This is a genomic window from Synechococcus sp. CS-1332 (assembly GCF_025127995.1).
Lineage (GTDB): Bacteria > Cyanobacteriota > Cyanobacteriia > PCC-6307 > Cyanobiaceae > Cyanobium.
This window is the reverse complement of record NZ_JAHLYP010000017.1, coordinates 1-45460: the sequence shown is the minus strand read 5'-3', so window position 1 is coordinate 45460 and position 45460 is coordinate 1. Positions and strand designations below refer to the sequence as shown.

47 protein-coding genes, 1 tRNA gene and 2 pseudogenes are annotated in these 45460 nt (G+C 68.2%); 21 read left to right on the top strand and 29 right to left on the bottom strand.

Annotated features, from left to right (window positions below; genetic code table 11):
• The 3 genes from KQ305_RS03480 to KQ305_RS03470 all read right to left on the bottom strand — a co-directional run.
• Window positions 1–1299, bottom strand: a 1299-nt coding sequence (locus KQ305_RS03480; protein WP_399230468.1) for a hypothetical protein, incomplete at its 3' end; no start/stop codon positions are given.
• Between the two features lie 165 nt (window positions 1300–1464).
• On the bottom strand, window positions 1465–1728 hold the full coding sequence (locus KQ305_RS03475) for a hypothetical protein (RefSeq protein WP_259724045.1): 264 nt from the start codon (window positions 1726–1728) through the stop codon (window positions 1465–1467).
• A 211-nt stretch (window positions 1729–1939) separates the two neighbouring features.
• Window positions 1940–2599, bottom strand: coding sequence for an alpha/beta family hydrolase (locus KQ305_RS03470; protein WP_259724044.1), 660 nt, complete (start codon window positions 2597–2599; stop codon window positions 1940–1942).
• 11 nt (window positions 2600–2610) lie between these two features.
• Here KQ305_RS03470 and KQ305_RS03465 point away from each other — a divergent pair, with 11 nt between their 5' ends.
• Window positions 2611–3162 (top strand): hypothetical protein, encoded by a 552-nt coding sequence (locus tag KQ305_RS03465; protein WP_259724043.1) that lies wholly within the window; start codon window positions 2611–2613, stop codon window positions 3160–3162.
• A gap of 270 nt (window positions 3163–3432) precedes the next feature.
• Here the strand turns inward: KQ305_RS03465 and KQ305_RS03460 are convergent, their stop codons facing one another.
• A complete protein-coding gene (locus KQ305_RS03460; protein WP_259724042.1) occupies window positions 3433–3672 on the bottom strand; it encodes a DUF433 domain-containing protein in 240 nt (79 codons plus the stop codon).
• Window positions 3673–3843: 171 nt separating this feature from the next.
• Between KQ305_RS03460 and KQ305_RS03455 the strand changes: the two genes are divergently transcribed.
• On the top strand, window positions 3844–4104 hold the full coding sequence (locus KQ305_RS03455) for a hypothetical protein (protein ID WP_259724041.1): 261 nt from the start codon (window positions 3844–3846) through the stop codon (window positions 4102–4104).
• A 22-nt stretch (window positions 4105–4126) separates the two neighbouring features.
• Here the strand turns inward: KQ305_RS03455 and KQ305_RS03450 are convergent, their stop codons facing one another.
• Window positions 4127–4438 carry a chaperone modulator CbpM gene (locus KQ305_RS03450; RefSeq protein WP_259724040.1) on the bottom strand — a complete coding sequence of 104 codons (312 nt, stop codon included), beginning with the start codon at window positions 4436–4438 and terminating at the stop codon, window positions 4127–4129.
• Window positions 4431–5390 carry a DnaJ C-terminal domain-containing protein gene (locus KQ305_RS03445; RefSeq protein ID WP_259724039.1) on the bottom strand — a complete coding sequence of 320 codons (960 nt, stop codon included), beginning with the start codon at window positions 5388–5390 and terminating at the stop codon, window positions 4431–4433. The genes KQ305_RS03450 and KQ305_RS03445 overlap by 8 nt, the downstream gene beginning before the upstream one ends.
• 44 nt (window positions 5391–5434) lie before the next feature.
• Between KQ305_RS03445 and KQ305_RS03440 the strand changes: the two genes are divergently transcribed.
• Window positions 5435–6169: a sulfite exporter TauE/SafE family protein gene (locus tag KQ305_RS03440; RefSeq protein WP_259724038.1), complete on the top strand. Its 735-nt coding sequence runs from the start codon at window positions 5435–5437 to the stop codon at window positions 6167–6169.
• A gap of 15 nt (window positions 6170–6184) precedes the next feature.
• On the opposite strand, the gene arsB is transcribed toward KQ305_RS03440, so the two are convergent.
• From arsB to KQ305_RS03420, 4 genes are all read right to left on the bottom strand, one after another.
• On the bottom strand, window positions 6185–7246 hold the full coding sequence (gene arsB, locus KQ305_RS03435; RefSeq protein WP_259724037.1) for an ACR3 family arsenite efflux transporter: 1062 nt from the start codon (window positions 7244–7246) through the stop codon (window positions 6185–6187).
• Window positions 7247–7282: 36 nt separating this feature from the next.
• A complete protein-coding gene (locus tag KQ305_RS03430; RefSeq protein ID WP_259724036.1) occupies window positions 7283–8104 on the bottom strand; it encodes a hypothetical protein in 822 nt (273 codons plus the stop codon).
• Between the two features lie 50 nt (window positions 8105–8154).
• Window positions 8155–9189, bottom strand: coding sequence for a phosphate ABC transporter substrate-binding protein PstS (pstS, locus tag KQ305_RS03425; protein WP_259724035.1), 1035 nt, complete (start codon window positions 9187–9189; stop codon window positions 8155–8157).
• A 114-nt stretch (window positions 9190–9303) separates the two neighbouring features.
• Complete coding sequence (locus tag KQ305_RS03420; RefSeq protein WP_259724034.1) at window positions 9304–10410, bottom strand: DUF389 domain-containing protein; 1107 nt, start codon at window positions 10408–10410, stop codon at window positions 9304–9306.
• 82 nt (window positions 10411–10492) lie between these two features.
• Between KQ305_RS03420 and KQ305_RS03415 the strand changes: the two genes are divergently transcribed.
• Window positions 10493–11014 carry a hypothetical protein gene (locus KQ305_RS03415; protein ID WP_259724033.1) on the top strand — a complete coding sequence of 174 codons (522 nt, stop codon included), beginning with the start codon at window positions 10493–10495 and terminating at the stop codon, window positions 11012–11014.
• Here KQ305_RS03415 and KQ305_RS03410 read toward each other — a convergent pair.
• Entirely contained in the window at window positions 10981–11370 is a 390-nt protein-coding gene (locus tag KQ305_RS03410) for a hypothetical protein (RefSeq protein ID WP_259724032.1), read from the bottom strand. The two genes, KQ305_RS03415 and KQ305_RS03410, sit on opposite strands and share 34 nt — an antisense overlap.
• Between KQ305_RS03410 and KQ305_RS15405 the strand changes: the two are divergent.
• The 6 genes and pseudogenes from KQ305_RS15405 to KQ305_RS03385 form a co-directional block, all read left to right on the top strand.
• A pseudogene (locus KQ305_RS15405) lies at window positions 11369–11917 on the top strand (ATP-dependent zinc protease); the annotation flags it as partial. The gene KQ305_RS03410 and the pseudogene KQ305_RS15405 overlap by 2 nt on opposite strands.
• Window positions 11918–12007: 90 nt before the next feature.
• Complete coding sequence (gene rimK / locus KQ305_RS03405; RefSeq protein ID WP_399230473.1) at window positions 12008–12931, top strand: 30S ribosomal protein S6--L-glutamate ligase; 924 nt, start codon at window positions 12008–12010, stop codon at window positions 12929–12931.
• Complete coding sequence (locus KQ305_RS03400) at window positions 12928–13746, top strand: ABC transporter ATP-binding protein (protein ID WP_399230459.1); 819 nt, start codon at window positions 12928–12930, stop codon at window positions 13744–13746. Before rimK ends, KQ305_RS03400 begins: the two co-directional genes overlap by 4 nt.
• 18 nt (window positions 13747–13764) lie before the next feature.
• Window positions 13765–15969: a mechanosensitive ion channel family protein gene (locus KQ305_RS03395; RefSeq protein ID WP_259724030.1), complete on the top strand. Its 2205-nt coding sequence runs from the start codon at window positions 13765–13767 to the stop codon at window positions 15967–15969.
• A complete protein-coding gene (locus KQ305_RS03390) occupies window positions 15962–16531 on the top strand; it encodes a hypothetical protein (protein WP_259724029.1) in 570 nt (189 codons plus the stop codon). Before KQ305_RS03395 ends, KQ305_RS03390 begins: the two co-directional genes overlap by 8 nt.
• Window positions 16532–16553: 22 nt before the next feature.
• Complete coding sequence (locus KQ305_RS03385) at window positions 16554–17162, top strand: PCC domain-containing protein (protein ID WP_259724028.1); 609 nt, start codon at window positions 16554–16556, stop codon at window positions 17160–17162.
• 11 nt (window positions 17163–17173) lie between these two features.
• Here KQ305_RS03385 and msrA read toward each other — a convergent pair whose 3' ends face one another.
• Window positions 17174–17875 (bottom strand): peptide-methionine (S)-S-oxide reductase MsrA, encoded by a 702-nt coding sequence (gene msrA / locus KQ305_RS03380; RefSeq protein WP_259724027.1) that lies wholly within the window; start codon window positions 17873–17875, stop codon window positions 17174–17176.
• A gap of 86 nt (window positions 17876–17961) precedes the next feature.
• Here msrA and KQ305_RS03375 point away from each other — a divergent pair, with 86 nt between their 5' ends.
• Window positions 17962–18243, top strand: a complete 282-nt coding sequence (locus tag KQ305_RS03375) for a hypothetical protein (RefSeq protein WP_259724026.1) — start codon at window positions 17962–17964, stop codon at window positions 18241–18243.
• An 896-nt stretch (window positions 18244–19139) separates the two neighbouring features.
• On the top strand, window positions 19140–20075 hold the full coding sequence (locus KQ305_RS03370; protein WP_259724025.1) for a phycobilisome rod-core linker polypeptide: 936 nt from the start codon (window positions 19140–19142) through the stop codon (window positions 20073–20075).
• Between the two features lie 17 nt (window positions 20076–20092).
• Here KQ305_RS03370 and crtD read toward each other — a convergent pair whose 3' ends face one another.
• Window positions 20093–21658, bottom strand: a complete 1566-nt coding sequence (gene crtD, locus KQ305_RS03365; RefSeq protein WP_259724024.1) for a C-3',4' desaturase CrtD — start codon at window positions 21656–21658, stop codon at window positions 20093–20095.
• A 516-nt stretch (window positions 21659–22174) separates the two neighbouring features.
• On the opposite strand from crtD, the gene KQ305_RS03360 reads away from it, so the two are divergent.
• Together KQ305_RS03360 and KQ305_RS03355 are read left to right on the top strand one after the other, a co-directional pair.
• Entirely contained in the window at window positions 22175–22819 is a 645-nt protein-coding gene (locus KQ305_RS03360) for a hypothetical protein (protein ID WP_259724023.1), read from the top strand.
• A gap of 121 nt (window positions 22820–22940) precedes the next feature.
• A complete protein-coding gene (locus KQ305_RS03355) occupies window positions 22941–23882 on the top strand; it encodes a fructosamine kinase family protein (protein WP_259724022.1) in 942 nt (313 codons plus the stop codon).
• A 13-nt stretch (window positions 23883–23895) separates the two neighbouring features.
• Here KQ305_RS03355 and KQ305_RS03350 read toward each other — a convergent pair whose 3' ends face one another.
• Window positions 23896–24267, bottom strand: coding sequence for a CAAD domain-containing protein (locus tag KQ305_RS03350; protein WP_259724021.1), 372 nt, complete (start codon window positions 24265–24267; stop codon window positions 23896–23898).
• Window positions 24268–24310: 43 nt separating this feature from the next.
• On the opposite strand from KQ305_RS03350, the gene KQ305_RS03345 reads away from it, so the two are divergent.
• The 3 genes from KQ305_RS03345 to KQ305_RS03335 are packed head-to-tail and all read left to right on the top strand — an operon-like array spanning window position 24311 to window position 26718.
• The gene (locus KQ305_RS03345; RefSeq protein ID WP_259724020.1) at window positions 24311–24757 is read left to right on the top strand and encodes a M67 family metallopeptidase; all 447 of its coding nucleotides are present in this window, start codon (window positions 24311–24313) and stop codon (window positions 24755–24757) included.
• A gap of 22 nt (window positions 24758–24779) precedes the next feature.
• Window positions 24780–25949 carry a molybdopterin-synthase adenylyltransferase MoeB gene (gene moeB, locus KQ305_RS03340; RefSeq protein ID WP_259724019.1) on the top strand — a complete coding sequence of 390 codons (1170 nt, stop codon included), beginning with the start codon at window positions 24780–24782 and terminating at the stop codon, window positions 25947–25949.
• Window positions 25897–26718: an ion channel gene (locus KQ305_RS03335; RefSeq protein WP_259724018.1), complete on the top strand. Its 822-nt coding sequence runs from the start codon at window positions 25897–25899 to the stop codon at window positions 26716–26718. The genes moeB and KQ305_RS03335 overlap by 53 nt, the downstream gene beginning before the upstream one ends.
• Window positions 26719–26752: 34 nt before the next feature.
• Here the strand turns inward: KQ305_RS03335 and KQ305_RS03330 are convergent, their stop codons facing one another.
• Window positions 26753–27916, bottom strand: a complete 1164-nt coding sequence (locus tag KQ305_RS03330; protein ID WP_259724017.1) for a cob(I)yrinic acid a,c-diamide adenosyltransferase — start codon at window positions 27914–27916, stop codon at window positions 26753–26755.
• Between the two features lie 51 nt (window positions 27917–27967).
• On the opposite strand from KQ305_RS03330, the gene larE reads away from it, so the two are divergent.
• Window positions 27968–28840 (top strand): ATP-dependent sacrificial sulfur transferase LarE, encoded by an 873-nt coding sequence (gene larE / locus KQ305_RS03325; RefSeq protein ID WP_259724016.1) that lies wholly within the window; start codon window positions 27968–27970, stop codon window positions 28838–28840.
• A 31-nt stretch (window positions 28841–28871) separates the two neighbouring features.
• On the opposite strand, the gene speD is transcribed toward larE, so the two are convergent.
• Window positions 28872–29366, bottom strand: a complete 495-nt coding sequence (gene speD, locus KQ305_RS03320; RefSeq protein ID WP_259724015.1) for an adenosylmethionine decarboxylase — start codon at window positions 29364–29366, stop codon at window positions 28872–28874.
• An 88-nt stretch (window positions 29367–29454) separates the two neighbouring features.
• Window positions 29455–30546: a DNA replication/repair protein RecF gene (gene recF / locus KQ305_RS03315; RefSeq protein ID WP_259724047.1), complete on the bottom strand. Its 1092-nt coding sequence runs from the start codon at window positions 30544–30546 to the stop codon at window positions 29455–29457.
• An 89-nt stretch (window positions 30547–30635) separates the two neighbouring features.
• Here recF and KQ305_RS03310 point away from each other — a divergent pair.
• Window positions 30636–30709 (top strand) — tRNA-Arg (locus KQ305_RS03310).
• Window positions 30710–30732: 23 nt separating this feature from the next.
• Here the strand turns inward: KQ305_RS03310 and KQ305_RS03305 are convergent.
• The 8 genes from KQ305_RS03305 to KQ305_RS03270 form a co-directional block, all read right to left on the bottom strand.
• On the bottom strand, window positions 30733–31203 hold the full coding sequence (locus KQ305_RS03305; RefSeq protein WP_259724014.1) for an N-acetyltransferase: 471 nt from the start codon (window positions 31201–31203) through the stop codon (window positions 30733–30735).
• A 16-nt stretch (window positions 31204–31219) separates the two neighbouring features.
• The gene (ppc, locus tag KQ305_RS03300) at window positions 31220–34225 is read right to left on the bottom strand and encodes a phosphoenolpyruvate carboxylase (protein ID WP_259724046.1); all 3006 of its coding nucleotides are present in this window, start codon (window positions 34223–34225) and stop codon (window positions 31220–31222) included.
• 26 nt (window positions 34226–34251) lie between these two features.
• Window positions 34252–35415: a glutamate--cysteine ligase gene (gene gshA, locus KQ305_RS03295; RefSeq protein ID WP_259724013.1), complete on the bottom strand. Its 1164-nt coding sequence runs from the start codon at window positions 35413–35415 to the stop codon at window positions 34252–34254.
• Complete coding sequence (locus tag KQ305_RS03290) at window positions 35412–36977, bottom strand: anthranilate synthase component I family protein (RefSeq protein WP_259724012.1); 1566 nt, start codon at window positions 36975–36977, stop codon at window positions 35412–35414. Before KQ305_RS03290 ends, gshA begins: the two co-directional genes overlap by 4 nt.
• Window positions 36978–37045: 68 nt before the next feature.
• Entirely contained in the window at window positions 37046–37477 is a 432-nt protein-coding gene (locus KQ305_RS03285; RefSeq protein ID WP_254945691.1) for a photosystem I reaction center subunit II PsaD, read from the bottom strand.
• A gap of 112 nt (window positions 37478–37589) precedes the next feature.
• Window positions 37590–38990, bottom strand: coding sequence for a sensor histidine kinase KdpD (locus KQ305_RS03280; protein WP_259724011.1), 1401 nt, complete (start codon window positions 38988–38990; stop codon window positions 37590–37592).
• A complete protein-coding gene (gene rodA, locus KQ305_RS03275) occupies window positions 38981–40249 on the bottom strand; it encodes a rod shape-determining protein RodA (protein WP_259724010.1) in 1269 nt (422 codons plus the stop codon). Before rodA ends, KQ305_RS03280 begins: the two co-directional genes overlap by 10 nt.
• Before the next feature lie 4 nt (window positions 40250–40253).
• Window positions 40254–41360 (bottom strand): Mrp/NBP35 family ATP-binding protein, encoded by a 1107-nt coding sequence (locus tag KQ305_RS03270; protein WP_259724009.1) that lies wholly within the window; start codon window positions 41358–41360, stop codon window positions 40254–40256.
• Window positions 41361–41553: 193 nt separating this feature from the next.
• On the opposite strand from KQ305_RS03270, the gene hemF reads away from it, so the two are divergent.
• Complete coding sequence (gene hemF, locus KQ305_RS03265; RefSeq protein WP_259724008.1) at window positions 41554–42579, top strand: oxygen-dependent coproporphyrinogen oxidase; 1026 nt, start codon at window positions 41554–41556, stop codon at window positions 42577–42579.
• On the opposite strand, the gene KQ305_RS03260 is transcribed toward hemF, so the two are convergent.
• Both KQ305_RS03260 and KQ305_RS03255 read right to left on the bottom strand, forming a co-directional pair.
• Window positions 42506–43363 carry a dehydrogenase gene (locus tag KQ305_RS03260; protein WP_259724007.1) on the bottom strand — a complete coding sequence of 286 codons (858 nt, stop codon included), beginning with the start codon at window positions 43361–43363 and terminating at the stop codon, window positions 42506–42508. The genes hemF and KQ305_RS03260 overlap by 74 nt on opposite strands.
• A gap of 31 nt (window positions 43364–43394) precedes the next feature.
• Window positions 43395–43946: a cofactor assembly of complex C subunit B gene (locus KQ305_RS03255; protein ID WP_259724006.1), complete on the bottom strand. Its 552-nt coding sequence runs from the start codon at window positions 43944–43946 to the stop codon at window positions 43395–43397.
• Window positions 43947–44038: 92 nt separating this feature from the next.
• Between KQ305_RS03255 and KQ305_RS03250 the strand changes: the two genes are divergently transcribed.
• A complete protein-coding gene (locus tag KQ305_RS03250; RefSeq protein WP_259724005.1) occupies window positions 44039–44704 on the top strand; it encodes a ribonuclease D in 666 nt (221 codons plus the stop codon).
• 61 nt (window positions 44705–44765) lie between these two features.
• On the opposite strand, the gene KQ305_RS03245 is transcribed toward KQ305_RS03250, so the two are convergent.
• Complete coding sequence (locus KQ305_RS03245) at window positions 44766–45023, bottom strand: hypothetical protein (RefSeq protein ID WP_259724004.1); 258 nt, start codon at window positions 45021–45023, stop codon at window positions 44766–44768.
• 40 nt (window positions 45024–45063) lie between these two features.
• A pseudogene (locus KQ305_RS03240) lies at window positions 45064–45460 on the bottom strand (sugar synthetase); the annotation flags it as partial.

Here is a 45460-nt window from a genome sequence, read left to right as displayed (position 1 = left end):
TGTAAACGGGGCAAGTTTACTGTAGGCGCTGCCGAGATTATTGATTGTGTCGGCCCAGGCTTGCGGCAGCTCGGCTTCTGTGAAGACCCGCAAGGCATTGGTATAGGCCTCGATGGCGTTCTCGATCTGTTGTTTCGGATTCTCTGAGAACGGGGCAAGAATGCTGTAGGCGGAGCCGAGATTCTTGGTTGTGGTGGCCCAGGCTTGCGGCAGCTCGGCTTCTGTTCTGATCCGCAAGGCATTGGTATAGGCCTTGATGGCGTTTTCGATCTGTTGTTTTGGATTCTCTGAGAACGGGGCAAGACTGCTGTAGGCGGAGCCGAGATTATTGGTTGTGTCGGCCCAGTCTTCCGGCAGCTCGGCTTCTGTGAAGACCCGCAAGGCATTGGTATAGGCCTCGATGGCGTTCTCGATCTGTTGTTTCGGATTCTCTGAGAACGGGGCAAGCTTGCTGTAGACGATGCCGAGATTAACGTTTGTGATGGCCCAGGCTTGCGGTAGCTCGGCTTCTGTGTAGACCCGCAAGGCATTGGTATAGGCTTCGATGGCGATCAGCAGATTGGATCGCGAACTACCAAGTTGATACTCCTGCAGTAAAGATCCAAGGTTGTCAAGAACGGCGGCCAGGGCCTGTCGCTGGCCTTCATCTGCCTGTTCGATTGCACCTGGAAACCAGTCGCTCAACAGGGCTGCCAGGTCAGTGTTCAGCAGCGACAAATGAGCGCTGAGGAGCGAGAGCACGCTCGCCGGATCGCCATTGCTGTCTGCAACCGTCTGCAATAACTGCATCAAAAATGCTTCTTGCTCATTCGAGTGGCTAGTTTTGGCGGCGGTTACACCATTCGCCAGTTGGGCGGCAAAGTTGCGCAACCAGGCAGCCCATTGCTGGTTGTTCTGCTCCACCAGCCTATGGGCCACCTGCTCACACATGCTCACTAAACCCTGGTCCAGGAGTTCGCTGTGTGCCCCCAGGATCCGTTGCTCTTCTCCCGCTTGGCACGCCAGCAGAAGCTGGATCAGATCCACATAGGCCTGCTGCCTCTCTGCTGATGGGGGCTCCTGCGGCGAATCGTCCTGCCTGATGAACTTCGCAATTTGTTGGGCAAGATTCTCCAGAAACGCGGCTGCATCGGAATTCCCCTGCTGCCGCAACGTTTCCGAATAGTGCTGCATCGCCGCTACTAATCCCTCATCCAGCAGCTCTGGGTGGGCGTTGAGGATCGTGTTCTCCTCCCCGCTGGGGCACTTCAGCAGCTTGATGATCAGTTCTGCGTAGACGCTCAGGCGTTGGTCGTCCATGGAACGGTCAGCGACGTGATCTTGGCGATCGGGCTCGCCGGGCAGGGTCTTGAGGATACGGGAGCTTTTTCAGTGCCCATCGATCTACCCCAGCTCAGGGCAACCGGACTTCCAAGCCCAGATCACTTGCCGTAGCGGCCAGGGATCCATGGGGCTGGGCCTCGATCACCCGCCGCAGCTTCCCGAGACCCTGCGATCAACAGCTGGTTGCCAAAGTTGAACAGGGCCAACCTGCTGTTCGGCATCTTCCGGCCCTAAGGCAGCGGGGAGGCGTTTCACCTCCTGCCTAAAGCGCAGGGCCGTGTCCTTCTTGAGGTCCGCCCTGGACGAGAGCACGTTGGTGCGCAGGAAGCGGGCCTTGCCGTACTCGCTCTGATTCACGAACAGCACATAGGGCCTATCCCCATCTGTCCCCGGCTGGTTGTCCATGATGGTGATGAGGATCTCAGCCGTGGCAATGCTTAGTTCAGGTCTGCTTCCCCACTCTCCACCCCAACTCCCTGCACCCACTCGCTCACCACCTGTTCCATGACGCTGCGCAGTGAGTGACCCCACCAGCTTCACAGTGGATTGCCGGTTCAACCCCGTAGATGGGTCTCTGGTCGCTCCAGGTAGCTGTTGGGCAATTCGGCTGTGAAGCTCAGCGGAACAACAGCTCCTGCATGAACTGATCGCTCAACGCCACCGCCGCCGCCCAGTTCTCCGCCTCGCTCAGCCCAGAACTCCGCGTGGGCTTGAAGCTGTGGTCGCCGCTGGGGATCCAGCCCAACTGCACCGCTGGCGACAGGCTGTAGGTCTCCACCTCCTCCCGCCGCCCGAACGTGTCCCGCTCCCCCTGCAGGATCAGGCTGGGCGTACTCAAGGCGGCCAGGTGTTCGGTGCGCAGCTGCAGCGGCTTGCCGGGCGGATGGAAGGGATAGCCCAGGCACAGGCAGCCCCGCACCCCGTCGCTGGCGGCCAATTCATCCACCAGCAGGCTGGCCACCCGCCCGCCCATCGACTTGCCGCCGATGAACAGCGGCCGCTGCGGGCTCTCGCCCGTCTCCAGCCGCACCTGCTGGCGGAACGCCTCCTGCAGCACCGGCATCCGCTCGGGTCCCTGGCGGCGGCCCGTCTCGCGCATCCGGGCCATGTAGCCAAACTCGAAGCGCACCACCCGCCAGCCCACCGCGGCCAGTCCGGCGGCGATCGCCGCCATGAAGGGGCTGTCCATCGGTGCCCCGGCCCCATGGGCCAGCAGCACGGTGGCCGGCGCGTCGTCGGGTCCGTCGATCAGGCGGGGAGCGGAACTGGTGCCCATACAGTCAGACCATGACACGCCGGATCGGCCACGCGCTGCGTCGTGCTGCACGGCTTGGGGCCATGGGGGCCATCCTGCTGCTGGCGGCCGGATCGGCATGGGCAGATGGACGCGGATCAAGCCCGGTGCTCCGCCTCGACGGGATCGGCCCGTTGCGTCTCGGCATGAGCCGCGCCGAAGCCGTCGCCACCGGCTGGCTCTCCGCTCCGGGCCCCGGTTGTGAGCTCGGCGGGCCGCCGCTGCCTGTCGTCTACAAGCTCAAAGGGCCCAAGGCGCCGGCCGGAATCGTCGGCACGGCCCAATTCGACCGGGGAACGTTGCGGGTCTTCGCCTTCTCGGCCGGTGTGCGGACGACGTTCGGCGTCGCCATTCCCGGCGGCACCGTGGGCGACCTGCTCAAGCGCGCCCGCGCCGCCGGCCTGTCCGCCACCTCGGTCTACGACGAGACCTTCGCCGGGCGGTTCGTCACGGTGAACCGGGGCGGCAAGCAGGTGCTCGGTGCGTTTGCCACTCAGAGCGCGATCGCCACGCTCGCGGTGCCGTACGTGCCCGTCTGCGAGTAGCCGCAACAGCAGCCTGGATGGCTTCCGTGGCCAGTCGAATCCTTGGCCAGCTGGTGGTGGTCAGGACAAGGATCGCGATGCTGCGCTCCTGGAGGTTCTGCTGATACCGAAGGTTGGTATCGGTCGTCATCAGCAGCTCGTAACCCTCCTGCTCCGCCAGCCGGATCAACTCGCCATGGGTGACGGTCGACCAGCCCAGCTCGTAGGCCGTGGCCTTCCAGATACCGCCGCAGGGGAACCGGTGTCCCCTGATCAAACAGGATCCGCACTTCAGACCACCGTCGCAGCCGTGCTCCGGGCGACAGGCGCAAGAACCAGCCGGGCCTGCGCGACGCTGACGCCAGGAAAGAGCTCGACGAACTCCTCAAGGGAAACGCCGTCTTCCAGATTTTCGAACAGGGCCGCCACCGGAATCCGTGAGCCGCGAAACACCCAGGCACCACTGACACGCCGTGGATCGTGCTCCACGGCAGGGCAACCCGCCCAGTCCAGATCAGTCCCAGTGGCCATGGGTCCAGCCGGCAGCCGAGGCCTTCAGGGAAGACAGCCTGCCTGTGGGTGGACGTGGCGCTGCTGTCTCTTCACGGCAGCTCCAGCCAACCCCGCCGGGCCCGATCCAGAGGGTCAGGCCGTCGAGTCGTTCCTCCCTGGCAGCAGAATCCAGGTGCTTGCCTTTCCACCATGGGCGCGATTCTGCTCACCGTTGTCACCGTGCTGCTGGGCTACGGCCTGGGCAAGGGCGTGCCCCGGCTGGTGCAGGGCTCGGGCCGCCTGGCGCGCCGCTCCCGCTTCAGCCAGCTGGCCTTCGGCAGCCTGCTGCTCCTGCCCTGGCTGGTGGGCATCGCCTTGGTGGTGCAGATCCCCCTGAACCCAGGGCTGCTGTTGCCGGCGAGCGGCTATGCGGCCGGTATGGCCTGGGGCCGCCGCAAGGTGGGGTTGTAGACGCGCCCGTTGGGGCCAACCCTCACCGCGGCAACTGCGATTCCAGCTCCCGCAGCCGCCCCTCGAGGGCCTCGATCCGCTCCAGGTAGGTGAGGGCCAGGGCCATCCCGGACACATTGAGGCCGAAGTCGTCGCGGAGGCGGGCGGCGCGGCGGGCCAGGGTCACCGTATGGACGTGGAAGGTCCACACCGGCGCGTTGGTGGCGCAGCGGAAGACCCCGAACTGGACCAGTTCGATCACCTCCTCGTGGCCCAGCCCCGAGGCGGCCAGCAACTCCTCGAGGGCCACGGTGCAGGCGTCGTCGTCGTCGGGGATCAGCAGATCGTCAGCCATCGGTGGTGGGTCCTTCGAGGTGGTGGCGGGGGTGGAACGACGAGGCTTCGGCGAGGTCGCGGTACAGCGCCTGCTCCCGTTCACCGATCTTTTCGGGCAGCACGATCTGAATCACACCGTAGAGATCGCCCGCCCCGTCGCGCCGCTGGGGCAGGCCCTTGCCGGCCAGGCGCAACTTCTGGCCGCTGCGCATCCCCGGCTTCAGGCTCACCGCCACCGGGCCATCGAGGCTGGGCACGCTGATCTCGGCCCCCAGGGCCGCCTCCCAGGGGGCGATCGGCAGCTCCAGGTAGAGGTCGTGGCCCACGGCCCGGAAGCGGGGATGGGGCGCCAGCCGGACCACCAGATACAGATCCCCGGAGGCACCGCCGGCGATGCCATCGCCCCCCTTGCCCGGCACCCGCAGCCGCTCCCCCTCCACCACCCCGCGGGGCACCCGGATGCGGCCGCTGCGGCTCTGCTTCTGGACGCGGCCGTCGGCCCCCAGGATCGGAACGCTGAGCGAGAACGACACCTCCGTGCCGCGGGTGGCCTGCTCCAGCGTCAGCTCGGTCGCCACCTCCACGTCCTGGCCGCGGAGCGGGAAGTCGGCCGCCTGGCGCCGGGGGCCGCCACCACCGAAGCCGCCACCGCCGAAGCCCATCCGCTCGAACAGGTCGGCCAGGTCCACCTCCTGCTGACCGCCGCGCGAGAAGCGGCTGTCCCATTCCGGGGAGGGATGGAACTCCTCGCCGGGGCCATGGCGGCCGAGGTCGTCGTAGGCCTGGCGCTTCTCTGGATCGGAGAGGGTCTGGTAGGCCTCGCTGATCTCCTTGAACTTGTCTTCGGCGCCCGCCTCCTTGGCCACATCGGGGTGGTATTTCCGCGCCAGTTTTCGGTAGGCCTTCTTGATCTCCTCGGCGCTGGCGCTGCGCTCCACCTCCAGGGTGGCGTAGTAATCCTTGAACTTCATCGCAGCATCCCTGCCCGGCCCCTGAGATCGGAGGCCATCTTCCTATGCCCCTGCTGATCGCCCTGGCGGCGGTGGCCTTTCTCTATGCCTCGGTGGGCCACGCCGGCGCCTCCGGCTACATCGCCGTCCTGGCCCTGGCGGGGCTGCCGGCCCCCGAGATCCGCGCGATCGCCCTGGTGCTGAACGTGCTGGTGGCAAGCGTCGGCACGCTGCAGTTCGTCGCTGCCGGCCACTTCCGCCGGGATGTCTTTGTGCCCCTGGCCCTGGCGTCGGTGCCCGCGGCGCTGATCGGTGGCGCCATTGCCTTGCCAGCCACTCTGTTGCGGCAGTTGATCGGAGCGGTGCTGCTGTTCTCCGCCTGGCGGCTGGCCGCCCATAGGACGCCGAGCGATCCGCAGGCGATGCAGGTGCCCCGCCGCCAGGTCGTGGCCCTCACCGGCGGAACCCTGGGCCTGCTGGCGGGGCTCACGGGCACCGGCGGTGGAATCTTCCTGACCCCCTGGATGATCCTGCGCTCCTGGCTGCTCCCCAAGCAGGCGGCCGCCGTCTCGGTGGCCTTCATCCTGGTGAATTCGATCGCAGGCTTGGCCGGCCTGGTGCTGCGCCAGGGCGTCGCCGCCCTGCCGGATCCTGGGGCTCTCGCGCCGCTGGCTGTGGTGGTGCTGGTCGGCGGCACGCTGGGGGCTTACGGCGGCAGCCGCCGCTTCTCGTCGCCCTGGATCCGCCGCCTGCTGGCGGTGGTGCTGCTGATCGCCGCCTGGAAACTGCTGGCCGTCTGAGCCTGAGCCGGGCGATCAGCCGATCGGCAGGACTTGGAAGCGGCGCCGCAACCACAGCGATACATAGACCAGCGCCACCAGCACCGGCACCTCGATCAGGGGACCCACCGATCCGGCCAGCGCCTGGCGGGAGCTGACCCCCCAGACGCTGATGCTCACGGCGATGGCCAGCTCGAAGTTGTTGCCGGCGGCGGTGAACGCCAGGGTGGCCGTTTTCGCGTAGCTGAGCCCGTTGCGCAGTCCCACCGCAAAAGCCACGCTCCACATGATCGCGAAGTAGAGCAGCAGCGGCACGGCCACGCCGACCAGCCGGAGCGGATCGGAGGTGATCGCCTGGCCCTGCAGGGCGAACATCACCACGATCGTGAACAGCAGGCCGTAGAGCGCGAACGGGCTGATGAAGGGGATGAAGCGCTGCTCGTACCAGCGGGGCCCCTTGAGCTGCAGGCCGATGCGGCGGCTGAGGTAGCCCGCGGCCAGCGGCAGCCCCAGGAACACCAGCACCGCCGCGGCGATCTCCGCCATCGAGAAGGTCACATCCTGGGTGGCCAGGCCCAGCCAGCCAGGCAGGATTTTCAGGTAGAAGCCACCCAGCAGGGCGTAGGCCAGCACCTGGATGATCGAATTGATCGCCACCAGCAGGGCCGCCGCCTCCCGGTCGCCCTGGGCCAGATCGATCCAGATCAGCACCATGGCGATGCAGGGGGCCAGGCCGATCAGGATCAGCCCGGTGCGGAACTCCGGTTGGCTGGGCAGGAACAGCCAGGCCAGGGCGAACATCAGCGCCGGCCCCAGCCCCCAGACCAGCAGCAACGACAGCCGCAGCAGCCGCCGATCCCGCGCCGCCCGACCCAGTTCCTCGTAGTGCACCTTGGCCAGCACCGGATACATCATCAGCAGCAGCCCCAGGGCGATCGGCAGGGAGGTGCGGCCGATCCTCACGGCATCGAGCCATCCCTGGATAGCGGGGAAGAAGCGACCCAGGAGCAGGCCGCCGGCCATCGCCAGCAGGATCCACAGCGGCAGGTAGCGGTCGAGCAGCGACAACCGGGCCAGCACGGCCCTTTCCTCGTCCATGGGACCGGCCCTGCTGATTGAATCAACGCTAATTGATTAGCCAGTGGAGCCTTGCTCCGCTGCTCGCTGGAGCCGCTGCACCGCATCGGCAACGGGCCGCAAGGAGACGTTCTCCACCGAGAGCGCCTGGGAGGCCCCGAAAGGGTTGTCGAGATCGGTGATCAGCAGCAGCAGCTTGATCAGCAGCAGGGAGATCACCCCGATGAAGAACAGGGATTCCGCGAAGGGCTCGATCCGGGAGAGCACCAGCCCGACGGTGAGAACCCCTGTTCCGATGTAAGCAATCCCGTAGACGGAAGGGACGAACGTGGTGCTGCGAATCACGTCGATGCGCTGCACGCCGCGGCGGATGTTGGCCAGCTCCAGCAGCAGGCGCGCCTGCAGTGGTGCCGGATACAGGCAGCCCAGCTGCTCGATCGCCAGCTGCAGCTCGTTGAGCCGCTCCAGCAGCTCCAGGGTCGGCCCGGCCTCCTGCATCCAGGCCAGCAGCGCTTCGCTGAAGCCCGCCAGCAGGGCCAGGGTTCCCTGCACCTCGGCCTCCGGCCGAAGCAGCCGGATCCCCTGCACCTCCAGGGCGAGGCACTCCAGGGCGGCGGCCAGGTCACCCGGCAGCTTCTCGCTTTCCTTGTAATCCGTCAGCACCCCATTCAGCAGGAAGCCGAGCAGAAACACCTCCGAGGCCACCAGGGCGGAGAAGAGCGGATTGGGGGTCAGCACCTCCCAGTGCTCCTGGTGCACCAGCACCCGGCAGGCCTCGATGGCCAGCAGCACCAGGCCCACCCTGCCGAAGAACCAGACGCGTCGCAGCAGGGGCCTGCGGTCCGGCTCGTTGGCCGGATCGATGGCACGGGCGTTCATCGACTCGAAGCGAACCGCTGGCAGTCTCGGTGGTCGGGCTGGGGGCTGAATCAGCCCTTAATCTTGGCCACCTCCTCCTTGACTCGCTTCAGCACGTCGCCGCTGAGGGGAACGAAGCCGAGTTCCGCCGCCTGCTGCTGGGGTGCTTCCTCGAGCGACCAGAGCAGGAAGGTGCGCATGGCTTCCGCCTTCTCAGCCCCCTGTCCGCTCTGGTAAGCCAGGATCCAGGTGAAGGCCACGATCGGGTAGCTTTCGGCCCCTTTGGGGTTGCAGTCTTCCCCTCCCAGACGCTCATCGAGGACGATGTTGTTCAAGGCTGCCGCCCCTGATGTCGCATCCGGAAGGACGAACTTTCCGTCCTTGTTCTGCAGCGCTGCCGGCTTCACCGCCCCCCGCAGGAAGGCCTGGTTCACATAGCCGAGCGAGCCGGGGGTGTTCTGGATCAGGCCGGCCACCCCCTCGTTCCCCCTGGCGCCCAGCCCCACGGGCCATTGCACCGCCTTGCCGACGCCCACTCTCTTCTTCCATTCCGGCGAGAAGCAGGCGAGCGAATTGGTGAAGTTGAAGGTGGTGCCGGAACCATCGGAGCGGTGCGCCACGGTGAGGGGCCTGGCCGGACAGCCCAGGGCGCTCCAGTTGGTGATCTTCCCGAGATAGATGTCGACCAACTGGGCCTGGGTCAGCTTGAGGCCGGGGCAGTCGGGATTGTTGTAGGCCGGGCTGATCGTGCCGCCCAGCATCGGGATCTGCACGGCGCCGCGCTTGCCGGCCATACCCTCTTTGAAATTCGCATCGCTGAGGTGTTCGTCGGTGGCGCCGAAATCCACCGAACCGGCCAGAAACGAGCGCACGCCCTGGCCGGATCCCACCGACTGGTAGTTCACCAGATACCCCTTGGCGGTCTTGTAGTCGGCGGCCCAGCGCTGGTAGGCCGGGGCGGGGAAGGAGGCCCCGGCGCCGTTGAGCGAAGGCAGGCGGCGGCCGCCGGAGCCGCAGGCGCTGAGGGTGAGCGTCAGAGCGGCTAGCCCTACCGGCAGGCAGGCACGGCGAAGAGGGGTGATGGTTCGCGGGAGTTGGAGAGTCACTGGCTTCACGACACTGGATGCCTTGCATCTAGGCGACGTTGAGCAGGCCTTTGGTTAAGAGAGGTGCCAAAAGTGACAAAGGCGACAGCGGGAAACAGCAGCTTCCCAGTCCAGCTATGGCTTTTCCTCCAGCTCTTCCGCCTCCGGTGCGCGCGGTAGCAACGGCAGCGTTGGAAGTGGCAGCACCTCCAGGGCAGCGGGATTCGGTGCAGTTTCCGGGCCGATCAGGTCCACGGCGGTGCGTTGCACCACCAGCCGGAAACGCAGGGGCGCCTGGCTGCGGTTGATGAAATCCTGCACACCGGCCACCTGCTTGGCCGTGGGCAGGGCGGGATCCGTCACCCGCACCCGGGCCCGTATCAGCGGTGGGTTCTGCTGCCAGTCGATGCTGAGGCCCACCAGATCGATGGCGGGGTCGCCGCCCAGGGTGATCGTGCTGCTGCGCAGGCGCTGCTCGATCGTGGCCTCCACCTGCTTGGCTTTCGTCTCCTGCTGGGATCGGTTTAGCAGGCGAAAGAAGCTGCTGCCCAGGGGAATCACCAGCAGGGCGGTGAGGGCCACGCTGGTGAGGCCCAGGCGGCTGTGAAACAGCCGGCGCCGGTACACCGTTTCCAGCGTCCCCAGGGCCGCCATCGCCCCCACCATGATCCCCAGCAGGTTGGTGGCGAAGAGCAGCAGCGCCCCATAGGCCTGGCCCCAGAAGGAGGAGGCCAGCAGGATCCCCACGACGCAGATCGGCGGCACCAGGGCCACGGCGATGGCCAGGCCGGCCAGGGCCGAGATCGCATCCTTGCGGAGCTTGGCGTACATCGCCACCGCACCAGCCACCAGGGCCACCCCCAGATCCAGCAGGTTGGGACTGGTGCGGTTCATCACCTCGCTGCCGAAGCTGGGGAAGGCCACCAGATGGCCCACCGCCATCGCCAGCAGCACGCAGATCACCACCCCCAGCATCAGGGTGCGCAGGGCCCGCAGGAACATCGGCAGCCGCCCCCGCAGGATCTCGAAGGCCATCGCCTGCAGCGGCATGATCCAGGGGGCCACCACCATGGCGCCGATCACCACCCCGGGGCTGTTGGCCAGCAGCCCCAGAGTGGCGATCAGGGTGGCGCCGACGGTGAGCACCACGAACACCTGGTTGAAGCTGGCGTCGTGCTCGAACTCCTGCTGCAGCGCAGCCAGCCGACCGTCATCGGGCGGGGCGATAGGGGAGGAGGTCATGGCCGCGGCGCTCTTGGACGGCTCCCCAGCCTGCTGCGTCGTCGGGATACCTTCAAGTTTCTGTCCAGCCTTTCATTGCCCCATGTCACGGCTGAATCCTGCAGCAGCGGGCCTGGTGCTGGCAGTCCTTGTGCCCCTGGCCGCACAGGCAGAAAGCTGGTCGTACCAGCGGCTGGTGGAGGCGTTCGAGCAGCGCGGCTTCAGCGTGCTCGGCAGCCACCCCCGCTGCGTGGAGCGCGGCCTGTACGGGCTCTACTTGCGTGAGAGCCGGCGGATCGTGGTCTGCCCCCGCGGCAACCTCAACGACACCCTGCTGCACGAGGGCTGGCATGCGGTCCAGTCCCGCTGTCTGCGGGGACGGCCCCATCTGGGTGAGGAGGAACTGCGCCGGGGCCTGAGCCGGCGCGACCAGCGCGACCTGGCCCGGCTCTACGGCGAAGGCCGCTGGCAGCGGGAAGCGGAAGCCAGGGTCATGGCCCGCCGCGATCCCGCCTCCTACTTCCGCCTCGTGGACGAGCTCTGCGGTTCACCAGCCGCCCCACCAGCCCCGGAGCCGCCCGTGGCTGCGCCTCAGGGCCAGGCGGTGAAGCGCACCGGCTCATAGCGGGCGATCGACGCACGCCAGCCCCGGATCGCCAGGGCGGCCAGCTCGGCATGAAAGTCGGCGCTGGCGCCGCCGTCGACCCAGCGGGCCTTGAGCCGGGGCAGCTGCTCCTGAAGCACCTCCAGCGGCAGCTGCACCAGCAGCAGGCTCGCGTCCCCGGCGGCTCGCTGCAGGGCACCCTCCTCACTGCGCTGCCAGAGGCGCAGCAGCAGCTCGAGCACCAGGGTGCGGCCGTCATCGCCGGGGTCCGGCGCTTCAGCCGCCGCCGCGGCCAACGACTTGCCGTTCAGGGGCAGGGCCCGCTTTCCCTCCTGCTCCAGCAAGGCCAGGGCCACCAGATAGGGAGCATCCGCCATGACCATCGCCTGCACAGAGTCCCCAGCCTGCTGGATCGGCAGCGGCCAGCACCGCTCCCCTCTCACAACGGCCTGTCGACAACGGCCTGGCGACTGGCGAGCATGGCGGTTCGTGGGCCCGCCCCACGCCACCCGCCCCGGATCCATGGACAGCTTCGACGGCAAGATCATCGTGGGCAGCGAGGAGTGGTGCAGCTTCCCGGACGCTGGGCTGCCGGCGATCAAGGCCCGGGTGGATTCCGGCGCGGCCACCTCCGCCCTCCACGCCACCAACATCGTGGCCTTCGACCGCGATGGGCAGCCCTGGGTGAGCTTCGAGGTGCACCCGCTCCAGGGTGACCGGGTGGTGGTGGTGCGCCACGAGGCCCCCGTTGTCGCCAAGCGGGAGGTGCGCAACACCAGCGGCGTCCCGGAGAGCCGCTACGTGATCCGGGAGCGCCTGGTGCTGGGTGAACAGAGCTGGGAGGTGGAACTCACCCTGGCCAATCGGGATGCCATGGGCTACCGGATGCTGCTGGGCCGCCAGGCCATGGTGGGCCGGATCCTGGTGGACCCGGAGGGCAGCCATCACCTGCGCAGCCTCAGCGCCGAGGAGAGCCGGGCCCTCTATTCCCATGTCCGCAAGCGCGACGATGGCCTGCGGATCGTGCTGCTGGCCTCCAACCCCGACCTTTACAGCAACCGTCGCCTGATCGAAGCCGGCGAGGAACGCGGCCACCACATGCAGTTCCTCAACATCCGGCAGTGCTACATCCGCCTGGATCCGCGCAACCCGGAAGTCCACTACCGCGGCGGAGACGTGCTCGGCACGGTCGATGCCGTGATCCCGCGCATCCGACCCAGCGTCACCTTCTACGGCTGTGCCGTGACGCGTCAGTTCGAATCGATGGGGGTGCCGTCCCTCAACAGTGCCCACGCGATCACCGTCTCCCGCGACAAGCTCTTCGCCTCCCAGGAGTTCGTCCGCGCCGGGCTGAACACCCCGGTCACGGGATTCGCCGATTCCCCGCTCGACACGGTGGATCTGATCCGCATGGTGGGCGGTGCCCCCCTGATCGTGAAGCTGCTCGAAGGTGCCCAGGGCAAGGGCGTCGTGCTCGCCGAGACCCAGAAGGCGGCCGAAAGCGTCATCAATGCCCTGCAGAGCCTCGACGCCAACCTGCTGGTGCAGGAATTCATCAAGGAGGCCGGCGGCACGGATCTGCGCTGCTTCGTCGTCGGCGGCAAGGTGGTCGCCGCCATCGAGCGCCGGGCGGCCGAGGGGGAGTTCCGGGCCAACCTGCACCAGGGGGGAACGGCCCGGACCGTGCAGCTCGATGCCCCTGAGAAACAGATGGCCATCAAGGCCTGCAAGGCCCTCGGGCTCGATGTGGCCGGCGTCGACATCCTCCGCTCCCACCGCGGGCCCCTGCTGCTGGAGGTGAACTCCAGCCCCGGGCTCGAGGGGATCGAAGCGGCCACCGGCCTGGACCTGGCCGGAAAGATGATCCAGAAGCTGGAACGCAAGCTCGGCTGGGGTCGTCCCGCTGGCCAGGAGGCTGCCGCCGACGTGAGGTCGTGATCGAAGCTCCTGCTCCACCGGCTGCTGGTGCCACCCCCTACCTGGAGCTGCAGGCCGTCGAGGCCTGGCTGGGCCCCCGCCGGGTGTTCGAGGATCTTTCCTTGCAGCTGCACCGCGGTGAGCACACGGTGGTGCTGGGCCCCAACGGTTCCGGCAAGAGCTCGCTGGTGAAGCTGCTCAGCCGCGAGCTCTATCCCGTGGTGAGGCCAGGCTCGCGGTTGCGGATCTTCGGCAGCGAAACGGTGAATCTCTGGCAGCTGCGCGGCCGTATCGGGCTGGTGTCCCAGGACCTGCAGGCCGGCTACGGGGGCCAAGTGCCTGCCGCCGACGTGGTGCTCTCCGGTTTCTTCGGCTCGGTGGGCATCGGCCGCAGCCAGGTGGCCAACGCGGCTCAGCGCCAGCGCGTGGCGGAGTTGATGGCGCAGCTGGCTCTGGCCGATCTGGCGGAGCGCCCCTACGGCCAGCTCTCCGACGGGCAGCGGCGGCGCCTGCTGCTGGCCCGGGCCCTGGTGCACGGGCCCGAGGTGCTGGTGCTGGACGAGCCCACCAACGGACTCGACCTCAAGGCCAAGCACCAGCTGCTGGCGATCCTGCGCGACCTGGCCGGTGCAGGCACCACCCTGCTGCTGGTGACCCACCAGATCGAGGCGATCCTCCCGGAGATCAGCCGTTGCGTGCTGTTGCGCGAGGGGAAGGTGGTGGGCGACGGCCCCGCCGCCCAGTTGCTGCAGGACGCTCCCCTCAGCGCCCTGTTCGCCACCCCCCTGCGGGTGTGCGAGGCGAACGGTTACCGGCAGGTGTTGCCGGCGCGCTGAGCCGCCATCATTCGGGACATGTGCCGTGGCTTCTGGGTGCCCCGTCCGATCCGCCTGCTGCTGGCCTTCTTCACCGCCTGTCTGCTGCCGCTGATGGGCCTGTCAACGGCGGCGCTCTCCGCCAGCCCGGGGGGCGCACCCCCCGCCTTGGGCCGGAACACCTACGTGTCTCTGGAGAGCCAACCCTTCCATGGCCAGCTGCTGGACCTGAAGCAGCAATGGACCGATGCACCCCTCAACCAGGTGGTGGGGGACAGCCCGCGGGCCACCCTGCTCAATTTCTACGTGGTGATGGCGCAAGTGAGCCGGGATATCGCGCGAATCGAGGCCAAGGCTGCAGTAACACCAGGTCTGGTCTGGTCGAGCGCCGTGCGTAGCGAACTGGAGCTGATCGACAGCTACTTCGCCGAAGCGGTGAAGGCCCTGGATGTGTCGGAGATCCCCCAGAGCATCCGGGCGGATTTCGCCGATGAATATGCCCTCAAGCTCAAGGTGATTCTCGATTACGTCTTCACCCACAGCCGCAAGCCTTTCGAGATTCCTGATGTGGCTGGGATGAAGGCACTGAACGAGGCAAGGGTGCGCCCCAGTGCCAGCTGGACCATCCCGGGCACGTCCATCACCTTGACCGATGAAGGCTCCCATGAGGGCCGTGATCACGGCTACATCTTTTCGGCCGCGACGGTGGCTCAGATTCCCAGCCTCTATGAAGAAATCAAGGATCAGGTGGCGTCCTCCGCCAGCGCCTCTGGCTTGCTGACGCCAGCGATCTATGCCGCCTTCAGCCTCAGGCCCGGCCACATCCTGCCGCCCAAGTGGTATCTCAACATTCCCCAGGGTTTCCGCCGCAACGTGCTGGAGTCCCATCTCTGGGACCAGACCCTGTTCCAGATTGTTGTGGGGCTGCTGGCGCTGGCGGTCTTCGCCGTCGTTCAGTTTCGGTTGGTGCTGGCCCTGCTTGGCACCTATCGGATGACCGAACGGGCGGCCAGCAAGCAACTCACCCCCATGCAGATCTGGCAAGTCGACAACATTGCCTGGCACCGGGTGCTGCTGGCGGGGATTGCCCTGCCCATAATCCGTCTGGTGGAACTGCTGCTCGATCACTACGTCAACGTCACCGGCCTGCCCCTGCAGGTGCTGATGTATCTGCTCTACACGCTCTACTTCTGCTGGGCGGGGTTGTTCAGCTTCTTCCTGATGGAGGCCCTCGGACGCAGCCTGGCGGAGTGGATCACGATTCTGCGCGGACGGCGCAATCCCCTGCAGTTGAGCCGGGTCAGCAATCTGGTGATGCCCGTCTGCCGGGTGCTGGGGGCCATCTTCGGAGTCTCCCTGATGTACCGGCTGCTGATCCTGCTGGGCCTGCCGGGCTCCACCGTGCTGGCCTTTTCCGCCGTGCCCGGCCTGGCCATCGGCTTGGGGGCCTCGAAGCTGTTGGGCAATCTTTTCGCCGGTCTGTCGATCCAGACCGACCGCCCGTTGCGGGTGGGGGAGTTCTGCCGCATCGGCAGCAATCTGGGCTATGTCACCAAGATCGGCCTGCGGTCCCTGGAGCTGCAGACCCACGAGAGCCGCATCACCATCCCCAATTCGATCGTGGATGAAGAGACGATTGTCAATTACTCCCTGCGGTCGGATAAGTCGCCGGATCTGGTGTTGCACGTCTTTGAGTTGCATCTCCCCCTTCCTGGGACTCTCACACCGGATCAGTTACAGGATCTGTTGCATTACAGCCGCACCTTTCTGGCTGATGAGCTGCCTGGATTGACGAACGCCCAGGTGTTCATCGACCAGATGGCGCAGGATGAAGACTTGCTACTGCGCTGCTGTGGGCAGATTCAAGCTCCCAACTGGACCGACTACCTCACCCTCAGGGAATCGGTCCTGCTGCGGTTGCGGCAGCTCCTTGATCAGGTGATCCGTTCCCGCATGGTGATCGGCGTGGCGTACAACACCAGTCCGGAGCAGCTGCAACGCATCCCAGCACTGATCGCCGGTCTGTTCGATCACGAGCCTCTGGCGGCCTTCCGCGCCTGCCGCCTGTTGGCCATCAGCGACTTCAGTTACGACTTCACCTACGACTACCGCTCGTCCCAGCCCACCTACGCGGCGTTCAAAGATGAGGTGGCCCGCCTCAACCGGGCCCTGCTGGCCCTGTTCGCCACCGAAGGGATCGAGATCCCCTACCCCACCCAGGCGGAGGTCCAGATCGATGCCTGAATGCTTTCTCCATACCCTGACGGGCTGCGGCCTGGTGATCGCTGCCTATCCCCGCTTCAGGTACGACGCCCGTGGGGGCGGGGGCCCGGGGTGGCTCACTGATGGGGACAGCACCGGTTCGCAGCGGCTCCGTTTCGAACCCGATGCTTTGAACATCCCGCCGCTCGACTGGCGCACCACCCGGTTCCTGGGCCTGCCGTTGCCCCCGGGTCTGGTGATCACGATCCATCCCCAGCAACTCGAGGGCAGCCTCGATGGCGCCACCGGCGCGATGGCGCTGCGGTTCTGCGCCCGCTTCCGCTTCGCCATCGGCTCGCTCTACCGGGCACCGGATCTGATCGTCGACACCACGCTCAGCACCGGTTCGGTGCAGGGTCGCCGCCACCAGGCCACGGGCCAGCCCCTCGATGGCGACGGCCAGGCGCAGCTGGTGGGGGTGGCCAGCATCGCCCCCAGTGGCGATCCCTGGCTCGACCGCTTCCTGGGTCTGCCCGATGAGGCCTTGGCGTTGCTGCGCTGCCGGTTCGAGCCGCTGGCGCCGGACGGTCGGGACTTACCTTGACCCCCTGACGTCTGCTGCCGCCATGCATCCCCTGCCGTTGCATCTCGGAGCGGGCAGTGATCTGCGCGCCAGCCTCGAGCAGCTGGGGAGCGAAGCCGGCACCTCGGGGTTCGTGCTGGGGGTGGTGGGTGACCTCTCCCATGCGGCCTTCCAGTGCCCGGGCCAGGCCGAACCCACCGTGCTGCAGGGCCACCTGGAGATCATCACCCTGCAGGGCACCGTGGCGCCCCAAGGGGTGCACCTGCACCTGAGCCTGTCCGATGGCGAGTGCCAGGTGTGGGGCGGCCACCTGGAGCACGGCAGCCTGGTGCTCAGGGGTGCCGACCTGCTGGTGGGATTCCTGCCCACCGCCGCACCCCAGGAGCCAGTGGCAGCCAGCCCCACCCAGCCGCGGGTGGAGATCGCCGTGCGCAGCGGCTGCCCCTTTTCGGCCCGGGCCCTGCGCATGCTGCGCACCCTCGGCATCCCCCACGTGGTGCAGCTGGCCGACGACGAGGGCGTCCGTGAGGAGGTCGCCGAACGCAGCGGCCGCAGCTCCATGCCCCAGGTGTTCATCGATGGCGAGCCCATCGGCGGCTACGACGCCCTGGCCGATCTGCACGGCCGCGGCGCCCTTGACCATCTGCGCTGAGGGCGACCCCCCTAGCGGGCCAGCTCCGGAAACTGGGTCTTCAGCCGGGCCACCTTCGGCTGGTCATGGATCACGACGTAGGGGTGGGCCGGGTTGCGGGCGACGAAGTCCTGGTGATAGGCCTCGGCGGGGGTGAAGCCCCGCCAGTCCTCCACCGTGGTGGCGATCGGCCGCGGCAGCGCGCCGGAGCGGTTCACCTGGCTGATGTAGGCCGCGGCCACCCGGCGCTGCTCCGGGTCGGTGGGAAAGATCGCCGAGCGGTACTGGGAGCCCACATCCGGACCCTGGCGGTTCAGCTCGGTGGGATCGTGCGCGACGGCGAAGAACACTTTCAGCAGCTGGCCGTAGCTCACCCGGGCCGGGTCGTAGGTGATGCGGATGCCCTCGGCGTGGCCGGTGTCGCCGCCGCTCACGCGGTCGTAGGCCGCGGTGGCCGGGCTGCCGCCGGTGTAGCCGGTCACCACCTCGGTGACCCCCTTCACGTGCTCAAACACCGCTTCCATGCCCCAGAAGCAACCCCCTGCCACCACCGCCGTGGCGCGTGGGCCGGCCGCCAGGGTGAGCCCGGTGGCCGGATCGGGCAGGCTGGCGGCCACGGCGCTGGAGGCTCCCAGTCGGGGCAGAAGGCCCGCCGCGATCAGCGGCAACGCCAGCAGGCTGACAGCCAAGGCCGAGAGGGCGGCGGCTTTGGTGAGGCGGGGCGACAGTCGCATCGGAGGGGAATCGGGTGTTGCAAGAACTACCGGCCAGGGCCTCCAGCGGATTCCCCCGTAAGGTCAATCAGAGCGAAGGAACCTCCATGGCAGCCCGCCTCGCCATCGGCCCGGTGGACGTGAGTCCCGAGGTGCGTGAGTGGGTGGATAGTGAAACGCTGCAGCGTCTGGTGGCCCGCCACCGCAGGGGCGACTGGGGCGTGGTGGATGCCCGCGATGCCCGCGACAACACCATCGCCGCCTACCGCCAGCAGGGGTCTCTGCGCAGCGTCTTTGATCTCGGCCAGGGCCTGCAGGTGTGGATCCTCACCCATGATCTCGGCACCGACCGATTGCACACCCTGGTGCTGCTGCCGAGTGACGAATAGAGCAATGAGGGTTGGTTGGGCGCTCGTCGGCCTGCATGATCTGGACGATTCGTCAGCCCTAATCACATTGATCGGGTCCAACTTGTCAGGGTGCTGATGACAGTCAGCATTCAACTCTGTCAGCATTCACGTCTGTCAGTATTCACGTCCTGGGTGTTGCCTGGCCTGGTGCCGCCCCCACACCCGTCCGCGGCGTCAGGCCAGGGGAGGCTTGGCTTTTCTCCAGAGTCCCTGTATGTCCACGTTGGCACTGTCTTCATAATTTCTTCCGTCAGCCTGTGTTGCCTTGCCTCTGGACGGGGGCGTGGGATGCCGTAAAAGTGGTCAACAGGTTGTTGGAAGCTGAAGGAATGATTGAGCTTCCGCAGCCCAGGCGTCAGTCCCTGTCCAGGGTTCAGGGCCCGCCGACCCAATGGTCTGAGGTTCGTCCTCCCGATGCAGGCTCGGCCGCGCCGATGTGGTCTCCGGCCGACGAGCTGGCCGCCCTTGAGACCGTCTGGGAAAGCCTCTGTCAGGACGCCACCAGACCAGGCCCTTCCCCGCAGCTGCCGAACCTTCCCAGCCCCAGCCTGGCCCGAGGGGGTGCCCAACGCCCCCTTCGCCAGCGGAATCGCCTCGCTGGCGGCAATGGGCGGCTGGCTTGTTGAGCTTTTTCTTCTCTTTTCTCAATTCTTCGTGGTGAAGGAATGTATGGATCCTTCGCCAGGCGCTTAGCGCTGTAACGATCTTGGTTTCTTTGCTCCGAATCGGGTAAGACTCTCGGCTTGACATCGTCGACGGGCAAGCCTTCAGGAGAACCCTTTTCTGTCGTGCGCCTGCATCGGTTTCCGCCAGAAGCCGCCAGCTCCCCTGCCCATGGCGATGCTCTTCTCCCTGCCCTTTGCGTTGTTTTTCCCATGGCCCTGGTCCAAGCCCCTTCCCTTGGTATCGAGCGTTTCGCAGATGATCGCAACAAGGAGAACTGGTCGAAGGCGTCGCCGCAGGATCGTGATGGCATCATCCGGCTGGTGTATCAACAGGTGTTGGGTCAGCAGTATGTGATGCAGAATGAGCGCTTGGTCGGTGCCGAATCTCTGTTCCGTAACGGCTATCTCACCGTTCAGGAATTCGTGCGCACCCTCGCCAAAAGCGGACTCTATCGCTCACGCTTCTTTGAATCCTGCAACCCTTATCGCTTCATTGAGCTCAACCACAAGCATCTCCTGGGCCGGGCTCCCCACAACAAGGCCGAGATGCTGCACCACTTCACGGTCCTGCAGGAGCAGGGCTATGACGCCGAGATCGATTCCTACATCGACAGCCCCGAGTATCAGGAGCGCTTTGGCTCTGATGTCGTGCCCTATCTCCATGGTTGGGACTATTCCTCCGGCCACCAGGGTCAGCAGTTCTCCTGGCTGATGCAGCTGGCCGGTGGAGCGGCCGCTTCGGTCAAGGGCGACAGCGCCGGCACCCGCTTCAAGCTGGGCAGGGCCCTGCACCAGGATCGGGCCGTGACGGTGTCGCTCAGGCGTCCCCGCTTCAGCGGTGAATCGTTCTTCCAGGCCAACCTGGGCCAGGGTGGGGCGAGCGTGGATGGCCCGGTGTCCCGCAACGGCCAGCCCACCGATCCCTCCCGCAGCCACCGTGAGGAGGCCTTGGTGGTGTCGGCCGGTGTGCGCAGCACCAGCACGTCCAGTGGTCGGGTGGCCACCATCACCGCCACCGGCCTGGTGAACAACGCGATGGTGCGCAGCGGCGCCTACGTGATGCGGGTGCCCTACAGCCGCATGAACGAGGCCCTGCAGCGGGTGCAGCGTCTCGGTGGCCGGGTGGTGCGCGTCAGCGTCAACTGAGTCAGCGCCCGGGGGGGTCAGGGCCGCAGGTCCACCCCCCTCCGGGCCAGCAACTGGCGGCAGGCCATCAGGGCCGAGAGGCTCACCCCGGCGGTGCCCTCGCCGGGGTGGATGGCATCCCCACACAGCCACAAGCCCGCCAGGGGGGTGCGGCTGGCCAGGCCGAAAGGTCCGAAGCGGCTGGGGTGCTGGCCCAGGCCGCCCACATAGCCCCAGGGCCGCCCGGTCCAGCCGGCAAAGCCCCGGGGGGTAGCCAGCTCCCCGTGGAGCCAGTCGGCAGGCCCTACTCCCAGCAGGTGTTCCAGGCCCCTCTGGATGGCGGCCATCGCCTGCTGCTTGCGGGCCTGATAGTCGGCCTCCTCCTCCCCCCCGAACCAGGGGTGGGCTGGGGTGAACACGCTGGCGATCACTGTGGCCCGCCCGGCGGGGGCCCGCCCGTCCCCGTCCTGGCTCACCGAGACGAACAGGGAGCCCGGTTCGGTGGCCTCCAGCTGCAGATGGCTGGGGCACCCGGGCGGCAGCTTGTCCCGCTCGACGGCCCCGTAGAACACCAGGGCGCCGCTGGGTTCGTGCAGGTTTTCGAGTCGCCGGCGGTAGCCGGCTGGCAGGGAGTCCCCCAGCAGGGCCGGCAGGGACTGGGGGGGCAGCGTGACCACCACCTCGGAGGCCGTCAGGCTGAAATCGGCCTCCGCTGTCCTCGGGGCCCCGGCCCGGGCGCCGGCGTGTCGACCCGTGATCTGCCAGCGGTCGTCCGGCTGGGCGGGCGGCTGCAGCCGTTCGACGCGGTGCCGCAGCCGCAACCGACCGCCCTGTTGTGCCAGGGCCTGCTCGAGGCTGTCGCTGAGGGCCTGCATCGACCCCTCCAGGTGCCAGAGACCCAGCGGCTCCTGCACCATCGCCAGCACCGTGGCCCCATAGAGCGCGGCCGTGCGATCGGCGGGCTCCTGGGAGTAAAGCTTCAGCTGCAGGTCGAGGAAGCGCCGCAGTCGCCCGTCGGCGGCGCAGCCGGTGAGCTGCATCAGGTCGGCCACGGTGGTGGTGGTGAGCAAGCCGCTGGCCAGCGTCCCTGGCCCCATCGCCCCCAGCAGCTGGCCCAGATCCCACCAGGTGCGGGGCGGCAGCACTGGATCCTGGGAGGCGAAGGCCCAGTTGGCCCGGTGCACGGCGTCACAGAGGGCCCAGAAGCGGCCACTGCCGGGGAATTGCCTCAGCCGTTCCTGGTGCCAGCGCTCCGGGTCGCGCCAGATCGACACCGGCTCAAGGCCATCGCCCAGGTCCACCACGCAGCCGGGATCCAGCGGTACGGCCCCCGGCGGCGCCACCCCCAGATGGCGGAACAACCGCGCGTGGATGCCGGCGGGGTGGCCAGCACCACCGTCCTCCAGCCCTGCCACCTGCGTCGCCCCCACGTCGAACACGTAGGGCCCGCGCCGGAAGGTGCCGGCACAGCCACCGCTCTGTCGATGGGCCTCGAGCAGGTCCACCTGGAGCCCCTGCTTCGCCAGCAAGGCCGCCGCCGTCAGGCCGGCGATGCCGGCGCCCACCACCACCACCTCCGTCCTGGACTCGTCGCTGGGGGTCAACGCTTTGGAGGCCTCGATGCCGATGCTGGCAGGCTGGAGACCAGGGCCGTGGTTCCTCCTTTGGGCTGGCGGCAGAGGGGCTGGTGCCCACCGAGGTCGCCGCATCGCGAGGGACCTGGATGCATTTCGGCGGCAGATGTGCAGCGGCTGAATCATGAATAGGCCAGGCTCCATGAAAATGGGTACGGCTCCCATAGGCTTGCAAAATCGGTTTGGGTTGTCTTTCGCTTTCTCTGCGTCACAAGCGAGCTGTAAGGATGTCGCTCATCGGTTGAAGATGAGTGGCGCAGTAGCCTATCTGTCCTCGATCTTTCTTGCCTCAACCATCGCTCATATGCGGCAATAATGCAGCATATGAATGTTCCGTATCCTGGTTTAAGCGGTGTTTTGACTGAGCTAAAAGTGTGATACCTTGGAAATTGGTTATAGCGTTCCTCCGGCGCCCTGCACCCAAGAACTATGATGACGACTCGACATTCTTCTGTATTCGCCACCTTGAAGGGTGGTCTGTCTCCCTTGGCTCTCACCAAGGTGCTGTTCACAGCTGTTGTTGCCACGGGCTTCGCCACCGCACTGTCGGCGGGTCCCGCCAAGGCTGACGCCACCACCACCTGCGGGATCGCCGCTGATCTGACGATCGGCGACAAGATCATCTCCAACATCTTCTGCAGCAGTGGCGTTGGTGCGGAGACGGAGATCCGTTTTGATTCGGCAGGTTTTGTTTACGATTTCGGAACCACGATCAGTCCGCCAACCCAGTCCGGGTCGATCGCCTACACCATTACCATCATGGATCCCCGGGCCTTTGAGTTCCAGGCTGTTGGCCTTGGCGCTGGGTGCGCCTTCCCCGATCTGGGTGGGTGCACGGTGACCAAGAACGTCAGCTGGAGCGGCGGTTCTACTTCACTGGTGGCCGTCAACGGAATCCCACCGGTCTCCTACGTGTTCGCGCCCGGCGTTTCGACGCTCAACATTGAGGACGTGTTCTTTGCGCAGGGGCAAACGGTCGTTTCCGTTGTCAATAACTCATTCATCCAGAGGGCTGCGCAAGCACCGCCGGACTCCGTCCCCGGACCTCTCCCCATCCTGGGCGCCGCTACCGCCTTCGGATTCAGTCGCAAGCTCAGGGCACGGATCAGGAAACCAGCCGCAACGATCTGAATCCGTTCCCCTTCATCCCCGATCCATCCTTGCCGTCAGGCAGGGATTTTTTTTGCAGGCTCCTCTCCTCGGACTGTATGGGTCCGTCGGGTCAGGCTGGAGCTAGTCACCGCATCGCCCCATGCCTCCCCCTGATCCCTTCGCCCCCTGGCTGGCCGAGCGCCTCGGGGTGGAGCTGGTGGGTTGCGCCCCCGTCGGCGGTGGCTGCATCCACAGCGCCTGGCGGTTGGATCTGGCCGATGGCAGCAGGCTGTTCGCCAAGACCAACGGGGCCGCCTCCTTGCCGCTCCTGGAAGCCGAAGCCGAGGGTCTCCAGGCCCTGGCGGTGGCGGCCGGCGAGGCGGGGCCGCTCGTGCCCGTTCCCCTGGCCTGCGGCGTGGCGGGAGCATCATCCGTGCTGGTGCTCTCCTGGCTCGAGTTGGAGGGCGGCCGTTCCGCCGCACAAGTGCCGCAGTGGCACCGCCTGGGGGCTGCCCTGGCGGCTCTGCATCGGCGCAGCCTCACCCGCTGCTGCGTGGCGGGGGATCGGGGCGGATCGTCCTTCGGCTGGCCCCGCGACAACGTCATTGGTGCCTTCCCCCAGGGCAACGGCTGGGACGACGATTGGGGCCGTTTCTTCGTGGAGCGGCGTCTGGTTCCCCAGCTGGAGCACCTGGCCTTCAGCGGCACCCCCCTCGCTCAGGCCCAATCGCTGTTGGAGCGCGCCGGTCAGTGGCTGGACAACCATCAGCCCGATCCTTGCCTGGTGCACGGCGATCTCTGGAACGGCAACGCCGCGATCACCGCCGGCGGCCAGGGGGCGATCTTCGATCCGGCGGTCTACCGGGGCGACCGGGAAGTGGACCTCGCTATGGCAAGGCTGTTCGGTGGCTTCCCCGACCCATTCTTCGACGGCTACGAAGCCGAATGGCCCCTGCCGTCAGGCCACCGCTTCCGCCGTGATCTTTACAACCTGTATCACCTGCTCAACCACGCCAACCTCTTCGGTGGCTCTTACCTGGGCCAGTGCCAGGCCCGCATGAATGAGCTCCTGAGCCGGGGAACGGACCAGGAGAGGGGGTGATGCTGCTGGAGCTTCAGGTCAGGTATTCCTTGCGCAATGTCTGGACCTTCGTCATCACGGCCGAGCGCTTCTCACCCGTGGTGAGGTTGTGCCAGCTCCAGTTGCCCACCACCACCAGCCCCAGCAGCTCCAGCAGACCCGGGACGACCGGCAGCAGGTTGATGGTGTCAAGCACACCCTTGATCAGGATCTGGGCCACGATCACGGCCAGCAGCACGCCGGAGGCTTTGCCGACCCGGCCCACCTGGCTCCAGTCCACCTTGTCGAGGGTTTCGTTGACCTTGCCGATCACCTCGCTGTAGCGCTCGGTGAAATCCACCCCTGCGGCGCTGCTGGTGGTTTCGTCCTGCATGGTCTCCTTCTCCTCTGTCGTGCTGTCGATCATGGAAGGAGAGGTCTCCTGACGGAATGATGCATAACGTACCGGTGTGAACCCACAGACGCCAGCGGAATTGCGGCTCGGTCGGCAGGCGCTGACGCTGCTTGAGGCCGTCCTGGTGGCGGCCGCCCCAGAAGAGGGCTGTGCCCTGCTGCTCGGGAGCCGTGACCCCTGGTGCGTCCGGCGCGTCTGGCCCTGCCTCAACGTCTGGGAGCCGCCGGCCGAGCGGTGCCGCCGCTTCGCCCTCGACCCGCGTGAGCAGCTGCTGGCGCAGAAATGGGCCCGGGTCCGGGGGCTGAGCGTGCTGGGATCGGCCCACAGCCATCCGCTTTCGGAGCCCGTGCCCTCGGCCCTGGACTGTTCCCTGGCGTTCGCCCCCACCCTGATGCTGATCCTGGGGCAGGGCCCCGCTGCGGGAGAGCCGCGTTCCCTGGCCTGCTGGTGGTTGCCGGAACAGGGCAGCCCCCGGCGGTTGGCGTGGAGAATGGACGATTAGTGCGTCGTGGGCCTCCACCGCCATGCTTCCTCCCGACACCAGCGCCGTCCAGCTCAGCCCCGATGAGGTGGTGCGCTTCTCCCGCCACCTGATCCTGCCGGAGATCGGCATGGAGGGGCAGAAGCGGCTCAAGGCGGCCTCGGTGCTGTGCGTCGGCACCGGCGGCCTCGGTTCGCCCCTGCTTCTCTATCTGGCCGCCGCCGGCGTGGGCCGGCTCGGCATCGTCGACTTCGATGTGGTCGACCACAGCAACCTGCAGCGCCAGGTGATCCATGGCACCAGCTGGGTGGGCAAGCCCAAGATCGAATCGGCCAAAGCCCGGATTCACGAGATCAATCCCCACTGCCAGGTGGACCTCTACGAGACGGCCCTCACCAGCGAGAACGCCCTTGAGATCATCGCCGGCTACGACATCGTCTGCGACGGCACCGACAACTTCCCCACCCGCTACCTGGTCAACGACGCCTGCGTGCTGCTGGATAAGCCGAATGTCTACGGCTCGATCTTCCGCTTCGAGGGCCAGGCCACCGTCTTCAACTTCGAGGGCGGCCCCAACTACCGGGATCTGTTTCCCGAACCGCCACCGCCGGGAATGGTGCCCTCCTGCGCCGAAGGCGGTGTGGTGGGGGTGCTGCCCGGGATCATCGGCGTGATCCAGGCCACCGAAACGGTCAAGTTGATCACCGGCATCGGCACCAGCCTCAGCGGCCGGCTGCTGCTCTTCGATGCCCTCAAGATGAGCTTCCGGGAGCTGAAGCTGCGCCCCAATCCGGAGCGTCCCGTGATCGAGACGCTCATCGATTACCAGGAGTTCTGCGGCGTGGGCGGTTCGGCCCCCGGCCAGGAGGAGGCGGGCAGCGTGCCCACCATCAGCGTGACCGAACTCAAAACACTCCTCGACGGCCCGCAGGAGGACCTGCTCCTGCTCGACGTGCGCAACCCCCCGGAGGCCGAGATCGCGGTGATTCCCGGCGCGGTGCTGGTGCCCCTTGATCGCATCGAAAGTGGGGAGGCGACCGAGGAGGTGCGCCGCCTGGCGAAAGGCAAGCGGCTCTACGTCCACTGCAAGCTGGGCGGCCGTTCCGCCAAGGCCCTGATCGCCCTTGGCCGTCACGGCATCGACGGGGTGAACGTGCAGGGTGGCATTGACGCCTGGAGCCAGGAGGTGGATCCTGCCGTCCCGCGCTACTGAGCCCCTCACCCCGGCCAGGAGGCGGTGGCTGGAGCGCCGCCGTCAGGAAGCCCGGCGCCTGATCGCCCTTGAGAAGCGCTTCCTTCCGCTTCTGATTGCGGCCCTGCTGCCGGTCCTGGTGATGCCGTTCACGGCCACGCGGGGCTGGCTCGCCAATGTTCTCCTGGCCCTGGTCTTCAATCTGCTGATTCTCCAGTCGATCCTCACTCTTCCGGTGATCGGCGGGGTGACGTATGCACGCCTGCGCCAGGAGATCTTCCGCTGGGTCGGGCTGGTGGGCGGCCTCGGGCTCTGGGTGCCGGTGTTCACCGGCACCTGGCCCGGGGGTCTGTTCCGGGCCGTGGAGATGGTGCTGCTGAGCCTGTTCTTTCTGGCCACCTCCCTGCGGCTGGTGCGCCTGCTGGCCCGGGTGCCCCGGGTCAATGGGCAGGTGATGGCCGGCGCCGCGGCGGGTTACCTGCATCTGGGCCTCACCGGCGGCGTGCTCGCCACGGCCACCCAGGTGCTCGTGCCCGGCAGCTTCAGCCTCGGGGAGGGCACCAGCCACCAGTTGCTGCTCGACCGACTCACCTACTTCAGTTTCGTCACCATCGCCGGCGTCGGCTATGGCGACGTGCTGCCGGCCAATGCGGTGGGGGAGCGCTTCGTGATCCTCCTCAGTATCGCGAGCACCCTGTACGTGGCCCTGCTGGTTGGGCTGCTGCTGGGGCGTTTCATCGCCTCGGAGGAAGTGGAGATGCTCGAAGACGACCAGCTGGACATCGAGTGAGGCCCCAAGGCCCGCCGCTTCAGCAGCCTCTGGTTCAGTAGTCGACGCCGCGCTTGAGATCCACGCCCCGCTCGGCGTAGTGCTTGTGGCACACCATCTCGGAGTGGACGCTGGCCAGATCGAAGTAGGCCGGCCGGCTCTTGCAGCGCCCCGTGATGATCACCTCGGTTTCGGTGGGCTTGCGCAGCAGGGTCTGGACAATCGGTTCCACCGGCAGCAGTTCCAGATCCACCGTGGGGTTGAGTTCGTCCAGGATCACGGTCTTGTAGAGGCCGCTGGCGATCGCGGCCCGGGCGATCTCCCAGGCCCGTTCCGCCTCCACGTAGTCGATGGGCTGCTGCTGGCCGCGCCAGACGATCGCATCGCGGCCCGAGCGCAGGTGATCCACCAGATGGGGGTAGCTCTCGCGCAGGGCGGCGATCGCCGCGTCCTCGGTGTAGCCCGCCCCGCCCTTGAGCCACTGCAGGATCAGTACCCGGTGGCTCTTGTCCTGGCTGATGCCCCGGCCGATGGCCTGCAGGCCCTTGCCCAGGGCGCTCGTGGATTTGCCCTTGCCCTCGCCGGTGTAGATCTCGAGGCCTTCGAGCCCCTGCTGGGGCCCGCTGTGGGCCCGCATCTCCGAGTGCAGATCGGCCAGCTGCACCAGCTGACGCGGCGCGCCCCGGCCGGTGCAGATCATTTCCATGCCCGCCGGCTTGGTGGCCAGGGTCCGCACCACCTCTTCGGTGTCGAGCAGGCCCAGGTCGAGCACGGGGTTGAGCTCGTCGAGCACCACCACCGAATAGAGGTTGCTGGCGATCGCCCCCTTGGCGATGTCCCAGCCCCGCTGGGCCTCCTGGTGGTCGAAGCGGGTGGCCTCCGCGGCGCTGAAGTGGTCGCCCCGGCCGGTGCGCACCTGGTCGATCAGGTGGGGGAAGCCCTGCTGCAGGGCCTCGATGGCGCTGTCCTCGTCGTAGGCGCGGCCGGGGCCCTTGAGAAACCGCAGCAGCAGCACCCGGGTGCGCTTCTGCTCGCAGATGCCCAGCCCGATGGTGCGCAGCACCACCCCGAGGGCCGCCTGGCTCTTGCCCTTGCCTTCTCCGTCGTAGACGTGCAGCTGGCCGTGGGCCCGCTCGTCGCTGCCGGCGGCGGTGCGGATGCCGATGCCCCGCCCGGTGCCGCGTTGCGGGGTCTGGGTGCTGCGGGCGGCGGGGGTCATGGGTGGGTGGTTCCGGTCCGGATGCTACCCAGACTTGCCAGGATCTACGCCATGCCCACACCCGGCCGCCTCCACCTGCTCGAAGCCCTGCCCGCTCCCCTGGAGCGGGGCATGGTGGCGTTGTGCCGGCAGCTCGACGGCTTTGACCGGGTGGTGGTGGCCTACTCCGGCGGTGTCGACAGCGCCCTGGTGGCCGCCCTGGCCGACGACCGGCTGGGGGAAAGGGCCCTGGCGGTCACCGGAGTTTCGCCGGCCCTGGCGCCCCACCTGCGCCGGGAGGCCAGCGACCAGGCCCGCTGGCTGGGCTTGCGCCACCGTGAGCTGCCCACCGCAGAGCTGGCGGATCCCACCTATGCCAGCAACCCGGAGGACCGTTGCTACGCCTGCAAGCGGGAGCTGCATCGCCTGCTGGCCCCGATCGCTGCCGCCGCCGAGGGGGCCCAGGTGCTGGACGGGGTCAACCTCGATGACCTGGGCGACCACCGGCCCGGCATCCGTGCCGCTCGCGAATTCGGCGTGCGCTCGCCCCTGGCCGAGGCCGGCCTCGACAAGGCGGGGGTGCGCCAGCTCTCCCGTGCCCTGGGCCTGCCCTGGTGGGACAAACCGGCCCAGCCCTGCCTGGCCTCCCGTTTCCCCTACGGCGAGCCGATCGATGCCCCCCGGCTGACCAGGGTGGCCGCCGCCGAGGACTGGTTACGCCAACGTGGCTTCGCCGAACTGCGGGTCCGCAGCCAGGGGGAGACGGCGCGCATTGAAATCCCTGCCGCCGGCTTGCCGGCGGCGCTGAAGTCTCTGTCCCAAGGTGAGCTGCGCCCCCAGCTGGTGGAGGCCTTCAGGGACCTGGGCTTCACCGCCGTGGCCCTCGATCTGGAGGGTCTGGTGAGCGGCAAGCTGAACCGCTCCCTGGGGGTGCATCGGGACTGACCGACACCCAGACGTGCCCCTGGCCTTGGGCTCAGGCGCTGGCGAGGTGGGGCTCCCTCTGGCTGTCGATCAGGGCCTCGGGTGTTTCGCGGCGGAAGCTGGTGAGCTTGTGCCGGCCGGATCCCAGCTCCTCCCAAAGGACCTGACAGGCCCTCTCAGGCATGGTGTGGTCACCGCAGGTGAAGACATCCACGGCCGCATAGCCCGATTCGGGCCAGGTGTGAATGGAGATGTGGGACTCCGCCAGCAACGCCAGGCCCGTGACGCCCTGGGGTTCGAAGCGGTGGGTGATCAGGTTGAGCAGGGTGGCACCAGCGCGTTTGGCTGCTGTCGTGATGGTGTCCCTGAGGAAAGCTTCGTCGTCGAGCCTTGCGCAATCGCAGTCGTAGAGCTCGAGGATGCAGTGTTTCCCTACTGCGTCGGTGGTGTCGCCTGGAGGGGAGACGGGGCGTGCAATGGCGTGGATGGGGGAGGCGGCGGGCTTCCATCCCGGGTTGGGATGCAGGCTGGAAAGGGTTTGGTTCATCGAATCCGATCAAACAGATCTCACCATACGCGCCAGAGCGCGGATCAGTGGTTCGCCAGGTCGCCTGCGGCGACAGGGAGATCGGGCCTCAGACCACCAGGGCGCCGCCGTGCAGTTCCACCACCTGGCTCTGGGCCCGCCAGCCGTTGCTGAAGGCCTCCAGATGGGTGGCACTCACCAGGCACTGGTGGCCGTCACCCACCGCCTCCAGCAATAGTTGTTGGCGCCCCGGGTCAAGCTCGGCCAGCACGTCGTCGAGCAGCAGCAGCGGTGGCTGACCCACCACCTGGCCCACCAGGTCCAGCTCCCCCAGCTTCAGGGCCAGCACCAGGGTGCGCTGCTGGCCGGCGGAGCCGTAGCGCCGCGCGGCCTGGCCGCCGATCAGCAGCGCCACCTCGTCCCGGTGGGGACCCACCTGGCACTGGCCCAGCCGTTCCTCCTCGGTCCGCTGCTGGCGCAGCTGTTCCGCCAAGGCCTCCCGCCAGGGTCCCTCCTCGTCGCTGGCGTCGGCCAACAGGGTGCCGCTGATGTACGCGAGCTGGAGGGGTTCGGCGGCCCCGCCGATGCGCTGCTGCCAGGCCACCGCCAGCGGCTCCAGGCGCCGCAGGGCCCGCTGGCGCCGCCGGTGCAGGCGGGCGCCGACCAGGGCCATCTGCTGATCGAAGGCATCCAGCAGCTCCTGCCGCTGACCCGCCGCCAGTCCCCGGCGCAGCAGCTGGCTGCGCTGCCGCAGCAGGCGTCCATAGCGGCTCAGCAAGGCGCCGTAGACCGGTTCGAGCTGCAGCACCACCCGGTCCAGCCACTGGCGCCGCAGGGCGGGCTCCCCCCGCACCAGGTCGAGGTCGAGGGCGCTGAAGCCGACGCAGCGGAGGGGGCCGATCAGGTCGAGCTGCCGTTCGAGCCGTTTGCCGTTGCGGAACGCCTGGCGGCCACCACTGCGGCGCAGCTCCAGCTGCAGGCTGTCGGCCTCGTCGGTGAGGGCGCCCAGGCGGCTGCAGGGGTGGCCGTGGCTGATCAGGTCCCGGTCGACGCTGCAGCGGTGCGAGCGCAGGCTGGTGAGCAGTTCCACCCCTTCCAGCAGGTTCGACTTTCCCTGGCCATTGCTGCCGATGACGAGCAGGCGGGGCGCCTCCAGCGTCAGCTGCAGGCCGTCGATGTTGCGGAAATACCGGAGGTCCAGGCGGTGCAGCCGGATGGTTCTGGGGCGATCAGCCGCTAAGGTACCGCCATCGGAGGCGGGGGTCCTGTGGGGCCCCTACCGCCGTGGCAGGGCATGTAGCTCAGTTGGATAGAGCGTCAGATTCCGGTTCTGAATGTCGGGGGTTCGAGTCCCTCCATGCTCGTCAGCCCCGCCCAAAGGTCTCCTTCACCCGTTGGCGTCGGGCCGAAGGTCCAGGCCCATGGCCCGGATGCCGCCGGGATCCACCACGAACCCCGCCCGGGTGAGGGCCTCAAGGGCTTCGGGCGGGGCAGAAAGGGAGATGCTGCAGCCGCTCAGTTCCCGCCGCAGGCGGGCCAGGGCGGCCTGCACCAGGGACCCGATCACCTCGTCCCGGCAGGGGTCGGCCGGATCGGCCACCAGGTCCCAGAGGTTGGCGTTGAGGGCCTGGTCACTGGTGGCGCGCACGAAGCCCACCAGCTGGCCCCCGGGGTTGAGCACCACCAGATGCCAGGCGCTGCGCGCCAGCACCCTCTGCCAGCGTTCGGTGCTGCGGGGGCCATCGCCGCAGGCCTCCAGCAGGCGGTTGAGGCCGGACGGTTCGGGGTCGTGCTGATGCAGCAGCGCATAGCCCTCCCGCAGGCGTGGGGTGGGGGGCTGGCTGCGGAAGGGGATCAACAGAGAGTTCAGGGGATCAGCCCGTGTTGCGCATGCCTGCGGCGATGCCGTTGATGGTAAGCAAAGCGCCGCGCAACAGTTCGCTGCGGCTGTAGGTGCGGCCGTCGCCAGAGCCGCCCGGCCCTTCGCTCGGCCCCTCGCTCATCGGCGGTTGCCGCTTCTGCTCCCGCAGCCGGCGCAGCAGTGCCACCTGCAGGTAGCCCAGGGGGATGATGGTGCGGTTGCGCAGGTCAACCGACAGCTGCAGGGCCGGGTCGCCGTCGAGGAGCCGGCTGTGGTTGCTGATGCGCAGCACCAGGGCATGGGTGAGGGCGAACTCGCTGGCGATCGACGCGAAGATCTGCTCGAACACCACCTTGTTCTGGGGACGGCCCAGGGAGGTGACGTAATGGCCGGCCAGCTCCAGGTCGACCTTGGAGAGGGTCATCTCCACCTTGGAGATCAGCATGCGGAAGAACGGCCAGCGTTGGTAGAGCAACTGCAGCAGCTCCATCTGCTCACCGTCGGCATCGAGTTCGGCCTGGAGGGCCGTGCCCACCCCATACCAGCTGGGCAGCAGGAAGCGGCTCTGGGTCCAGCCGAACACCCACGGGATGGCCCGCAGGCTGGAGAGATCCTTGGCGCCGCTCTTCCGCCGTGCCGGCCGGCTGGAGATCTGCAGCTTGCTGATCTCCTCGATCGGTGTCACCTGCTGGAAGAAGGCCACCAGGTCGGGGTTGTCGTGCACCAGGGCCCGGTAGTGGTCGCGGGAGCGGGCCGCGAGCCGCTCCATCAGCACGTTCCAGGTGGGGGTGTCGTCCACCGGGGTGCTCACCATGCTGTTCTGCAGCACGGCGGTGGTGACCGTCTCGAGGTTGTAGAGGGCCAGTTCGGGCAGGGAGTACTTGGAGGCCAGCACCTCCCCCTGCTCGGTGATCTTGATGCGACCTTTGAGGGTGCCGCTGGGCTGGGCCAGGATCGCCTGGTAGGCGGGGCCGCCACCCCGTCCCACCGAGCCGCCCCGGCCGTGGAAGATGCGCAGGGCGACGTCGTGGGCATCGGCGAGCGACTGCAGCGCGATCTGGGCCCGGTGGATCTCCCAGTTGCTGGAGAGGAAGCCGGAATCCTTGTTGCTGTCGGAGTAGCCCAGCATCACTTCCTGCAGGGGCTGCTCGCCGTCGCTGTTGCTGATCAGCAGCTGGCGGTAGAAGGGGTCGGCGAACAGGCGTCCCATCACCGCCGGGGCCCCCTGCAGGTCTTCCACCGTCTCGAACAGGGGGATCACCAGCAGGGCCGACTTCTGGGCCATCGGATCCACCAGCCCCGCCTCCTTGGCCAGCAGCACCACCTCCAGCAGGTCGGACACCGTGTGACTCATGGAGATCACGTAGGTCCGGCAGATGCGCCGGCCGAACTCCTGCTGCAGCCGCTGCAGCATCCGGAACACGGCGAAGGTCTCGGCGGTGGGGGCGCTCCAGCGGGCCGCGGGCGGCAACAGGGGCCGGCGGGTCTTGAGCTCGTTCAGCAGCCACTCCACTCGTTGCTCCTCGTCCATCTCCCCGTAGGGCACAGGCAGCAGCAGGTAACGGCTGAGTTCGTCGATGGCGTCGCTGTGGCGGGTGCTCTCCTGGCGGATGTCCAGGCTGGCCAGGGAGAAGGCGAAGATGTGCACCTGGCTGAGCAGGTCCTGCAGGGCTTCACAGCTCAGGCCGGTGGCATCGAGGCTTTCCTTGATCAGCTCCAGGTCGGTGCGGAACTCCTCCACTGACGCGTAGTGGAGCTCCTGGGGTGGGGCCGGCTCCATCAGGCTGGTAAGGCCGGCTTCGTGGCCGGAGGAGCCGTCACAGGGGGATTCCCAGCCCGCCTCGGCCAGCTGCTGGTTGCGCTGCTGGGTGAGCCGCAGCCGCTCGAGGGTGTAGCTCAGCTTGAGCCGGTAGGGCTCGAGCCGGTAGCGGGCGGCCCGTTCCTCGTAGATCTCCGGGAAGCGCAGCCGGTCCATCTCCAGGGATTCCAGCAGGGCGGCGCTCACCTGGCTCCACTGCATCGAGATGCTGAGCTGGTCGCGCAGGATCGACACCGCCTGGATGTAGCGGGCGAGCATCATCTGCCGCTGGAAGCAGGCCGTGCGCCAGGTCACATCCGGCGTCACCGAGGGGTTGCCGTCCCGGTCGGAGCCCACCCAGGAGCCGAAGGTGCAGAAGGCGTCCCGGGGGGGCTGCACGTCGGGGTAGCTGGCCGCCAGGGCGGCGCGGATGCGCTGACGCAGCTGGGGAAGGGCGTCGAAAAGCACCTGCTGGAAGTAGTGCAAGGCATAGTCCACCTCGTCGATCACCGACGGCTTGAACTGGTGCAGCTCATCGGTGCGCCACCACAGCCGGATCTCCTCCTCCAGCTGCTGGCGCAGCCTGTCGTTGTCGTCCGGATTGCCCTGGCCGTTCACCTGCAGCTTCTGGATCAAGGCCGCCACCCGCCGCTGCTTGTGCCGCACGGTGTGGCGCACGATCTCGGTGGGGTGGGCGGTGAACACCAACCGGATGTCGAGCTCCCGCAGCAGGTTCTCGAGCTGGCCCGGCGGCACGTTCAGGGCCCGTAGGCGCTCGAACAGCTGGCGGAAGGTGGCCGGATCGCTCTGGCTGGCCAGGGCCGGCAGGAAGGGGTCGTTGCTGGCGGGGGCGGGGGCCCGTTTGATGCTTTCGAGGTAGCTGTCCTCCTCGATGTGCTGCTCGAGGATGTTGACGAGCTGGAAGTACAGGGAAAAGGCCCGGGCCGCGGCGATGCCCTCGGCCAGATCCATCGCCTTGATCAGCGCCACGATGCCGTCGGTGTCGACGGCGGAGGAGGCCTCCGGATCAAGACCCGGTGCCACCGGACCGCTCAGTTCCTTGAGCCTGAGCAGGCGTTCCACCTGCTCGGGGGGGCATTCGCTGCGCAGCACCGTCTGCCAGAGATCCTCCACCAGTTCGAGCCGCTCGGTGAGCAGCCGGATCACCCCGGGGGAGGCCTCGGCGGGAACGACCGATGGTTCGGTCAGGTGGAGCCGCATGGGGGCGGTGGACGCGGGGGTGCTGTTCATGATCCTCCAGGAACCTGGGCGGCTTCTGTTGCCAGCCATGCGTCCAGGGCCTTCTCCCGTGCCTCGAGAGCCACGGCCTCGCTGCCGATGATCGCACTGATCGTTTCGCCGCGCCGTTCACGGGCGAGCCAACGCATCGCCTGGTTGCCCGTGCTGAGCAGCTCATGGAGCGGCGCCAACCAGCGCTCCAGCCCCAGCTCTGCCGCCAGCGGTGCCATGGTCTCCAGCTCGGCGGCGATCCAGACGCGGGCTTCGACCGTCTCTCCGGTGCGCCAGTGCACAAGCTGGGCCTCAAGGCTGGAGCGGGCCACCGCCCGGTCGTTGGCATCGGCGATGGCTTCGAGTTCGCCTGCGGCGAGCCGGCTGGCGAGCAGTGGATCCTGGCCCTGGGGATCCCCAAGCAGCAGCTGCAGGCGCAGTTCCGTGAAGGCGGTGACCGCCAGCAGCAGCAGCGGGTCATCAATCAGGTCGCAGATGCGGATCTCCAGGCGGTTGAGGCCATGGGGCCGGTCGTCACCGTTGGGGCGCACCGAGGTCCACAGGTGGCGCACATTGCGCATCGCCCCGGCGGCCAGTTGCTCCTCCATCCAGTGGATGTAGTGGGCATGGTCGCGGAACAGGGGCACCTGGGGCGGGGTGATCGGAAACTGCAGCCAGCGCTGGGAGTGGGCCCCGGTGACCACCCCGTCCAGGAAGGGGGAGCTGGCGCTGAGGGCCAGCAGCAGGGACGCCTCGCAGCGCAACAGGCGCAGGCCGGCGAACAGGGCATCCATGTCCGTCAGCCCCAGGTTGATGTGGACGCTGGCGGTCACGACCCGGGTGCCGTAGGTGGCTTCGATGTAGGCGTGGTAAGGGTTTTCGGGGTCGGAGCGCTCGAAGCGGTGGCTGTCCCCCAGGCTCAGGGTGCTGCCCGGCAGCAGGGTCAGCTGGCGGGGCTGGAGCCAGCGGCGCAGGCGACGGCGCGGCTCCAGCAGCAGCTCCAGCTGGGCGGTGTAGGAGGCCTCGGGTGGGGTGACGTACTCCAGGTTGCGCAGATCTGGTTCGGTCATGAAGCCCGCCAGCGCGGCGGCCGCTTCGGCCGAGCAGCCCACCACCGTGCCGTCGGCCCGGCCGGTGTACATCTCCACTTCGAAGCCCTTGAGCAGCAGGGGAGCGCTCATGGCGTGGCGTCCGACGCACGGGCCCCGGCCGGCTCCAGGCAGGCGAGGGCCTTGAGCATCCCGCGCGCCTTGTTGCGGGTTTCCTCGTACTCCGCCTCCGGCCGGGAATCGGCCACGATCCCTGCCCCGGCCTGGACCTGCACCCGCCAGCCGCCGTCGGGGTGGGGCCGCACCACCATGGTGCGGATCGTGATCGCCGTGTTTAGCGCCCCGGCCAGATCCACGGCCCCATAGACCCCCGAGTAGGGCCCACGGGCATCCGGTTCGAGGGCATGGATCAGCTGCATGGCGCGGATCTTGGGCGCTCCGCTCACCGTGCCGGCCGGGAAGGACGCCATCAGCAGGTCCCAGATGTCGTGATCCTCGGTCAGCAGCCCTTCCACCTCGCTGACGATGTGCATCACGTGGGAGTACTTCTCGATCACCATCAGCTCGGTGACCTGCACCGTGCCGGCGCGGCAGACCCGGCCCAAGTCGTTGCGGCCCAGGTCGACCAGCATCACGTGCTCGGCGCGCTCCTTGGGATCGGCCAGCAGTTCCTCGGCCAGGGCCGCATCCCGCCGGGCATCCTCGCCGCGCGGGCGGGTGCCGGCAATGGGCCGCAAGGAGGCCTTCACCCCTTCGGCGCAGGGCTCCGCCTTCACCATCACTTCGGGGCTGGAGCCGATCAGATGCCAGTCGCCGAAGTTGAAGAATGCCATGTAGGGCGAGGGATTCACCATCCGCAGGCTGCGGTAAAGCTCGAAGGGATCGTGGCTCACCCGGGTTTCCAGCCGCTGGCTCAGCACCAGCTGGAACACGTCGCCGGCGGCGATGTGCTCGGCCGCCGTGGCAACGGCGGCTTCGAAGTCGGCCTGGCTGCGGTTGCTGCTGGTGGCCAGCTCGGTGCCACTCGCCTCGTGCCAGGCCAGCGGTTTCACGTGCGACGGCAACGGGGCGTGCATCCGGGCCTCGAGGGCCTCGATGCGCGCCTCTGCCCGCTCGTAGGCCTCGCCGGGATCGGCTCCGCCCGAGAGATCCACGTAGGCCACGGCCGTGATCTGGCGCTTCACCTGGTCGAACACCAGCAGGCTGTCGGCCAGCATCCAGCAGCCATCGGGTGGAGCCCCCTCGGCGGCGTCGTGCACCGGCACGCTGGACTCGATCCACTGGATCAGCTCGTAGCCCCAGAAGCCGAACAGTTGGGCCACCTTCGGCAGGCCCTCCACCGGGCCGGGCCGCAACGGCGCCAGGGCGTCCCGCAGCAGGCTGAAGGGATTGCCCTGGAGCTGTTCGCTGCGGCCATCCCGCCAGCAGCGTTCGCCCCGGTCGCCGCGGCAGGTGAGGGTCCAGAGCGGGTCGCTGACGACGTAGCTCCAGCGGCCCAGCTGCTCACCCCCCTCCACCGACTCCAGCAGCACGCCATGGCTGCTGCCCGCCCCCACCTTCAGCCAGGTGGTCAGGGGCGTCTCCAGGTCGGCGGGCCAGCACTTCTTGAGGGGCAGAAGATTGACGGCCAAGTCAGCACCTGCTTCCCCACCGGCGATCCGGGCGAGGAAGGCGCTGCGATCAGAACCGGGCATCACGGCGACAGGCAGGCAAAAAAAACGGGGCTCTCGGCCCCGCCGTTATAGGTGCTGGCCGGTGAGGCTCAGGCTTCGTGGGTGGCCTTGCCGCTGAACTTGAGGCTGGCGGGGTTGGGGTTGGCGCCGATGCTGCGGGGGGTGTGGCCCACCATGGCGCGGCCTTCGTTGACCTTCTCGGGGAAGACGCCGTCCTTGGGATGCAGGAATTCGGTGTCGCCGCCGGGGTAGATCCGGTAGATCTTGTAGTCCTCGATCCGGGGCTTGAACTTGGTGCGCAGCTGGGTGCCGAGGGCCAGGCACTGCTCCTTGCGGGCGAAGTACATGAGGTTGTCCCCTTCGTTCATCTCCGCGGCACCGCCGGTGGGGAGTTCGAACGCCTGGGCCTTGGAGCTGCTCCAGGTGATGGCGTACTTCTCCTCGGTTTCGGCCGAGTTCAGCAAGCCACCGGTGCTGCCGATGGACTTCGGGAGTTGACCGTGGAGGGCCGTATCAGGCATGACTTGCAGACCGTTTCAGGCGGAAACTAGCACCGTGTTTTTCGCCTTCCCGGCGCCCCCGGGGGACTCTTCACACCCGTCAACAAACGCGGCCCACCCGGGGCCCATCCCCTCAGCCGCTGCGCTCGGCGGCAGGGAAGAAGACGGTCAGGTTGCTGCCGCCCCGCTCGGTGAGCCGGCCCCCCAGGCGGTGGAAGAGCCGCTGGGTGGCCTGGCGGCTCAGCTGCAGGCTGCCGGTCTGCGGATTCCAGCTCAGCACCGGCCCCACCGGCATCGGCACGGCGGCCGCCAGCCCGTCGGCCTCACGGCTCTCGGGGTCGTCACTGCTGAGCTGCAGTTTCAACCGCGACCCCGCCGGCAGCAGCCGCAGCCGCACCTCGCTGCCACTGGGCAGGCTGCGGCTGAACCGGTCCATCAGCCCGCCGAGCATGGTTTCGAGTCGGCTGGGATCGCTCATCACCGGCGGCAGGTCGGCGGCGATCTCGAGCACGAGCTTGAGGTCCCGCCGGCCCAGCTGGCGTTGCCACAGCGCCTCCAGTTGATAAAGAAGCCGGCTCAGGTCCGTCCGGGCCAGTTCGCTGTCGCTCAGGGGCTGGCCACTGCCGGGCTGGCGCTGCAGTTCCGCCGCCAGGAAGATCAGTCCGAAGCGGTCGATCTGTTCGCTGCATTCGCTGTCGATCTGCTCCAGCCGCTGGCGCACCACCGCCGGCAGGTCGGTGCGGCGCAGCAGGGAGCGGATCAGGGTGCGGATCGTGGCCAGAGGGGTTCGCACCTCATGGGTGAGGGCCTCGAGCAGGGCCAGCTCGCTGCTCACGGCGTCGTTGCCGTTGCCCTCACTCCGTTTCTCCCCGTGCACCAGCGGCTGCAGGGTGACGCTGGGGGCCATCGCCGCCAGCCGCTGGGCCAGCAGGGGCCAGAAGCGGGTGCCCAGATCGGGCGCGTTGCGGAGCGGGCCCAGCATCTGCAGCCGGCGGCGCAGTCCCAGGCCCTCGGCCGGATCGTCCTGGGCCAGGCGCCGATCGAGCAGTTCCAGGGCGGCCGAGAGGATCGAGGCCTCGAAGCGCACCACCAGCCGCCGCGCCTGCGGGGGACCATCGAGGGCCAGGGCCACCTGCAGCACCGGCGTGATCAGCACCAGCAGCGGATCAGTGCCGTCGTCCTGGCGCAGGCTGAGGCGCCGGAAGCCCCCCGGCCGTCCGGCTGTCCCCCGGGGAGCGGTTCCCGGAGGGGGCGGCAGGCCGGGCAGCAGTGGCAGCCCCGATGGCATCAGGTTGCCCACCTCCACCGGTGTCCAGACCCAGCCGTCCATCCACTCCAGCAGGGAGGGCTCGTAGAGGGCCGGCAGGGGGGCCGCCAGCCAGACGCCGGGCTGGGGAGGGGCGGCCCCGAGCAGATCCGCCTGCACGGTGGCCAGGGCGGCCCACCACTGACGCCTGACACTGTCTTCGTCCCCTCGCCCCGCCGGCACGCCGTCCGCCAGCAGTAAACGAAGTTCCCCCAGGCTCACCACCATCGCCGCAGGCTGCGGCTGCGCCTGGCCACGGAGGCACAGAGCCCGAGGCTGATGCAGTTGACGAGCATGGCCGACCGGCCGTAGCTCAGGAAAGGAAGGGGAATGCCGGTGATCGGTCCGAGGCCGATGGTCATGTTGACGTTCACCACCACCTGAAACATCAGCATGGCGCCGATCCCCACCACCACGAGCGATTCGTAGTCGCTGCTGGCCCGACCGGCGATCTGCAGCAGGCGCCAGATCAGCACCACAAAGCCCACCACCACCAGCATCGAGCCGATGAATCCGGTTTCCTCCCCCAGGGCACTGAAGATGAAATCGGTGTGCTGCTCAGGGATGAAGCGCAGCTTGGTCAGTGATCCGTTCATCAGGCCGGTGCCCCAGAGCTGGCCGGAGCCGATCCCCACGGTGCTCTGCAGCAGGTGGTAACCACCGCCGAGGGGATCCTGGGCCGGATCGAGGAACAGGGTGAGCCGGGCGCGCTGGTGCGGCCGCAGCCCGTGCTCCCACAGCCAGGGCGTCCCCACGGCGAACAGTCCCTGGACGGCCAGCACCAGCGCCAGGCCGATCCCCTTCCAGGGCAGGGAGCGCCAGGCCACCCACCCCATCAGGGGGATCCAGGCCACCAGCAACCAGGGCACGGTGCCGGCCATGATCGCGGTGAACAGCGGCGAGAGCAGCAGCAGCAACCAGGTGGCGGGCATGCCCGACCAGAACAGCATCACCAGCAACACCGCACCGAAGACCAGCGACGAGCCCAGATCCGGCTGCACGAACACCAGCAGCCAGGGCACGCTGATCATCCCCACCGGCCGCAGCAGATCGATGGGCCGTTCCACCGGGTACTTCGACAGCACGCCTGCCAGCAGCAGGATGGCTGCCACCTTGGCGAATTCCGACGGCTGCACGTAGAAGCCACCGATGTTGATCCAGCTCTGGGCGCCGAGGGCGCTGACCCCGATGATCCGCACCGCGATCAGGCTCACCACCATCAGGATGTAGATCGGCCACTGGAACCGGGCGATGCGCTCCAGGGGCACCCGGGACAGCAGCAGGGCCACGACCATCCCCACCGCCGCGATGATCCAGTGCTGGTACCAGTCGGTGGTGGCCTGCTGGCGCTGGGTGCTGGCGATCAGGATCCCCGCCAGCAGGATCAGGGCGGTGGGGATGCCCCACAGAATCGGATCGAAGCCGAAGCCACGCCGCTTCGCCCCCTTGGCGGCGAACCCACCGCGCCGGGGGCTGAGAACCGCCATCGCTTCAGGCGAGGGCCGGGCTGAGGGCGCAGCTGGCGCTCAGCCGCTCGGCAAGCTCAGTGAAGGCGCGGCCGCTGGCGGAGGTGGGTGCCGAGAGCACCACAGGCCAGCCCCGCTCCCCGCCCTCGAGCACGGGCATCTCCATCGGCAGCTGGGCCAGCAGGGGCACGCCCGCCTCGTCGGCCAGCAGCTGGCCACCACCGCTGCCGAAGAGGGCGTAGCGGCGATCGGGCAGATCGGGGGGGATGAAGGCGGTCATGTTTTCCACCACCCCCAGCACCGTCACCCCCATCTGCAGGAACATCGCCAGGCCGCGGCGGGCGTCCTGCAAAGACACCTGCTGGGGTGTGGTGACGATCACCACGCCGGCCATGGGCACGGCCTGGGCCAAGGTGAGCTGGGCGTCGCCGGTGCCGGGGGGCAGGTCCACCACCAACACGTCGCGCTCGCCCCAGTTCACCTGATAAAGGAACTGGCGGATGATTCCGTTGAGCATCGGTCCGCGCCAGACCACCGGCTGGTTCTCCTGGATCAGCAGGCCCATGGACACCATGACAATGCCGCAGCTCTCGATCGGCTCCAGCACCTGGTCATTGCCGCTGCCCGTCACCTGGGGGCTGCGGTCGGCCACGCCGAGCATGGTGGGGGCATTGGGGCCGTAGATGTCGGCATCGAGCAGGCCCACCCGCAGGCCCGAGGCCGCCAGGGCACAGGCCAGGTTGACCGCCACGGTGCTCTTGCCCACACCGCCTTTGCCGCTGCTGACGGCGATCACCTGGCGCACGCCGGGGATGCCCTGGCGTTCCGGCAGCTGGCCCCCGCCCGGGCCGTGGCCGGCGGCGCCGATCGGCCCCGACGAGGGGGCGGCGGCGGGCTGGGCCAGCTCGATCTGGACGTCGTTGATCCCCTCCACGGCCAGAAGGGCGCTGCGGGCCTCGGCGGCGATGCGCTCCCGCTGGCTCGCGGCGAAGCCTGGCAGGGCGAGGCGAAACACCGCCCGGCTGCCCTGGTGACGCAGATCGGTGATCCAGCCGAGCTCCACGAGGCTGCGGCCGCTGCCGGCATCGCGGAGCGCCTGCAGGGCCTTCAATAGGGTGTCGGCGCTGGCCATTCGTCGACGTCACAGGCGTTCTGATCCGGGATCCTAGGGGCCGTGCCCCGGGGCGGTCGGGCCGGCACTGGCGCTTCCCTGGCGGCCGCCCGGAACTTCCGCAGCCCATGACAGAGACTCTCGAACCCTTGTGAGACCCCCCGGCGGGCTGAAAAGGTGTGCGGATGTTCCGCGACCGCCGCGCTGCCGTTCCATGGAGATGCCACCTGCCGATTCCCGCAGCCGCGCCAAGGCCCTGCTGATGGGCCTGCAGGATTCGATCTGCGCCGGCCTGGCGAGCCTCGACGGCGAGGGTGGCTTCGAGGAACAGAGCTGGGAGCGGCCGGAGGGCGGCGGTGGCCGCTCCCGGGTGATGAAGGACGGCCGGGTGTTCGAGCAGGGCGGCGTCAATTTCTCCGAAGTGGAGGGCGAGCGTCTGCCCCCCTCGATCCTGTCCCAGCGCCCCGAAGCGGAGGGCCACCGCTGGTTCGCCACCGGCACCTCGATGGTGCTGCATCCGCGCAGTCCCTATCTGCCAACGGTGCACCTCAACTACCGCTACTTCGAAGCCGGGCCGGTGTGGTGGTTCGGCGGTGGCGCCGACCTCACCCCCTACTACCCCTTCCTGGAGGATGCCCGCCATTTCCATCACACCCTCAAGGGGGCCTGTGATGGGGTGGATCCCGCCTATTACAAGGTGTTCAAGCCCTGGTGCGATGAGTACTTCTTCCTGAAGCACCGCGGCGAGACCCGGGGCGTGGGCGGCATCTTCTACGACTACCAGGACCCAGGCGGGGTGCTCTACAAGGGCAGCGACCCCGAGGGGCCTGCGGCGGCGGCCAGCACGGCCGTCGGCCCTCTGCACCAGGACTGGGAGCAGTTGTTTGCCCTGGCCTCGGCCTGCGGCAACGCGTTTCTGCCGAGCTACGTGCCGATCGTGGAGCGCCGCCACGGGCTGCCCTGGGGAGAGGTGGAGCGCCAGTTCCAGCTCTACCGCCGCGGCCGCTACGTGGAGTTCAACCTGGTGTTCGATCGGGGCACGATCTTCGGGCTGCAGACCAACGGCCGCACTGAATCGATCCTGATGTCGCTGCCACCTCTGGTGCGCTGGGAGTACGGCTACACGGCTGCCGAAGGCAGCCGGGAGGCCCTGCTCACTGACCTGTTCACTCGCCCCCAGAACTGGCTTGAAGACCCTTCCCTGGAAGAGCGCTGCCGACCCCACCAGGCTGTGGGGTGAGGGGCTGGGCGGTGGTGGTGGGGCCGCGGCCCAGGCCGACTTCAAGGGCCGTCACGATCCGGTTGGCGATGGCAAGAACCGTGTCGGGGCGGGTGGCGGGGTTGCGCAGGGAGCGCTCCAGCCGGCCTTCCAGCTTGCCCACCTCGAGCAGGGCGATGCCACGCCTGGGTCCCCCCAGGCCGCCGCGGAAAGCCATGGGGAAGCCACCGAAGGCCTCGGCCAGGCTTTCGTCGAGGCGGCCGAAGGGCCGGTGCAGCGGCGGGATCAGCCCCGATCCGACGCCGTCGGGGCCCCAGGCATCGAAGTGGATCTCCAGGGCGTAGCCGCCGGCGGCGGCATGCTGCCGGCCCACACTCCAGTTGGTGCCGGGATCGTTGCCGTCGCTGATCGTGCGGAAGGGGGGGCGGTAGGTGCTGATGCGCAGCCCCCGCTGCTGTCCCAGGGCCACCACCGCCTCGGCGACGACCATGTTCCAGTAGAGCTCGTCGCTGATGCCCGGATACATCGGCGGCGCCCCGGCGGCCACCGCGGCGCCGCTGGTGCCGGACCCCGCGATCCCTTGGGAATCGGCATGGCCGGCCAGCACCAGGATGGGGGTGTCCGCTTCGGCGGGGCGGAGGCCGATCCAGTCCCGGTTCAGGTGGCTGCGGGGGCCGGTGATCGGATCGCTGCCGGCCAGCGCCGGGGCTGATGTCCGGAGCTGGCCGGCCATCGGCATGGCTTCAGCGCTGCGGGCGGGTGCCGCCAGGCCGGCAAGGCTGCTGAACAGAAGGGCTGGACCCACAAACCAGGCGGCAGAACGGCAACGCATCGGCTCAGATCGGGGAGGAGAGCAGGGAGCCGTCGCTGGCCAGTTGGAGAGCGGGCCCGAGCTCTCGCTCGATGGCGATCAGTTCGTCGCGGTGGGCCCGCAGGCGCAGGGTGCTGCCGCCGCCGCTGTCCCCATCCATCAGCCGCAGCTCCAGGCTCTCGGGCCTGGCCGCCCGCCGGCTGTAGACGACACCCGCCATCGGACCCACCAGGGCCAGCAGCAGGGGCCACCAGCCGAGGGAGGGAAGCACCTGGCGCAGCACCAGGCCCAGGCAGGCGGCCCCCACGCTGCCCAGCAGCGAGAGCAGCAGGGCAAGGGGCAGGCTGGAGCGCACCTGGCCGCGGAAGCGCAGCAACTGCCGCTCGGGGTCGCCGGCTTCGGTCTGCCAGCCCCGGGCCGTGAGCCAGTTGGAGAGGCCTTCGAGCACCAGCACCGGCGGCTGGGGGGAGTGGACGTCCACCACCGTGGTGCGGTCCTTGCTGGCGGCCCTGAGGAAGAAGACCAGGCCGACGGCCATCAGCAGGGTGAGCAGGAGGGTGGAACCCAGGGTGGGCATGGGGGCGGAGCCTTGGCGGCCCCCATTCTGGCCCGACTGGCCCGGACGGCGTCCGTGCTGGGCCACGATGGCCCCAAAGTTCCTGCCCCACGATGGCCCAGACCCCTGTCAGCGTCAGCGCCAGCCCCGGACCGGCGGCCCGTTTCGCCGTCTTCGACCACGACCTCGACGCCACCTGGCAGGAGCTCTACGGAAAGGCCCGGGCCCTGGCGATCGATACCGAGGCCATGGGGCTGATCCACGGGCGCGACCGCCTCTGCCTGGTGCAGATCTGCGATGACGCCGACAACGTCTGCTGCATCCGGCTGGCGCGGGGGCAGACGGAGGCGCCGCGGCTGAAGGCCCTCTGCGAGAACCCGGCGATCGAGAAGGTGTTCCACTTCGCCCGCTTCGATGTGGCGGCGCTGGCGGAAAACCTCGGCATCGCCGTGGACCCCATCTTCTGCACCAAGGTCGCCAGCCGCCTGGCCCGCACCTACGCCCCGCGCCACGGCCTCAAGGACGTGGTCAATGAGCTGGTGGGGGTGGAACTCGACAAGCAGGCCCAGAGCTCCGACTGGGGCCGGGTGGAGGAGCTCAGCGATACCCAGCTGGCCTACGCCGCCGGGGACGTGCGCTGGCTGCTGGCTGCCCGTGACCGGCTGGAGGTGATGCTGCGCCGGGAGGAGCGCTGGGAGCTGGCCCGCCGCTGTTTCGCCTGCGTGCCGGTGTTCTCCGCCCTCGACCGGCAACGGTTCAACCAGGTGTTCGAGCACTGAGTCGGCGAGCGCTGGCGGGGCCCTCCGGGCCGCCCGCCGAGCGTCCTGCCTGCAGCGGCCCTCAGTCCTCGATCATGAAGAGGTCGTCCTCGCCCACCGAGCGCAGCTGACCGTCGAACAGCAGGCCCCGGTCGAGGCCGCTGGCCCTGGTCTCCTCCAGCAGCCGCTCGGCCAGGGCCAGCTTGGCGGCGGTATCCCGCAGGCCTTCCTTGGCCGCCAGGATCTCCACCCGCCGGCGGGCCGCCGCCAGGCTGATGCCCAGCTGGGTGGCCAGATGACCGCAGGCGGCGTTGAAGCTGCGGTCGGGGATGCCGGGCATCGGTGCGGGGGACGAGGGGGCGGTCGAGCCCATCATCCCCCTACCCCGGCATCAGGCGCTCGAGGATCAGGGCCGCCAGCCGCGCGCTGCCACCGGCCGGTCCCATGCGCCGCCGGCCGATGCGGCCCAGCCGGGCCCGCTCGCCGTCGTTGTTGAGCAGGGCGATCAGCCGCCGCTGCAGCTGTCCGCTGTCCTGACACGGCAGCACGGCTCCCCCCAGGAGCCGGCTCTGGCGGCGGGCGAAGCCGGCCTTGAACTGGGGGCCGGGCCCTGGCAGCGACAGGGCCGGCACCCCCAGACCCACCAGCTGCTCGGTGGCCGTGCCGGCGGTGGCCAGCCCCAGCTCCGCCAGCGGCGCCCAGGCCGCGAACCGGCCCGGCCCCACCAGCAACTCGAGGGGGCCGCGGCGCCAGAGGGCCGAGGCACCGGAGCCGGGC

Excerpts from the sequence above, each read along its gene's own strand:
- KQ305_RS03475 (WP_259724045.1), bottom strand. The coding sequence starts at position 1,728 with ATGGACAACCAGCCGGGGACAGATGGGGATAGGCCCTATGTGCTGTTC.
- KQ305_RS03470 (WP_259724044.1), bottom strand. The coding sequence starts at position 2,599 with ATGGGCACCAGTTCCGCTCCCCGCCTGATCGACGGACCCGACGACGCG.
- KQ305_RS03465 (WP_259724043.1), top strand. The coding sequence starts at position 2,611 with ATGACACGCCGGATCGGCCACGCGCTGCGTCGTGCTGCACGGCTTGGG.
- KQ305_RS03460 (WP_259724042.1), bottom strand. The coding sequence starts at position 3,672 with ATGGCCACTGGGACTGATCTGGACTGGGCGGGTTGCCCTGCCGTGGAG.
- KQ305_RS03455 (WP_259724041.1), top strand. The coding sequence starts at position 3,844 with ATGGGCGCGATTCTGCTCACCGTTGTCACCGTGCTGCTGGGCTACGGC.
- KQ305_RS03450 (WP_259724040.1), bottom strand. The coding sequence starts at position 4,438 with ATGGCTGACGATCTGCTGATCCCCGACGACGACGACGCCTGCACCGTG.
- KQ305_RS03445 (WP_259724039.1), bottom strand. The coding sequence starts at position 5,390 with ATGAAGTTCAAGGATTACTACGCCACCCTGGAGGTGGAGCGCAGCGCC.
- KQ305_RS03440 (WP_259724038.1), top strand. The coding sequence starts at position 5,435 with ATGCCCCTGCTGATCGCCCTGGCGGCGGTGGCCTTTCTCTATGCCTCG.
- arsB (WP_259724037.1), bottom strand. The coding sequence starts at position 7,246 with ATGGACGAGGAAAGGGCCGTGCTGGCCCGGTTGTCGCTGCTCGACCGC.
- KQ305_RS03430 (WP_259724036.1), bottom strand. The coding sequence starts at position 8,104 with ATGAACGCCCGTGCCATCGATCCGGCCAACGAGCCGGACCGCAGGCCC.
- KQ305_RS03420 (WP_259724034.1), bottom strand. The coding sequence starts at position 10,410 with ATGACCTCCTCCCCTATCGCCCCGCCCGATGACGGTCGGCTGGCTGCG.
- KQ305_RS03415 (WP_259724033.1), top strand. The coding sequence starts at position 10,493 with ATGTCACGGCTGAATCCTGCAGCAGCGGGCCTGGTGCTGGCAGTCCTT.
- KQ305_RS03410 (WP_259724032.1), bottom strand. The coding sequence starts at position 11,370 with ATGGCGGATGCTCCCTATCTGGTGGCCCTGGCCTTGCTGGAGCAGGAG.
- KQ305_RS03395 (WP_259724030.1), top strand. The coding sequence starts at position 13,765 with ATGTGCCGTGGCTTCTGGGTGCCCCGTCCGATCCGCCTGCTGCTGGCC.
- KQ305_RS03390 (WP_259724029.1), top strand. The coding sequence starts at position 15,962 with ATGCCTGAATGCTTTCTCCATACCCTGACGGGCTGCGGCCTGGTGATC.
- KQ305_RS03385 (WP_259724028.1), top strand. The coding sequence starts at position 16,554 with ATGCATCCCCTGCCGTTGCATCTCGGAGCGGGCAGTGATCTGCGCGCC.
- msrA (WP_259724027.1), bottom strand. The coding sequence starts at position 17,875 with ATGCGACTGTCGCCCCGCCTCACCAAAGCCGCCGCCCTCTCGGCCTTG.
- KQ305_RS03375 (WP_259724026.1), top strand. The coding sequence starts at position 17,962 with ATGGCAGCCCGCCTCGCCATCGGCCCGGTGGACGTGAGTCCCGAGGTG.
- KQ305_RS03370 (WP_259724025.1), top strand. The coding sequence starts at position 19,140 with ATGGCCCTGGTCCAAGCCCCTTCCCTTGGTATCGAGCGTTTCGCAGAT.
- KQ305_RS03355 (WP_259724022.1), top strand. The coding sequence starts at position 22,941 with ATGCCTCCCCCTGATCCCTTCGCCCCCTGGCTGGCCGAGCGCCTCGGG.
- KQ305_RS03350 (WP_259724021.1), bottom strand. The coding sequence starts at position 24,267 with ATGATCGACAGCACGACAGAGGAGAAGGAGACCATGCAGGACGAAACC.
- moeB (WP_259724019.1), top strand. The coding sequence starts at position 24,780 with ATGCTTCCTCCCGACACCAGCGCCGTCCAGCTCAGCCCCGATGAGGTG.
- KQ305_RS03330 (WP_259724017.1), bottom strand. The coding sequence starts at position 27,916 with ATGACCCCCGCCGCCCGCAGCACCCAGACCCCGCAACGCGGCACCGGG.
- larE (WP_259724016.1), top strand. The coding sequence starts at position 27,968 with ATGCCCACACCCGGCCGCCTCCACCTGCTCGAAGCCCTGCCCGCTCCC.
- speD (WP_259724015.1), bottom strand. The coding sequence starts at position 29,366 with ATGAACCAAACCCTTTCCAGCCTGCATCCCAACCCGGGATGGAAGCCC.
- ppc (WP_259724046.1), bottom strand. The coding sequence starts at position 34,225 with ATGCGGCTCCACCTGACCGAACCATCGGTCGTTCCCGCCGAGGCCTCC.
- gshA (WP_259724013.1), bottom strand. The coding sequence starts at position 35,415 with ATGAGCGCTCCCCTGCTGCTCAAGGGCTTCGAAGTGGAGATGTACACC.
- KQ305_RS03290 (WP_259724012.1), bottom strand. The coding sequence starts at position 36,977 with ATGCCCGGTTCTGATCGCAGCGCCTTCCTCGCCCGGATCGCCGGTGGG.
- KQ305_RS03285 (WP_254945691.1), bottom strand. The coding sequence starts at position 37,477 with ATGCCTGATACGGCCCTCCACGGTCAACTCCCGAAGTCCATCGGCAGC.
- KQ305_RS03280 (WP_259724011.1), bottom strand. The coding sequence starts at position 38,990 with ATGGTGGTGAGCCTGGGGGAACTTCGTTTACTGCTGGCGGACGGCGTG.
- rodA (WP_259724010.1), bottom strand. The coding sequence starts at position 40,249 with ATGGCGGTTCTCAGCCCCCGGCGCGGTGGGTTCGCCGCCAAGGGGGCG.
- KQ305_RS03270 (WP_259724009.1), bottom strand. The coding sequence starts at position 41,360 with ATGGCCAGCGCCGACACCCTATTGAAGGCCCTGCAGGCGCTCCGCGAT.
- hemF (WP_259724008.1), top strand. The coding sequence starts at position 41,554 with ATGGAGATGCCACCTGCCGATTCCCGCAGCCGCGCCAAGGCCCTGCTG.
- KQ305_RS03255 (WP_259724006.1), bottom strand. The coding sequence starts at position 43,946 with ATGCCCACCCTGGGTTCCACCCTCCTGCTCACCCTGCTGATGGCCGTC.
- KQ305_RS03250 (WP_259724005.1), top strand. The coding sequence starts at position 44,039 with ATGGCCCAGACCCCTGTCAGCGTCAGCGCCAGCCCCGGACCGGCGGCC.
- KQ305_RS03245 (WP_259724004.1), bottom strand. The coding sequence starts at position 45,023 with ATGCCCGGCATCCCCGACCGCAGCTTCAACGCCGCCTGCGGTCATCTG.